The sequence below is a fragment of the Sulfitobacter alexandrii genome (assembly GCF_001886735.1).
In the GTDB taxonomy this organism is placed as follows: Bacteria; Pseudomonadota; Alphaproteobacteria; order Rhodobacterales; family Rhodobacteraceae; genus Sulfitobacter; species Sulfitobacter alexandrii.
The window spans coordinates 171048-227305 of the sequence record NZ_CP018081.1 but is presented as its reverse complement, the minus strand read 5'-3'; the positions used below and the strand labels follow the sequence as shown (position 1 = coordinate 227305).

Genomic DNA, 56258 nt, shown 5'->3' with positions numbered 1-56258 from the left:
CTCGCTTCCATCCCGCTGCGGCCGAACCGGAAGTTCATCCCGAACGCGCACCGATCCCGCATATGCAGAGCTTCTTCGAGGCAATCGGTGCCAATGTCAGCTTCTCTGGTCGGGAAGCATGTTACGTCCCGAATCTCGACAAGATTTACATGCCCCCGATCGAGCTCTTCGAGAACCCGCGGAATTTCTACGCCGTCTGGGGTCATGAGCTGGGCCACTGGACGAAACCCCGGCATCGGTTAAACCGCAGCTATGGCGATGCGCGGTTCGGCAACACCGCCTACGCACGGGAAGAGATTGTGGCCGAGCTCTGCACGGTGTTCTTGGGTCAGAAGCTGGGGTTCTCCGCGCATACGCTGGAGCTGAACGCGGCCTATCTCGACAACTGGGTCCGCGTGCTCCGGTCTGACAAGCGGGCGATCTTCAAACATGCGGCGGACGCGCAGCGTGCCTGTGACTATCTCGTCGCCGCGTCGGAGGCGGGGCAGGGGGAACAGGCCGCTTGAGGCCGGGGCTGTCCGGGCTGGTAGGGCGTGGTGAAAGGAAAAACTGGCTTTGGGTTTGGTGGTTTCAACCCATCCCGAAAGGACAGACCCATGAGCCATCCTGAACCCGCAGACTATTCGCGTCCGAACGCGGCTGTCATCGCATCCCAGAACGACGCTTTCCGCAGGTTTGCCTGCCTTGGCATCACCCCGGATCAGCAGATCCAGGGCCGCCTCGTCGTGACCCAGTCCCTGATCGAGGCAGGCGATGGCTTCGTCACAGAGGCCGTCCAGGCCACCGGTGCGTTCGATACATTCGAGCCGGACAATGATCCGGAAGGCTGGCACGACTTCGGGGCCGTGACGATCCGGGGCGAAACCGTATTCTGGAAGCTGGATCACTACGAGGCCAGCTCTGACTTCCGCTATGGCGCCGAGGCACCCGACAATCCCGAGACGACCATGCGCGTGCTGACCGTCATGATGGCGCGCGACTGGTAGGGCGGGCCGCACCCCAACCTTCCATCACCGACAGGCCCGCTGACCCTCCGAAAGGGAAAGATGCCGTAATGGGGCTGTCGGCGAATCGAACACGTTTCGCTTGTCTGTCAGGATGACTTGAAGTGCCGTTGCCCTTGATGCGCCTGCAGCGCGTCTACGAGGTCGTATGTCTCCATGCGCCTCAATTCCTGAGAATAGAAGGGCAACGACATGAATGTATTTATCGGATTGGACGTTTCACTGGCAAGCACTGCGATTTGTGTGCTGGGACCGCAGGGTAAAGTTGTTAAAGAATTCCAAGCGGCCAGCGAGCCTGAAGCCTTGGTGCTTGCAATCGGCTCGCTGCCGTACACGATTGATGCCATCGGGCTTGAAGCCGGACCGCTTTCCCAATGGCTGAGCAAAGGGATCGAAGACGCCGGATTTGACGTGATCCTGATGGAAACGCGGTTGGTAAAAGCCGCCTTGAAAGCAATGCCGATCAAGACCGACAGGCGCGATGCCCAGGGGATTGCTCGATTATTGCAAATGGGTTGGTACCGGCCGGTGCACCGCAAATCTGTGTCCTCCCAGGAAATCCGCGCTCTGCTGACGGCGCGAAAGTCTCTTCAGCAGGCGATCATCAACATCGAACTCTCAATGAGAGGTGTTCTCAGGAACTTTGGCCTGAAGCTCGGACACGTCACCCGAATCAGATACGATGACCGGGTGAGAGAACTGGTTGCCGAGAACAAAATCCTGTCCGCCTCGGCGTCGACGCTTCTGCGTGCACGGGAGCAATTGCGGGCCGAGCTGGCGGCGTTGGACACGATGATCACTGGGTTGGCAAAGCACGACGATGTATGCCGCCTGATGACGACGATGCCGGGTGTCGGCCCAATCGTTGCTCTGACCGTAAGATCCGCGATCGATGACCCGACCCGCTTCGCGCGATCGAAAGACGTCGGTCCGTGGGCGGGTTTGACGCCGAGGCGCACTCAATCGGGGGAAATGGATATCGTCGGACAGATCACCAAAACCGGCGATCGCGGCCTACGCACGGCTCTGTATCAGGCGGCGATGATCCTGATGCATCGAGGCGCTCCGAACTGGCTCCAGGCCTGGGGACGTAGAGTGGCACACAGGCGCGGATCGAAGAGAGCCCTGATTGCTCTCGCTCGACGAATTGGAGTTGTATTGCACCGCATGTGGATCGACGGAACGCCGTTTCGCTACACGCAGAGCTCCGGCGCAATAGCCTGAGCGAGACGTTCCAAGGCTTTTCGAGACGGAGGTATGAGCTGCACCTGACTACAGGTACGTCGAGGTCCCTTGCCGGGACGAGGTTCCTGGAGATGCCGCAGGCCCGCTGGTTATCAGCTAGCGCTGAATACGCGGGAAAGATGGGCACCCAGGGAGCAGAATTGAACCAGGCATAGAGTGGCGGCCGATGGCTGACTACGGACGGAAGAGCGAAGCCCGGACAGGGGGTACCCTTAAGTACTGACGTGCGGTTGCAGTGAAAAAGAAAAAGTAGGCTTTTGAATCTGTGTCTTACAACCGGTGAAGAATGAGTTCTTCGCCGGAGTTCTTGACTTGCCCGATACCCTTGACAGAGGCCCGCCCCATTACGGAAGTGGGCCTCTTGTCCTGTTGGTTCCCGGATCCGGGGATTGGTTGCGCGAAGACCCGCGCGGCCCTCTCAAACACGTCGAGAAGGACATGTCATGACTCACACATTCAAAACTACCACCGTCGCCATCGGCGACCTCTGCCCGCATCCCGCGAACGTACGGACCAATTCCCCCGAGACCTATGCCTCGGAGAATATCGCGCATCTCAAGGCCAGCATCGCCGTTCTGGGCCTTCTTCAGCCGCTGCTCGTTCAGAAGATCGGTGGCAAGTTCGGGGTGCTCGCCGGTGGCCGGCGCCATGCGGCGCTTCTGGAGCTGGTCGCCGACAAAACCGCCAAAGGGTTCACGAACCGCACCAAGATCGACTGCCGTTTGGTCCCTGACGATTGCGATGTGACCACCGCGCTGTCGCTCGCCGAGAACATCACCCAGGCGCCGATGAACGCCATCGACGAGTTCGAGGCCTTCGCGCGGATGATGGAGGTCGACGGCCAGACTCCCGAGACGATTGCCAAGACCTTCGGCACAACCGTCGCCGCCGTCAAAGGCAGGCTGCGCTACGGGCTCATCCATCCCGACATCCGTGCCGCGGCCCGCGCCAAATCGATCACCCTCGACACGATGAAAGCCTTCGCCGATCACCCGAGCCAGGAGGTGCAACGCGAGGTCTTCGAGGCGCTCACCAGGGAGGACAACTATGTCCAGGCCCATACCGTCCGCAACGCGCTGAAGTCCCGCGGTGTGCAGGTCAGCGACGATATCGGCGCCTTCGTGCGGAAGGACTACGAGGCGCGTGGCGGCGCCATCGCGGCCGATCTCCTGGACGAGCATTCCGTGCTGGAGGATTCCGCGCTGGTCGAAACGATCCTGCTCGAAAAACTCGCCGCCGCCGCCGAAGAGGCGCGGGCAGAGATCGGCTTTGCCTGGGCCGATGCGGTCATCCAGTACGACTATGCCGCCATGGCGGACTATGGCCGTGTCTATCCGGGTCCAGTCGAGCCCGATGAGAAGGGCCAGAAGCGTGTCGATGAGATTGCCGCCGAACTCGAGAAACTCGAACACGAGATGGAGAACGAAGAGCTCGAGGAAGAGGCGTACAATGAACTCTACGAACGCGTGGACGCGCTGGAAGCTGAGGCGCGGGACCTACAGGAGGCCTATGGCACCGAGGATCTTTCGCGCTCCGGCGTGATCGCCTCCTGGTCGCATGGCAAGATCTCCCTGCATGTCGGGATGGTGCGCCCTGAAGACAAGGCGGAGCGGTCTGGCAAAGGCACCGGCGCACCGAGCGACAGGGGCGCCGTAGACGGCGATCAGATCACCTATCCCGCCTCGCTCACCGAGGACCTGAAGACCGAGCGGGCGATGGCGCTCGGCGCGGCCATGGCGATGCATCCAGAGGCGACGCTCGACCTCACGCTCTTCAAATTGGTCACGGATGTGCTGACCAGCGGTTTGGGCGTCACCCAAGCGATCAAGGTCGATGCGCGCCAGGAGTATCGTACCCACGCCAAGATGGACGAGATCGACGGCACCTCGCTTGAACAGGTGGCCGAGGCCCATGACGCACTCGACCTCTCCTGGGCCGATGACGCGAAATCCCCTGCAGACCAGTTCGCGCTCTTCCGGGCGCTCGATGCGGGCGAGAAGGCCAAACTCGTGGCCTATGCCACGGCGGCAACCACACAATCCTGCTTCTCACGGGACCGGCAGCGGGATAGCTTGATGCATGACTTCGAAGTCGAGATCATGTCGGACATCCGAGCGCATTGGACACCGAATGCGGCGCTCTTCAATCGCTTCAAGAAGGCCTGGCTTCTGAAGATCCTCGGTGAGGAACTGGGGCTCGCGCAGGAGGCGGTGACATTGGCCTCCTCGACCAAGAAGCAAGTCGTCGAATTCTGCGACAAGCTCTTCGCCGAGCCCTTCGCCACGCTGACGGATGCACAGCGGGCGGCGGTCGCGGCCTGGTGCCCGCCGATGATGCAGACGGCAGGTGTCGAGCCAGCCGAGAAACCCGAAGACGAAACCGAAGTCGCAGAAGCGGCCTGACCCTACAGGCGGCCCGCTCCGAAACGTAGGCGCGGGTCGCACCCCTCCCTCCATCTTACAGGTAAAACCCATGGCACTTCTTAGCTTCACCGCGGCGAGCGTCGCGGCGCAGATCGCGCATGCGCGCGGCTGCTCCACCTTCCTTCCCAACTGGAACGGGCCGGTGGGCAAACCCGCCCTGATCCTGATCGTCGGCAATGGCGTCCATCTGCGCTCGAACGGCATCGATGGCACGACGACGCGGATCGTCACCACCGAACGCGCCGATCCCACCCATGCCTTCGCCGAGGGCATCAACCCGTTCCGCGATCCGGGCTGGATGGCGGCGCGGCAGGCGGCGTTCCGCGATCTGACCGGCCAGTTCTACACCGACATTCTCGATGATGTGCAAATGCTCATCGACCGTGGTCATGACACGATTCGGCTGGCGACCGATGGCCACACGATCCGCGTCTTCCTGCGTCGCGCCGCCGACTATCTGATCGGCGGGACCTACGACGTGCCCTCCGGTCTCGGCGGGACGTTCCGGGTGATCCTGAAGGACGCCACCGACACCCACGCCCTCGTGCAGAATAGCGGCAATTGCGAGGATTTCGACGAGATGCTGCCTTACCGCGTGCCGCTCGATGCGCTCATCGAAATCGATGACCGGAGGGCGGCATAGTGGGTTGGCTCTTCTACACCGACCGCCGCGTCAAAACCTACGCGGACGAGAAGGCAGAAATCGCCCGGCTTTGCACGTTCGAAACGGATACGCGCAAGACAGTGCTGCTCAAGGCCTCCAAACTCGGGTCGACCTGGTATGCAGCTTTGAGGCTCACCAACATCGATGGCGCGCCGGTTGAAGACAGAACCTACGTGACCGATGCCGACGGGTCGATCACCTTCGGCGCCGTGTTCCTCACCCGCTATGACGAGGGCTGCTGGGGCTACAAGGACATGGAGGAGAGCGCCGGGCCCGTGGAGTCGCGCGCGCCGCTCAGCCTTCTGGCATTGCTCTCCGAGTTGAAGGATCCCGACAGCTATGCCCATGCCTGGCGTCAGCGCTGCCGCGACTGGGCGGCGATCCCGGACTACGACGAGGGTGACAAGATCAAACTGGCCGCACCGGTAACGCTGACCGATGGCAGCACCTGCCAGATCGTGACCGCCACCCATTACCGGCGCGGAGGGCAAAAGCGTCGCTGCTACCGCATCGAGGAGACAGGCGGCCTCGTGCGCCTGTCGAAAGCCTCGCTCGCCGGGTCCGAGCTCCTCGGCTCGGCGAAGAGTGAGGCGAGTCCGGTTCTGGCCGAGTTTTTCGCCGGGAACGATTCCTGACCGCCGGCAACATCGCTATCTGTTCAGCCTTGAGCCGCCTCCGCGCGTTTGAAAGCGCTGAGGCGGCTTTCTGTCCTGTCGGACCCACAACCTGACTCAAAGGACAGACGATATGGACAACCGAAGCCCGGCACTCGCACGCGATTTCCCATCGAAACCACAGCTTCTGCAGGCCATTCGCCTGATCGGCAGCGAGATTGAGAAGCAACCGCTCAAGAGCTCATCGCTCGCTCGGATCATGCGCGAGAGTTTCGGCGGTAGCGATGCCGGCGGCGCGTGGTCGTGGCGCATGGCCTATGACCTGATGCAGGCCGCCACGGTGACGGCGATCATGCGGGACAGCGGTTCGGACGCGCTCGCGACGGCCAGATTGCTCGCCTCACGGCTCCTGACGGAGACCCGGCGCTCCGAAGAGCAAATCCGGCTCCAGCAATTCTCGACGCCGCTGCCCTATGCGGCGCTGGCTATCCGTGCTGCCGCCATCCGCCCCGGCGAAACCGTCCTCGAACCTTCCGCCGGGACCGGCGCGCTGGCTGGTTTTGCAGTTTGCGCGGGTGGCAAACCGATGCTGAACGAGATCGATCCCTTCCGTCGGGCGCTTCTCGAGGCGGTGTTCGGGGGCGAGGTGTCCGGCTTTGACGCCGAACATATTGATGATCTCCTGACGGTGCCCGAGCTTCCCGGTGTCATCGTGATGAATCCGCCCTTCGCCTCATCGGTCGATCGGTCGCGCGACAAGCACATTGCGGCGAAACATCTGATCGGCGCTGCCAAACGGCTGGCACCCGGCGGACGTCTCGCGGCGATCATGCCGATGGGATTTTCGCCAAAACGAGACGCGGCCCATTGGGCACGGGCCTCGGCCATCGCAAAGCCCCGTCTCGCGCTCACTATTCCGGGCCACGTTTACCGCAAACTCGGCACCACCGTCGAAACCCAGCTCATGGTCTTCGACAAGGTGCAGGAGGAGATCGAGATCGTCCGCGCCATGGTCGACGATCTGGACGCGGCGCGCCAAATCATCGATGATATCGCCGCAACCCGCACTGCCACTCCCTCGATCCAAACCGGTGCGCAGTTTCGGACTGGGTCGCGCCGGGTCGGTGTCCCTGTTGCACGTCAGCGCCCAATCGCCCAAGCGGCGTCTGCCAAACCCAAATCGCATGCCGCCATCCCGCTGGCCTTCACCTGCCTCGACACCCCCCGCGAGAACACGCCCGTCTCCGACATCTATGCCCGCTATCGTCCGCAGCGGATCGAGATTGAGGGTGCCCGGGAACATCCGACCCCCCTGGTCGAGAGTATAGCCATGGCCTCGGTTGCCCCTCCGGCACCCAACGGCGAAGCCGCCGCTGATCTGCGCCTGCCCGGCCGTCTGATCGAGGAGGGCCATCTCTCCGAGGCCCAGCTCGAGACCATCCTCATGGCGAACGATGCCCACGCGCGCGACCTGCCGGGGCGGTTTACCATTGACCAGGACCAGACCCGGATGACCCGCGCCGACGATGATCCGGAAGCGTGTGCCTACCGCCTCGGCTATTTCCTTGGCGACGGTACCGGCTGCGGCAAGGGCCGGGAATGCGCCGGTCTCATCCTGGTGAACTGGCTCGCAGGTCGTCGCAAGGCGGTCTGGATTTCGAAGTCCACCACGCTCATCGAGGACGCGATCCGCGACTGGACCGATCTCGGCGGCTCGCCCGCCGACATCCAGCCGCTCTCCAAATGGAAGCCAGATCAACCCATTCCGATGGGCGACGGCATCCTTTTCGTGACCTATGCGACGCTGCGGTCGGCGGGCAAATGCGGGAGGACCCGGCTCAGCCAAGTTCTCGACTGGATGGGCGACGGGTTCGACGGCGTGCTGGCCTTCGACGAGGCCCATGCCATGCAGAACGCCGCCGGGTCCGACGAGGGCAGGGGGGTCAAACCCTCCCAGCAGGGCCTCGCCGGGCTGCGTCTGCAGCTCGCGGCTCCCCGGGCCCGGGTCTTCTATGTCTCGGCGACGGGAGCCACCAGCGTGCAGAACCTGGCCTATGCCTCCCGCCTCGGGCTCTGGGGCCAGGGGCCCGAATATCCCTTCCCGAGCCGCGAAAGCTTCGTCTCGGCGATGGAAGCCGGGGGCGTTGCTGCGATGGAAGTCGTGGCGCGCGACCTGAAGACGCTCGGGTTCTACACCGCGCGGGTGCTCAGCTTCGACGGTGTTGAGTACGACGTGCTCGAACATGCGCTCACACCCGCCCAGATCGAGATCTACGATGCCTATGCCGGGGCTTTCCGGACCATCCACCACAACCTCGAAGCGGCGCTGACCGCGACAGGCGTCAATGATGCCTCCGGTCAGACGAACGCCTCTGCCGCGAAAGCCTCGGCGAAGTCGCGCTTCGAGAGCACCAAGCAGCGCTTCTTCAATCACCTCCTGATGGGCATGAAAGCCCCGACCGTCATCCGCGCCATCGAAGAGGATGTTGCGGACGGCTATGCTTGCGTCATCCAGGTGGTCTCGACTGGCGAGAGCCTGTTGAAACGACGCCTCGAGGCGATGGATCCCGAAGACGAGCTGGTGGAAGGTGCGCTCACGCCCCGCGACTATGTGCTGTCCTATCTTGAACAGGCTTTCCCGATCCACGCCCAGAAGCTCGTGGAGATCGACGGAAACATGGTGGCCGAGCCGCTGCGGGATGCGAACGGTGCCCTGGTCGTCTCCCGCGAGGCCGAGGCCTTGCGCGATGCGGCGATGATGGAGCTGATGGCGCTTGCGCCTATTCCCGCCGCGCTCGACCAGATCCTTTGGGCCTTCGGCGATGAGGCCGTGGCCGAAGTAACCGGGCGCTCCATTCGATCCCTGAAATCCAGCGACGGGGCCCTGTTTATCGAAAAGCGCAGCGCCAACAGCAATTCCTCGGAAACCCGCGCCTTCATGGATGGCGAGAAGGACATCCTCATCTTCTCCGATGCGGGCGGGACGGGCCGGTCCTATCATGCCGCAAAGACGGCGAAGAACCAGAAGCGGCGGCGCCACTATCTGCTGGAGCCCGGCTGGCGGGCCGATGCGGCAATCCAGGGGCTAGGACGCACGCATCGTTCGGCTCAAGTGTCAGCACCCTTCTTCCGGGTCTGCACCTCGGATGTGCATGGCGAGAAGCGCTTCACCTCCACCATCGCCCGGCGGCTCGATCAGCTGGGGGCGCTCACCAAGGGCCAGCGCGAGACCGGCTCGCAGGGCATGTTCCGCGAGGAGGACAATCTCGAGAGCCCGATCGCAAGGGGTGCGCTGCGCGGCTATTACGCCGACCTGGCCGCCGGGCGTGCCGGGGCCATGAGCTATGAGAAGTTCTGCGATTGGACCGCCTTGCGGCTGATCGACCAGGACGGCGTGCTGCTCGAAGAGCTTCCACCAATCCAACGCTTCCTGAACCGGGTGCTGGCGCTGCCCATCCACATGCAGAACGCGCTCTTCGCCGAGTTCATGAGCCGGATCGCCGATCAGACCGAGCGGGCGCGGGCGGCTGGCACGCTCGATCTCGGCGTCGAGACACTGCGTGGCGAGCGGATAGAGCAGGTCTCGACCGAAGACCTCTGGACCTGTCCGCGCTCCAGAGCAGTGACGCGCATAATCGGACTTGAGGTGACGGACCCCGTCCATATCCTCTCCGCAGAAGAGGTGCTGGATCGGAACCCCGACAGGTTGCCGATGATCAACCGCGCGTCGGGTCGCGCGGCGTTCATCTCAGCCCGTCCGATGCAGATGTACGACGAGGAGATTGTCACGCTCATGCGCAAGGTGACCCGGCCGAGCGGGTCCACCTATGTCGAGGAAGGGAAGTTCCAGGCTTCCGCCTGGGAAGAGATCGAGCCGTCCGAGTTCCGCCGCCTCTGGGACGAGGAGGCCGATAGCCTGCCGAAGGTGACCACGACGAAGCTCTATCTGCTGACCGGGCTGCTACTGCCGATCTGGAAGGACATCCCCTCGGGCAACGAACGCATCTACCGGGTCACGCCCGAGGGGCAGGGGAGCATGATCGGCCGCACAGTCAGCGAGGACGGTGCGGCCGCGCTCAGAGCCCGTTTTATGGTCGGCACCCCGAAAACCCCGCAGGAGATGCTAACGGCGGCGCTCGGGTCCACCGCGCCGGTCGATCTGGGCCGGGGCCTCACGCTCACCCGCCGCCGGGTCGCGGGCGCGGCCCGCCTCGAGATCGACGGGGCCGACCGGGGCACGATCGACGGGCTGAAGGCCATGGGGTGTTTCACGGAGATCATCGCCTTCCAGCTCCGGGTCTTCGTGCCCCACGGGGAGGGTGTTGATACCGCCGCGATCCTGGCCCGGATCGTGGGGGAAGGGTCTCCAACGGCGGCAGATCGCGCCGCCTGAAAGGAAAAGTGGGCTTTGGGTCGGGGGAACGAGGAGGGGGTCTAGCCCGTCCGCGTTCCGGCGCCGTGGCCGGTCTCCGACCGCCTCGGCGCATCCCTAAATCCCAGACACAAGGACGAGACCCATGACCGATCCCCAGATCGACTTCGCCGAGACGATGGCGAAATGGCAGGCCGAGCGCGAAGCCGCGAACAAGGCTGCCAGGGGCGAACTGCTCCCGCAGTTGCGTGCCCTCGGCGTTACCGAGGTGGCCGCCGAATACGAAGGCTACGGCGATTCCGGCAATGTCGAAGACGTGACGGTGCAGCCCGCGGGCATCGAACTCCCCGACGACCTCCGCACGAAAGTCGAGGATTTCGCCTGGTCCGTCGCCTATCACCAGCATCCGGGCTTCGAGAACAACGAGGGCGGCTATGGCACGCTGACCTGGGATGTCACCGCCGACAGCATCACGCTGGATCACGCCGACCGATATGTCGAATGCTCCCACAGCTTTGACGAGGGGCTCTGATATGGCCCATCCCCTGCATCATGCCGAAAGCTCCGCCCGGAAGTACGGCGGCAAGCCTTCGGACTACCAGGCGCTGCACGAGTTTTTTGATGTCTCCAAGGAGCACCTCGCGCTCTTCGTCCACCGAGCCTACAGGCACAACACGCTCGGCATCTTCGAATTGGAGCGCCAGTTCGGCAGAACGCTGACCAACAGTGCGGGCCGGGTCATTCCGACCCGCTGGATCGGCGAGCAGCATGTCCGCGAGGATTGCCAGGGCCGCATCCCGTCGCTCGCCGACTGGCTTATCCGCATCCGGCCCGAGCCATGGATGGCCAATGGCCGGATCGACTTTGATCCTCCAGATATCGTCGGCGATCCGCGGGTCGCCTGGATGGCAGAGGTGGCAGCGGGCAGGACGATCCTCGGTCTCAAGGACTGGATGGAAGGGAGGGGCTGATCATGCGCAATGTCCGCAGGTTCTACGATTGCAGCACCGCACATTTGCCCGAGGAGACCGCTCAGGCCATCGAAGACGGGCTCTTCGCCAAATCGCCAACCATGCTCAGCGAATATGGCTGGCTGTTCTCCGTCCCGGAAACGCTCGCCGACTTACCGGAAGGCGTCAACTGTGACGCCTTCAAGAGGGTCATGGCGTTGGCGATGGATGCAGGCTGCGACTGCGTCCTCTTCGATCGGGACGTCCCGCCGGTCCCCTATCTCGAGGCCTTTGACTGGTAGATCAATCGCAGTTGCACTGAGGCCCGATCCGCGGATCGGGCCTCTCTTGTTTCTGCCGCCAACACTGAAATGGAGATCCAGATGAACATTGCGGAGATCAAGGCCGCCGTGGGTGCCGGCAAATCCGTCCACTGGGCGAACGAGGGCTACCGGGTTCACCGGGATGGTCTCGGCCAATACCTCATCACCTTTGTGCCAAACGGCAGCACCATCGGTCTGACCGACCGGAGCGGCCGACGGCTGAACGGAGCCGAGGCCGATTTCTTCATATCTGAGCCGATGCACTGTGCAGCGGCAGAGCAGGGGAGGGACGCGCACGTGGCGACGTGGGACACCTCGTCCAGCGCCGGGCCGGGCTGACGGTCAGGAGAGAAAGGAAAGAGGGCTTTCGGTTTTGCGATCCCATGAGGGGTCGAAAAGCAATCCCGCGTGCTCTGGCAAAAAGCCGGGCAGCGGCAAACCCAAGGAGAAGACCCATGTTCGCAGGAACCCTGACGAAAAACGCCGAGACCGCAGCCACCGCCTATTCCGGCATAATCCATTCGACCCGGTTCGATGTTGCCATCCAACTCGAAACCCGGACGAAGATGTCCGAGCGGAGCCCGGACTATGACGTGACCGCGGTGAACAAATCCGGCCGCAAGGTGCGCATCGGCACGGCCTGGAACGAGACCGGCAATACCACCGGCAATCCCTACATCTCGATGCAGATCGATGTCGGCCTCGGGCCGTTTCGGGTCAACGCCGTGCAGACGAAGGAAGCGCGCGAAGCGATGACCGGTGAATTCGAGATCATCCCGCTGGTGTCGAACGGTGCCATGAAGTCCGGCTCGATCTCGGGCGAGTTGACCGCAATGGATGCCGACAACGCCTTCGCCGGTTACATCGCCAACATGATGTTCGACCTCGATTTCATCCTCGTCGAGAACGCGTTCAAGACCGAGGAGACCCATCCCGACTACCGCATCGAGGTCAGCTCGCCCAAGGGCCACCCGATCCGCGTGGGCTCGGCCTGGATGGCGAAGAGCAACCGGACCGGCAACGACTACGTCTCGCTCCTCATCAACACGCCCGATGGCGATCTGCGGGTGAACGCTGTTCAGAACGAGGAGCAGCGGGGCGGCCAGACCTTCTCGATCATTCCCTTCGTCGAGAGCGCCGGCCAGGAGCGGTCTGACAACACCGGCCTCGCTTTGGTGGGCTGACGCGCGACGACTTCCACCGAACGGGCGTCCCGGGCAACCTGGGCGCCTTTCACCCGTGCAGGCCTGATCCTCCTCCGAAACCAGGCCTGACGGGGCGGTGCCGGTCCTGTCTCCGACCGGCCCGCGCCTCCTGTCCCCGAAAGGCAGGTCCCGTGAGGGGAGCCGCGGCAGCGCGGCTCCCCTCTTCTCGTTTCACCCCATCAGAAGGACGACAGCCATGTTCAATCTCTCCCATCCCAAACTGGTCACGCTCGCTGAGACCGAAGGTTACGCCGAGGTCGCGGACTTCCTGGAGGACTATGCGCTCGACAGCATCGTGCCCGCGATCTGCATGGCGCCCAATTGCGATCACACCGCTGATCTCGAACCGGATCAGCGCGCCGGCTTCTGCGAGGCCTGCGGTCGTCCCACCATGAAATCCGGCCTCGTCATCGCTGGCTTGATTTGAGCGGCAAGGATGAGGGGCTTCCCATGACACATAATCAATACACGACGCCCGGCACGCGGCTTACCTGGTCCGACGTCGGCGAATGGGTCGATGCGGCCCACCGGATCGGCAGGCGCCGGCCCGGTGCGGCGCGCAACCGGGCCTTTGCCGCCCATGCGGCGGCATTGCCCCGCGACCTCACCAACCGCGAGACGCATATGCCATCGCTGGAGGCGGCGATTCACCTCCTAAAACACGGACATCCCAGTCTCGCCCGGCCGCAGAGAGGCCATCGGGCGGATCACCCGACCACGCCGGTCATCATGGATCTGATGAACCGTCTCGCCGTCCTGAAACGCCGGGATGAGATACCCGCCGGGAACAACTGGACCGCCATGTTCGGAGGTTCCGATGCGCATTCCGGCTGACATCACCGACCTGATCGAGCGCGGCGCCCTTGTGGCGATCAACCATTCCGGCGGCAAGGACAGTCAGGCCATGTCGATCAGGCTGGTTGAGGCTGGCATCCCGCGCGACCAGCTGCTCATCGTCCATGCCACCCTCGGCGACGTGGAATGGCCGGGAACGATCAGCCATATCCGGAAGACCACGTTCGGGCTGCCGCCGGTGATCGCACGACCGCGCCGGTCGTTCTTCGAGATGGTCCGGGCACGGGGCATGTTCCCCTCCCCGCGATACCGCCAATGCACCTCCGACCAGAAGCGCGGCCCGATCGAGCGGGAGTTGCGTCGCTATCTCGCGGCCAATCCCCGCTTCGCCGGACGCATCGTCAGTGCGATGGGCATGCGCGCCGAGGAAAGCGCCGCGCGTTGGAGCCGTCACGTCGTCAGGCTGAACAACCGCAACAGCGTGGCGGGTCGAACCTGGATCGACTGGCTGCCAATTCATGAGCTATCCCGGCGCGAGGTGTTCGACGCCATCGCCGCGGCGGGGCAGGAGCCACATTGGGCCTATGGCCGCGGCATGACGCGGCTGTCCTGCAGCTTCTGCATCATGTCCTCGCTGGCCGATCTGCGATGCGCGGCGCGGCTGCGACCGGACCTACTTTCCGCCTACATGGCTCTCGAAGACGAGATCGGCCACACCCTGCGTCCCGACGGGACGAACCTCCGCGAAACCCTCAACCGATTGGATGCCGCATGACCGTGCATGACCCCCAAGAAATCGTCGAACGTCCGGGGTCCGGCTTCTCCGAGGCCGAGATCGCCACCATCGACGCCGCGCGGGACATCCTGCGCAGGCATGCCCGGTCCACCGCCGCCTTGCAGTCCTGGACCATGCTGACCGACTACCTGGCGCTCAACGCCGTTCGCGAGCGCGTCGAAGTGTTTCGGGTGCTGCTGTTGGACCGGAAGAACAAGCTGATCCGCGACAGGGTCATGACCCGCGGCAGCATCGATCACGTTCCGGTCTATGTCAGCGAGGTGCTCCGCTCGGCTCTCGTTCTTGATGCCTCAGCCATCATCATGTGCCACAACCATCCGTCCGGCGATCCGCATCCGAGCCAGGCCGACATCGATCTCACCCGGAAGATCGTTGAAGCCTGCAAGGTGATGGAGATTGTCATCCACGATCACATCATCGTCGGTTTCGGACGGGAGAAGAACGCGTTCAGCATGCGGGCGGCCGGGATGATGGGTGACTAGAAATCCGGGAACATGTGCCGGGTGGACGCCAGCCTCATCCAGTTCCGTCCACCAAAGGCAACAAGTGTGAGGTAGATGATACCCGCCTCGACACCCGGCCTGAAGACGATGGTCAGACGATGGCCGGACCCGCCATGTCGCACGAGCCAGCCTTCGAGCTTTCCTTCAAGCCGCACGCCAGATGTCGGGTTGTCTGCAATGGATCGCAGCAAGGCATCGACCTCATCCAGGCGCCGAAGAGCTGCTCCCGAGTCGCCCTGGGTGACTTCGATGATGTGATCGACGATGCCGATGAGATCCCGCTCGAAGAACGGATGCCGGACGAACTGCATCAGGCCTTGCGGGTCATTGCGGTCAGATGCGCCCGCGCGCCAGCGGTGACGTCGGAGGCGTCGCCGACCGGTTCCCATTGGTCGAGCGGCAGAGCCAGACGCCGTTCAAGTTCTGCTTCTAGCACCGCCCGTTCGCGCTCACGTTCTGCCTTGGCCTTCGCCAGTTCCCCCGAAACCGCCGCGCTCACATTGGGATATTCTCCGGCTTCGACCAGCTCCCTGGCGAACGCGTAGGCGGTATCGGTAAAGCTGACGGATTGCTTTTGAACGCTCATGGCGGACTCCTTGGTGCTCCAATAGAGTACTGAAATCCGCGGCATCTGGCAAGCCGGTCAGCCCCGACCGAGGGAACCGACCCATGCCTGACGGCCTCCCCTGCTCGGCTGCGCGTGTCGCAGGGGAGATATCGGCCGTCGGCCGATCGCGCATTCGGCCATGCGGCCTCACCGCGGCGTTGCACCCAGGCCCCCGGTTTGCCCGTCTCGCGAGCACGTCGCTCCCCGGCCACTCCGCCGGATTGCACTCTGGTCTGTTTCGGCCAGAGGCCAAAACGATCCCGCCGCTCCATCCGTCTCCCGCGTCCGGTCGCGCCGTTTGCCTGCTCGCGTCGGGCAAACCTGCCGTCAAAACACACACACATGAGCGTGGAAGCATATCCTCCGGATGGCCCCCGAATCAGCCCGCCTCAAGGATCGCAAAACTTTTCGGCGAGGCCGGCGGGTGTGGAGAAGGCAGTCCAGTGCTCGATGACGCGCCTGTGGTGAGCGATGCGCCCGGAAAACTTTTGCGCCCGGCGCGCCGGCGGCTTCGCCGTCCCTGACCCGGACAGATTCGGTGAACCAGACGTACGGCCATGCCACCACACTCACGTGGTGGTTCCCCGAACATCTGGAGACACCAACATGACATACGAGAACGCGAATGCCTACGAGACCATCGAACTTTTCGGCCTGACGGAGAAAGACGCGGAGCTGCCCATCCCCGAGGATCACGTCCTGACCGATAGCATCGTCCGCGAGACTTTCGAGGCCCTGCTTGGCCAGCTGCGCGGCACCGGTCTCGAGACCGAGATCGAACCGCTCGCGCACGGGCTCGCCACGATTCTGCAGCGCCGCAAGATCGCTCTGGGCAAGGAGCTTGACCGCACCGCTGACAAGATCGGCGCCCTGGCAAAATCCCATGACGGGTCGGAGATCGCCGAGACCGCGCTCGAAGAGGCGCAGGCCCGCTTCCTGCAGGTCCGCGAGATCGTCGGGGCCATCGAGGTGATGAGCGAGGCGGCGGCGGAATGCTACGAGGTCGAGACCGGCCACGCCTTCATCCCGGCCGCGGGATCGCGCGCCAGTGCTCGCGCTCAGGAGACCGGAGCGGTCTTCGAGGCCCGGCAGCTGCTGGAACAGCACGATCGCGAGACAGCCGCGAAGTCGAAGGTCGAGGGGGTTCCCCTGATCGTCTCGGGGGCGACCGACTGGACCGATATCGACGTCATCTTCACGACACTCGACAAGGTTCGCGAGCGCATCCGGCAGAACCGCAACCAGGAGATCTTCCTCTGCCACAAGGGTGGCAAGCACGGGGCCGAGATGATCGCCGCCCGGTGGGCTCGGGCGCGTGGCGTCGCGCAGGCGCGCTTCGATCCGCGCTGGTCCGCGCATGGGCGGGCAGCACCCTTCAAATGCAACGACGAGATGCTGGACGACAAGTTCGCCGCGACCGGGGTCGTGCTCTTCGGCGGCAACGGGGTCGCACTGAACCTCGGGCAGAAGGCGGAAGCCAAAGGCCTGACGGTGATGCGGGTCGCCGATCCGGCGAAGAAGACGGCAGACGCGTGAATGAGAGAGGGTCGCCTTTGGGCGGCCCTTTCGTCGTTTTCATCTGCCTGCCCGTAAACTGGCGGTCTCCTCCGCACAGTAAGCCAAGTCGCGGTGGAGGTATCGGCCTGAGGCCGATCGCGCATTCGGCCATGCGGCCTCACCACGGCGCAGCACCCGGCGTCCCGGTTTGCCCGTCTCGCGAGCACGTCGCGCCCCGGCCGCTCCACCGGATTACGCTCCGGTCTGTTTTGCGGGGCAAAACGATCCCGCCGCTCCATTCGTGTCCCGCGTCCGGGCAGCACCCTTTGCCTGCTCGCGTCGGGCAAACCTGTCGTTAATCACACACACATGAGTGCGGAAGCATATCCTCCGGATGGCCCCCGAACCCGTCCGCGTCAAGGATCGCAAAACTTTTCGGCTAGGGGGGCCGGGGAGGAGAGGGCGGTCCAGTGTTCGATGACGCCCCCGTGGTGGGCGATGCGCCCGGAAAACTTTTGCGCCCGGCACGCCGGCGGCTGCGCCGTCCCTGACCCGGACAGTTTCGGCAACCAGGCATTCGGCCATGCCACCACACTCACGTGGTGGTCCACGAACATCTGGAGATGAGATCATGACCGACGAGAACAAGACCGAGGACGACCTTTGCCGACACTGCGACCGCACAGGCACGTCGCAGCGCGGAACTTCCACCGGGAAAGACCATCACGATATTGGCGGCCATGTCGTCCCCTGCGTCGCCTGCGGGAAAGACGCGTTGCGGACCGATTGGGAGACTATCGATGGCGGGAGCGTCAATTTCCACTGGCGGGAGGCCTGTGCGCATTGTTCGCACCTCAGCGAGTCTCTCTTCGCCTGAACAGTACCTTTCATCGGGCGGCCCCGTCGCCCGGTGATCCCTCTCTCTAACCCTTCCACGCTCTCGACGACTGCGACACCATCCATAAGTGCAGCCCCGCCCGGCTAAGGCCGGGCGGGGCTGCTGCGCTCCTCAACTGTCTGTGGCCCCTCAGTCAGACGCAAATAACATGAAGGTCGGTGGTGATCGATCGTCGGTCATGCCGGGCCCCTGCCGGCGGTTGCACCGCCGTCACCGCGCTCGCAGGTTCCGGCCGTGCCGGCCTCCACCCGGAACACGAGGCCCCTGGACGTGCTGAGTGGCATACCCCGGCGGCGGTCTCCTGACGGAGCCAGCCGGCGGGGTTGCCCTCATGCGCGCCAGAAACCCCGCGATCCGCCCGTCCGGGTGCAGATCGCTGGGGCGGGCGCAGCGCATCGACCGCGCCGCCCGATGACGGCGACCCGTCCGGGCCGACAACTCTGCTGCCAGACCTGCGGCTGTATCACCGCCCCGGATCGCCACACAGGCGACGGGGAAGCCGAGCTTGAGGCAGACGATCGCGGTCGTGCCGATCGGGCGCACGCGAACCATCGCGCCGACGCGTTGGAAGCGGGGGCGGACCTGGTCACGTCTGACATAACTCGACAGGACCGATGGCGGCTGAGGAGCGGGGTGCACATTTGGGTCTCCCCTCTTTGCTCATAGATGTGGATCGCACGGGGTCGGGCGGTCCGTGCCCTCCGCTCACGCTCCGGCAAACACAAATACGGTTTCCACGCGCGGGGCGCGCGGACCCTCCGCATTTGTGTTTGCGGACCTCCCTTGCCCCCCGTGCCGGGTGATCCCCATCGCAAAAAGGAGAGACCCAAATGACCAACCACTACGTCGCCACCGTTCCCGTCAAGTTCACCGACAACGAAGGTCAGGAGCGCACCCGCTTCCAGCGCGTCGGCGCGATGTTCCGCAACACTCGCAACGGGGACGGCTCGGAGTTCTTCAGCCTCAAACTCGACTTCCCCGTCGCGGTCCAGGAGCTGGTGATGTTCCCGCCGAGCGCGAAGGAACCGCAGGAATAGTCCGCCTCAAAGATGGGCCGCCCTAGGGGCGGCCCTTTCCCTGTTTCAGGGAAGGCTGCGCTGTACCCGGGAACCCCTGCCTTCGGCCGGCGTCCCCGGGAAGGCGTCAGGACCGCAAGCGGTCCTGACGGGGGATATCAGAGATCGCCTGGAACAGGTCTGCCGGCCAGCCTCAAGGGGGCCATCCGGAATAACAGTCGGGCTACGCCCGCCGGTTTTTCCGGCAGAGATTTGGGCCGAGCCAAATCTGGCCGCCCTTGACCCTGTCCGTCAGCCCCGTCGGTGGAGGGATGCGCCGCCCCTCGCTTCCGTCCGAACACGGGTCCGTGTTCGGCCAGACCCTCGGGCGCGGGCATGACAACGGGCGGCCGAGGTGCGGTTGGAGATGGTCGGGTTTTCTGGGCCCTTCGGGCCGGGCCTCGCACCTGCGGTGCTCGGCTCGAAGCGGAATTCAAGGTCGCCTGGGGGCAATCTGCAATAATATTGTATTGACCGGTAAATATAGTTTCGTATGATGAAGGCGACCTTGAATGAAGGTGGCAGGAAATAGGGGGGCTTTCTTCGTATGAGCCGGACCAAGAGACTGACACAGACGGAGCGGGCGGAGATTATCCGTGAGGCCGCAGCAGGTGTGGGGACTTCCGCGCTCGCGGAGCGGTTCGGGGTCACGCCGCGGGCCATCCAGTACACGTTGAAGGCGGACGAAGAACGCCAGAAGGATGCGGCCGTGGCGACGGCCGCGGTGACGGTGAAGCTGACACCAGAAGAGCTTGCTGCGCTGGATGAGGTGCTGTCCGCGGCGGGGATCGAGACCCGCACGGAGGGGGTCCGGCGGCTGATCCAGGCGGCGGGGGGAACGTTCGTTCCGGACGCGAATCTGGCGGCTGAGATGGCGCGCTACCGGGCCTCCTTGCACGAGGTCGGCAACGGCGTCGTGCAGGTCGCCAAGCAGATGATGAAAGCCAGCCGGGAGGGGCAGGGGGAAGGCTCCGCGCCGAACGCAGAGTTGTCCGAACTGCGCCTCGTGCAGATGCGTGCGCTGGCGCGGTTCATCCTCGATTCCGCTGACGAGATCGACCTGCTTTTGCGCCGTCGTCGGGATGGGATGCGGCTCTCCGCCACTGCCGCTCTGAGGGAGTTCGCCCATGCGGCTGAATGATGCCGTCCATGACGTCACCGGAGAGATCTTCCGGGATGGCTGGAGCCGGATACGGGGCTCGATGCAAGGGCTGCAGGCGTCCCGGCAGAGGCAGCTCGTGCGCGCCGCTGCGGGGCATCGTGCGGCGGTCTTCAAGGCGATCCGGGGCGGGGGCACGCATTCCAAATCCCAGCTCATGAACCAGCTTGATTACCTCACCACCAAGTCCTCGCATATCGTGGACAGCAGCGGGTTCCTGGATGGGAAGACGAGGCTTGAGGGATCGGAGATCAAGGACCTGACGGAGCGGTTCGCCAAGCGCTGGAGTGCGGGGTTCAAGCCCAAGCTCGGACAGACGACGCATATGCTGATGTCCTATCCGATCGGCACCCGGGGCGAGGACGTGCGCGACATCACCGCCAATGTCGCCGAGCGGTTCTTTCAGTCCGAAGAGGGACATTTCGACTACATCATCGCGGTGCATGAGGATCGCGATCACCCCCACGCACATATAGTTTTGAATCGCCGGTCGCAGGAGGGTGAGTTCTTCTTCCTGGGTCGCGATCACCGGTTCAACTACGACGATTTCCGCCTCGCCATGGTGGAAGAGGCCGAGCGGTTCGGCGTGCGTCTGGAGGCCACGCGGCGGCTCGATCGGGGTGTCGTGCACTACCCGCCGCGCACCCGCGAGGTCTATGCGGCCAAGGTTGAGGGGCGGGCCGCGGAGCCACGGCCACGGGTCGGGGCCGATCTTGATCGCGCCCTCGAAGAGATCGCAAACACCCGGATCATCTATCACTCGCTTGCCGCTGAGGCCTCTGCGGACAACCGCGAGGACATCGCCGATGCCCTGTTCCGCTCGGGAGAGCTTCTGGCCAAGGGCGGCAAGCTGACTTTGGAAGGAGGCGTCTACATGGCAGAGGAGCAATCGTTCGAGGATCTGAGGACCCGTTATGCCGATCAGGTCGCGCGCGTCCAGGGCATGATCGATGCGAAGCCGGAGGCCGAACGGCCGCGGCTCGAGCGCAGCCTCAACGAGATCCAGTCGCGGCTCGCGCATATGCAGCCGCTAGGGCTCAGATCCGTGACATTGACCGAAAAGCCCTCGGAGGGCGGGGTCTATTCCGAGACCAATATCGATGCGGCCCGGCTCGACCGGTTGCGAGACCCCGAGGTGCGGGCGCAGGTCGACACCGCGCTGCGCGGGACCGGGATCAGTTCGTCCGTGGTGGTCGCCCGGATGGAAACCGGCGCGCAGAACGCCGCGCTCGAGCGGCAATGGATCGCTGACGATCTGGCGCGGGTGGCCGAGAGGGACGGTCTCAACCTCGAGCGCCGCGCGGATCTGGAGACGGCGCGCGAGACCCTCAACCGGGCCCATGTCCAGCTCGGCGTCGCGCTGGAGCGGGCAGGGGTCTTGCGTGAGGACGGTGTCGTGGAAGATCGCACCGTGACGGAGAGGGTCCATTATCATCGGGACGCCACTGAGGACATGGAGCGCGCCATCCGCCAGGACATGCGTTCGGAAGGTCTGACCGAAGACCAGATCGAGGCGCGGGAGTGGGAGATCGTCTCCCGCGCGGAGCGGCGTATCGAAGAAGAGCAACGCAGCTACCTCGATGCGCATCCCGAACTGCTCGCGCGCCCGGGCGACGTGATCGACCGGTCCGAGCCCTACCGGGAGCGCATCACCGACGAGGCCCGGGCCCGCGAGATCACCCGCGAAGTCGACCGGATCATGGAAGGTCGCGACGCGCGGACCCCCGTTGCGGATGCCGTCACGGACGAGTTCCGCGCGCGCTATCCCGATATGCCGTCGCATCTCGCCCGCGGGCTTGGCGCGACCTATGCTTCCGTCACCGATCTGCGCGACACCGAGGCCCTCAACCAGGTCCGCCGCGACAACGAGTTGCGGGAGGTGGCGCTCGACCTGCGCGACGGGCGGCTTTCGGACGCGCGCGAGGGGGACGCTGTCGAGGGGGCACCGATCGCCGATCCGGACATCCGGCGGGTCGTCGACCATGAACGGGCCGGCAATCTGCAGTCGCCGTTCCAGGACGACGGTCAGCGACTGACCTACCGCGACGCCGTCGAGCGCGAGCTCGACGCGGCGCAGATCGACCGGCTGCGGGACGGGGATGTCGACGTGCTGAAGACCCAGATCGAAGACCGTCTCGATCGGCTCTACGCCGCGAAGACCTACCTGCAGTCGGACGCGGCCACCGCCAACAGCGAGGCGACCCGCGCCGTGGTCGAGGAGATCGCCGACCGCGAGTTCGAGCTCCACCGCGCCGATCTTGTCGATGGCGAGACCGAGCGCGGGGAGACGCACTGATGGGAGGGGTAGGGAAGGGCCGCCTCGCCCTCGGCGTCGCGCTGGTCACACTGGTCGCTATCGCGATCGGCTATGTCATCGCCTCGGCCGTGATCAGTTTCCGGGACCTGGGTTTCCGGGCCGAGATCGACTTCTTCTATATCGTGCAGAACTACCGCGCCATCGGGGCCGCCCGTCCCGACGACTTCCGCCTGATCAACCTGATCATGGGCGGGGCCGGGGTGGCGGGCCTCATGATGAGCCTTGCGATGTCGGGCTCGGCGCTCACCCGGTTCGGCTATACCCATTGGCAGACCCGCCGCGAGATGAAGCGGAACGGCTTCTTCGGCGCGCCGGGCACGGGCTTTGTGATCGGCAAGCTTGGAAAGCCAAGCTCGCGTGCGCCGTTCCTGTGTTCCAAGACCTTTCCCCATGCGTTGATCGTAGCGCCGACCGGGCGCGGCAAGACCACCGGCTTCGTCATTCCGAACCTCCTGACCTGGCAGGGCTCAGCGGTGGTGCTCGACGTAAAGGGAGAATGCTTCGAGGCCTCGGCCCGCCACCGGGCGGCGCAGGGTGACGAAGTGTTCCGCTTCGCGCCCACGGATTGGGAGGACAGGCGGACGCATCGCTACAACCCACTTCTGCGCATCTATGAGCTCAAAGACCCGGCCCGCCAGCAGATGGAGTTGCAGCTCCTGGCCACACTCTTCCTGCAGAACGACAACGACCGTGTTCAGGGGCTTCTCAAAGGGGGGATCGATCTCTTCGTCGCGGCCGGGCTACTCGCGTTCCAACGCCGCAGGCCGACGCTCGGCGAGATATACCGCATCGCCGCCTCGGGCGGGCAGAAGCAGAAGGAATATCTCGCGCGCGCCCATGAGGTCCAAAACGCCGCGGCGCGGCTGATCTTCACACGGCTGGCGTCCACCAACAACGATACGCTGACATCCTATGTCTCGCTCCTGATGACCTCGGGCCTCGATCAATGGCAGAACCCGGCGATCGACGATGCGACGGCGACCTCGGACTTCGACTTCCGGACGATCCGCAAGAAACCCTTCAGCGTCTACCTCGTCGTCCAGCCCCTCATGGTGAAACCCCTCGCACCTCTGATCCGGCTCTTCTTCTCGGACCTGCTGTCGGCGCTTCAGGACAAGGAACCGGGTCCGGACGAGCCCTGGCCGGTTATGATCATGCTCGACGAGTTCAACCGGCTCGGAAAGATGCCGATCGTGGCCGAGAGCATCGAGGTGCTGCGCGCCTATCGCGGGCATCTCGCGGTGGTGACCCAGACCATCCCGGCCATCGACGAGATCTACGGCGAGAACACGCGGCGCGCCTTGCAGGGCAACGCCGGGATCAAGCTCTACCTGACGCCCTCCGACGAGAAGACCGTCGAGGAGCTGAGCAAGGCGGTCGGCAAGACCACGAAAACCGTCGTCACGCGGTCCCGCGCGGTCGGGAAGAACCCGTTCGAGGGCCGCAGCCAATCGGAGCGGACGGAGGAGGTGTCGCTCCTGCCCGAGGATGAGGCGCGGCGCCTGCCGCTCGACGAGATCGTCGTCGTCGTGGACGCCCAGATGCCGGTCCGGGCCAAGCGCGTGGTGTATTTCGAGGACCCATTCTTCAAGGGCATCCATGCCGCCCAGGAGGGGGAGCTACCCTTCCCGACGGGGCCGGTCCCTCCGATGGGGGAATTGCCCCTGAGCGTCAGGGCGATGCCCACGGCGCCGCGGGGGTCAGGTCTCACGGAACGTGATTTCGAGGCCAGGATGGGGCTAACAGAAGGCGGAGGGATTGCACCCCTTGAGTCCGGTCCGGCTCAAGCGCCTCGGCGCGGCCGCGCCGCTGTTCTTGCGGATGATCAGCGGCAGATGGAGATGGAGTTCGGGCGGCAGGCAGATCTGGAGGTGGAGGCTGCGTCCGAAAACGACGTCGCCCGAGTTCAGGACGCCGTGAGTGATCTCGAGCGGTTGGAGGCGGAGATGTCCGGTTCGGAAGCAAACGTCAGCGAGACGGGCGAGAAATTCGGGCTTGGCTGAGCCGCCATGCGGGCGACACGAAAGAATGTCGCGATGGTGTCTTGTGGCCACGGCCTTGAGCCGACCATTGTCACGGGTGAAGAAAGCCAGGGTCGTCGCGCTCTGGTCGAGGGGCTCGCTCAATCGTCGCAGGGTCGATCTCACGCATCGTCAACTGGGCGTTCACCCTGCGGGCCGCGGGGCCCGCACGAAACCACTTCGCGGCGGAAGCCAGGTTAAAGCGCGGACGACGCTGCCCCTTTGCCGGGTTTGCGGCCTCCATCAGAACCTCGATCATTTCATCGATGCGGTAGAGGCCACCCGCAACGGGGAGGGGCATCTTGCGCTGCTGGAGCGCCTGTCGCTTTATCTCGAGCTTCTCGGCGACATCCGCGAGAGACACCAGGTCGGGACGGACCTCGCGCAGGACTGTGCCTTGCGGCAGCGCCTTGATCAGAGCCCGCGCCGCTTCAAGGATCGCGCTCTCGGCCTCATCCCCTTCAAGTTCCAGTTCTACACCCAGAAGACCGGCGTGACCGGTGCCCACGAGCGCATCTTCAAAACCCGCCTCGAAGATCGCGTCAGAGAGCGAAAACGCATCGTGCTCTCCGTCGGGGAGTGCAAAGACCAGTTCGAATTCGAATTCTTCAGCCATTGGCATTACCTTCGTCGTTCTTCTGAAGCTTCACGCAGGCCAGGGCCTTCTGTCGGATCTTTTTCGCGAACTGCTGTGGATTCTTCGGGGTCGACCAGACAGACATCTGACAAAACTCGCCACAGCGGCAATCCTTATCGTTGGCCGGGCATCGGAGGATCCCCCACGCGTGCCCCTTGCCCTCAATAAGGTCCCATCCCAGCTCTTCGAGCTCCTGGATGACGGCCTCGATTTCCTTTGACGTGTGCTTCTTCCTTGGCACCCTAGATACCCCACTTTCTTAAATTGTCAAGTGACAAGTTAATAGCTCAGCAAAACGTCGCTGCAATTTACTGTCCGCTACCGGCAATTTCCCATAGGAAGCTTGCCGTCAAATGCTTTGATGTGAGAACGGGATACAGGACGGACGTCCCAGACAGAAACACCGGCGCGGATGCCGTTGCGTCTGATCCTGTAGCAGTGTGCCGTCCCCAGACGCGGCACGATGCCACCAACGCAAAACCATTCATGCTGTCTGTCATGATCCCAGCAGGCAGCAAAGGTTTGACCTGCGAACAGCCTGTTCCGGCTAGTCGTGCCACCTCCGGTCAACTCTACCGTCGGCCCAGCCTGTTCAGCCGTGCCAGTTGCGCAAGCATGCGGGCACCGGTGCTAGATGAGTCGCCTGAAGGTGCAGCCGGCGCACCACCCGCGGCATTAGGGCGGGTCGGGAGCGCCTGTACGCCGAGAAACTGCCTGGCCCGAAGCGCGGCATATTCGGCGCCTGTCGCGCCTCCGATGGCGTATCGGTTATAGACTTGCTGACTTCCTGCCAAGCCTCGGGCGAAGGCGTAGCTTCCGCCAAAGCCCGCCGAAAGCGCCGGCATCATGATGTTTCCGGAGACCGACCGGACGATGAAGGGCGTGGCGATGATGAACCCCTTGGCCATGAGGACCATCATGAAGAAGGGCAGGAGGGCGCCGATGTTCGAAGCCCCCTCCGGATCACCAAGTTCGGCGAGCAATGCGCGCGAGACCCCGGTGATGGTCGCGAAAACGCCGGCGATGACGATGGGGTAGATCGCGAAGGAAATCAGCGCCGAGAGCCATCGCGCGAAATAGTCCTTGGTCACCTCGAAGAGGGTCAGGAAGATCATCACCGGCGCGATCCCGATCAACAGCGTGATCATGAGCCTGGAGGCGACGACAATGAAGGCCGCCAGCCCTCCGAGGATCGAGAGCAGGAGAACGCCGAGCGTGTCGAGAAGCGCGCCGGCCATCCAGTTCAACTCGGAGCCTGCTGCGTTCAGGTAATCCCCAAGCGCCGCGATGAGCTGATCGAACTCCTCGGCGAAGGTTCCAGACGGACCTGGCATCCCGCCGCCGACCGACGCGACCAGCGATCCGGCGATGCTGTCTATCCCGTTCAGGATCGCGGATGCGAGTGCGTTGAACTGGACCCAGTTGGTCGCGAATATGCCAATCAGGCCGATCTTCACGGCGAGCCAGAAGGCGGTCCGGCCGTCCATGGAACGGTATTGGTAGATCATGTTGAGACAGACGAGGATGACCACGAGCGTCGTCCCGAGGACCAGCATCGTTCCGACCGTGGCGGCCACGGCCCCGAACTGGGTTTCCGCCGCTGAGTCCAGATAGCCTTCGGCCGTTTCCACGAAATACGCGACGACGCTCATGACCCGCTACCAGTTGCCGGCCGCGTCGCAGATCGGCATGGCCTGCTTTCGGAGATCGTTCGCCCGTCGGCGATAGTCTGACGTCGCCTCGACCACGCTCCAATAGTCAGTTGAGGAATAGAGATCAAAATAGACCGCCTCAGTTGCCTCCCAAGGCGGATACCGGGTGGCGCAGGTGCAGCTCTGCGCGTCGACGATGCGTTCCATGCTCTGAAACCGGTAGATTTGCTGGACCAGGAGCCGCTTGTAGGCGTCGCGCGCCTCTGTGTTTCGCATCCACTCCGGCTCGGGCGGCTGATCGGGGCAGACATCGGGTTGATTGTCGAGCGTCGGGACTAGGTCGCGCTCGGCCGATGCGATACTGCCCGAAAAAAGAAGGAATGAGCAGACGAGAATGGTGACGCGTGTCATGTCGCAGTCTCCGTCAGCCGGTCCGCGACCTCACGCTTGAGGAACGCGGTATAGCCGTAATCGCCCGCCTCGGCCGAGATCACCTCCCAGCCTTCGGCGCCCCGTTCGTTCAGGGCGCGCCGCATCTCTTCATAGTCCTTCTGCTTCTTCACCTTGCAGAACAGGATGTCGTACTCAAACTGCTTCATGCATTGTGCCTTTCCTGCAATTCGGTTCCAGGGAGATAGAATTCGGTGATGCCGCGTTCGCCGTCCTCGCGGCCGGCCTGGATAATCACGTCGATCGAGCTCTCGATGTATTGGATCATGTCCTGGTAGGTCATTGGGATCTCGGTCTTGAGCGCTGCGATGGCCAGCCGCTGGACGGCGAGTTGTGGGGTCTCGGCGTGGAGTGTTGTCATCGAGCCGCCATGGCCGGTGTTGATCGCCTCGAGGAAGGTCATGGCCTCTTTGCCGCGCACCTCGCCGAGGATGATGCGGTCGGGCCGCATGCGCAGCGTCGCGGTCAGGAGCACGTCGGCGGACTGGAACTCCGCGTCGCGGTTGGCGATGAGCGTTACGGCATTGGGCTGGGCGGGCAGCAGTTCCGCCGCCTCTTCGATGGTGACGATACGTTCCTCGTCGGGAACGTAGGAGAGGATCTTGCGCGCCGCGACGGTCTTGCCGGTCGAGGTGCCGCCGGAGACGATCATGTTGAGCTTGTTTTCGACGCAGAAGCGGATGGCCGCGTAGATGTCACCGGAGGCGACGACCTCGCGCAGCGCGCGGTTCTTCTCCTGGCGCAGTTCCTCGAGCTTGCGTTCTTCGCCGTAGAGGAAGCTGAGTTCGATCCGGTCGAGCGGCAGGTTGGAGAAGAATCGCAGCGAGATCGACATGCCCGCGAGGACGGCGGGCGGGGTCACGACCTGGGCACGGATCGGTCGGCCCCGATAGGTGATAGAGACCGAGACGATGGGCTTGTCCTTGCTCATCGTCGTATTGGCCGACGACGCGATCTGGTTGCCGAGATCGCGCAGCTCGGTGACGCTCAGGCGCTGGTCCAGCGCGCGCATGAAGTGATCCCCTTGGAACTCACCCCAGCAAGAGCCGTCGGGGTTGATGCATATCTCGATGACGTCGTCGCGACCGGCGTCCGCGAGCTTGTCGAGTGAGGTCTGCAGATAGGAGAGCGTCATCTCAGAAAATCTCCAGATCCCGGTCGACCATGACGGTGACGCGGGCACCCTGATCGACATAGATGACCGGGCCAATGGAGAGATATTCACCGATCACGCTGTCGGTGGCATCGGCCAAGTCATCGCCCACATCTTCAAGTACGTCCGCGGTGGTCTCATCCTCGACCTGGGCGGCGGCCACACTCGGGGCGGCCGAAATGATCGAAATCAGCGCGGCTGAGCCGAACCGCTCGTCAAAGCGGGTATCGACGAAGCCAGTGACACCCGAACGGCCCAACTCGTCTCCCCCGAAGGAGCTTATCTGGACGGTCTGGTTGTTTGGCAGGACAATCCGGTCCCAGGCGATGGTGACGCGCTTCTGGGCTATCTCGATGCCGGAGCGGTAGCGTCCAATAAGGCGCGAGCCGCGCGGGATCAGGAGCCGTGAGCCGTCATAGCTGAAGACGTCTTCGGAGATGATGGCACGGGTCTGTCCGGGGAGCGAGCTGTCGAGTGCGGTCTCCATCACGGCCTGGATCATCGTGCCCTGAATGACCGTGTTCGAGGGATTTGCGATGACTTCGGCTTGTGTGATGGCGCTCGGCAACGCGCCGTTCAGCACGAAGTCTGTCACCTCGCCGAAGGTGCGTTCGGTAAGTTCTGTCTCGCCCGCATTGGCGCCGCCCGTTCCGCCGAAGGCGATAACGGGGGAGGAAATCCGCCGTTCCTGGAAGGCACGCTCCTCCTCGGCCCGGCGTTGCAGCTCGGCCAGCCGCCGCGCCTCTTCCTCACGTCGCATCCGCTCATCTTCGCGGGCGCGCAACTCTTCGTCGGTGGGTCCGAGCGGGGCGGGTGCCGGCTTGTTGGCCTCCAACCGCGCGAGGTCCAGGTCCATACGCAGCTGTTGCAGCTCCCGATCTCGTGCGGCGAGTTCGGTCTGGAATTGTTCCTGAGCATTCTCGGAGGCGTCCTGTAGGGCTGCGATCCGTGCGGTCAGGGCATCGATCGCCTCCGCTGCCGCGCTGTCCGCCCCGGCGTCGGTGTCCGGCGCGTCGCGCAGTTCCTCGATCTGGGCCTGGAGTGCGGCGATCTGCGCCAGAAGTTCGGCGTTGGGTTCTGGTTCGACGAGAACGATCTCGGGTTCCGGGGCGGGCGGCGGCACGAAGGGTTCGATCTCTCCGAACCCGTCACCCTCGGTTTGGAACTCGTCCGGGGTGGCCGTCGGCAGGGCGACCTCTTCCCCCGGGCCCGAAAACAGCAAGAGGACCAAGCCGCCCGCCAGGATGAGCCCTGCGAGGAGGAGGGCGAGGAGCGGTAAGCGGTGTTTCGGGGCGGGTCCGTGGCGCGGGTTGCCCCGTTCGAGCGCAGCAAGACGCTGTTCGAGATCCGGGTTGTTGTCACTCATGAGGCGGCCTCCGCGGGCGGCGTCGCCTCGATACACACCACGTCCTCGCCCAGACGCAGCACCCATTGGCGCCCCACGCCCGAGACACGGATCACACCGTCTTCGACCGCGCCTGTGTTCACCGTGCGCTCGCGCCCGTTCGTGTAACGGAAGATCGCCGGGACGGGTGCGTTCCGTGGGAAGGCGAAATAGGTGAAGGTGCCGTCGTCCCAGACCCGGGTCGGCGTGAACTCCGTCCGTGCGCTGGCCCCGTAATTGGTGTTTGGCGCGGCGCGTGCGATGGCGTCGGCCGAGCGGCGATTGTCTTGCGGGTAGCGGAATTGCACGACATAGAAGGTTGGGCTCGAGACCTCGTTCACGTTGAAATAGTAACTCCGTCTGTTGGTGTAGACGGTCACGTTGGTATGGACGCCGCGGGCGACAGGTTTGATCGCAAAGGCGCGACCACCTGGGACGCCGTCGATCTCAAATCCTTCCGTGTCGCCGGCGATGATTGAGCGGATGCTCTCGCCTGTCCCGAACTCGATGGTCGTGACATGGGTCAGGGAAACGTTCAGCCTGTAGACCTGGCCTTCCTGGTAGGACGCGACCCGCACGCGGTGGTCGTTGGGTCCCCCGCGCGGGATCGCCTCGGCTGACGCGTGGGGCGTAAACAGCGAGACCATCAAAAAGGCCGCGACGAACGCCCGGGCGTGTGCGGTGTGTTTCGCATTGTTATTGCCCTGCCGCTTCTGACGTATGTGGGACGCTGGCAAGGCGTTCTCTGAATTCTTTTTGGTGAAACGCACTTACTGGTTCTCCAATCTGTCCGAACGGATCGCGTATTCGACGACCGTGAAGCCAAACGGGTTAGTCCAGACCTGGTCGATGGAGCGGCTCTCTTCCGGGCGGAACTCGAAGAGGAGCGTCGCGGTGAAGAGGCCCGCCTGAACCCCCTGAATCGACGTCAGGCGCTTGCGAAGCCGCACCGTGGCCCGGTTGTTGCCGATCAGGTTGATGCTGAGAATCTCCACGTCGAGGCGGGCGTTGGGTCCATAGACGGTCGGGGGATAGTCGGCATTGGCCGAATTCCAGATCTGGCGCAGTGAGGCCCCTGCGGCACGGTCCGAACGGCGCAACACGCTGCGGATACGCACGTCATTGTCGAGCTGGTTGTAAACCTCGCGGTCGGTCACGTAGCGGAAGACCTCCGCCTCGATAATGGCGCGGTTCTCGGTGACGGTGGTGGCCCCGACGGTGGCTTCGGGGAGGGCGAAGCCGGTGGCGGGATCGTAAGGTACCACTACAGGGGGCGGATCGACATCGAGGATGGACACGGCGGCCGCGCTGAGGCAGCCCAGGATGCCAAAGCCGAGGCCGAAAAGTCCCAGGCGCTGCCAGAGCCGTTCCCGTCTCAGCGCGCCGTAGACCAGTTCCTCCTCGATGATGGCGGTTTCTTCGTCCAACAATCAGTCCTCAATCCGCATTCAGTTCCGGGAGTGTGAACTCCATGAAGCGTTGTTCTTCGGCGATGGTGGCGGCATCGATCACGCCGCCGGTGCCATCTCCTACGGTCTGGATCGCTTCGAGCTGCCACATGGCGACGAGCGCGATGGCGAGCTCTGCCGTCACCCGCGTGTTGAGATCGACGCTCTCCTTGAGCTCATCCATGTCATCGATAAGCCCGACGAGCCGGTCGACACGTTCGAGCGATTGCCCGGCATCCTCGTAGCTGTTCTGGGCGGCGGCCGAGACCAGCGCGCCGGTCGTGGCCTGTGTCGCCACGCGCTCGGCCCCGGGATTGCCGCTGCGCGCCATTTCCGAGAGCGTGTCCTCGTCGAAGCCGAGATCGGCCAGCACCCGGTCCATCTGGGTTTCGATCTCGCTGGCACCGGATCCGGTGAGCCCGGAGAAATCCCCCGTCTTGATCGCCTCAATGGTGGCGATGATATCGCCGAACTCCTGGTCCAGGAGACCGTTCAATTCGTCCTCCATCTGTGTCCGGATGATCTCGGGCAGCTCTGCCAGACGGGTCAGCGCCTCATACGTTCGTTGTAGCTCGGCGAGCTGCTCCGTAAGCGTGGCAAGCTGTTCGCGGAGCTGCACGAGTTGCTCGTTTTGCAGGATCTCGTCCTCGATCATCTGCCGGAGCTGCTGGATGTTTTGGGCGATGTTCTGGGTGTCCACGACCGGCACGCCCTGGGCCAGGACGGGGGGATTGGTCACGAAAGGCGAGCAAAGCGCCAAGACGCTGGCCAGGGTCAACGTGCGAAGTGGTGCTGAAATGAACATTCTGCGGGGCATCAATCCAGATCCTCCAATGTGAACTCCATGAATTCGTTCTCGACCATGCGGGCCGCGGCCTGGGCCAGTTGCGCGGCACTGAGCGGCCGGGTCCGTGCGGCTTTCAGGCGAATGCGTGCGGCCATCAGCCGGACTAGTTCGGCGCGGGCATAGGTATTGAGCGCCATGCTCTCCTGGAGGTCCTCGGTGCCGCCGATCCGGGTGACGATGTCCTGGACGCGCAAGGCGGCTTGCCGGATGGCGGTGGGGGAATTGCTGCCGTAAAAGGCGGCCCCGAATCCGCTGAGCGAGAGATGGGCATTGGCGAGAAGCGCAGGGTCGATCGTGCCGAGCGCCTCGATGCCACCGATCCGCGCGAGGTAGAGATTGTAGCGTTCGGGGATGACCCTGACGTAGTGCCGGGTCTCCTTGAAGGGCGGTACGCCGCCATATTCGAACACCCGGCCCGGACCGGCGTTATAGGCCGCGAGCGCGTTGACGATGTTGCCGTCAAAGGTGGCGAGCTGCGCCGCGAGGTAGCGCGCGCCGCCTGTCACCTGCAGGTAGGGGCTTTCATAGTATTCCGGGTTGATACCGAGATCGCTCGCGGTGCCCGGCATGATCTGGGTGAGGCCGAAGGCGCCCACAGGCGAGCGTGCGCCGATGGAGAACCGGCTTTCCTGCCAGATGAGCGCCTGCAGGAGGGCGCGCCATTGCACGACGGAAAGACCGGCCCGCCCGACCCCGGGTTGCCCGTGGGTCTCCTGGGCGACCCGGATGATCAGCTGCTCGATGTTTTCGGCCGCATCCCCGAACATACCCGCGCCGCCCGGATTGGGATCGACATCGCCGGAGCCATAGACCGCCTCCGCGGACCGGTCCGGATCGCTGCCGCCACCCTCGAGGTCTGCGACCATGCCCGGCAGCCCCTGGCCACCGAAGCTCGTCTGCGCGTCGAGGATGGCGCGCAGCGTGGCGAGCTGTTCCCGTTCGATCTCGGTCAGCAACTCTTCGACGATGAGTTTCTCACGCTGGACGGCGAGGTCGGCGTCCCGGTCGCCCGTCTCGACGATATCGCGGGCCGTCAGCCCGGAATCGTTGGTGGGAACGCCCTGGGCGAGCGCGGCTGCCGACAGGAGAGCCGCCAGGAGAATATGTGCGACCCTAGACCTCAACGCCGTCTTCCGCGTTTCCGATGGGTGTGAAGATGCAATCCGGCTCGGCGCGGTAGAGCGAGGCGCGGAAGGCGAAACAGTTGGCCTTGGGTTCGCGATATTCGGCGCAGGAAGAGAGAACGCCGAGCGCGGCGAGGAGGATAAGGGGTCGGATCATGAGAGCCTCCAGAAATCAGGACGGTCGCGGTAGTCGGGGCCGACGAGGGCCTCGCCCTTTTCCATGCCGCCGAGGATGGTGAGGAGGGGGCCGAGGGCGGAGAGGTCGGCATCGACCACCACCGAGCCACCGTCGTCACGGATGAGCGCGAGGCGGCTGTCGCTGCCGGTGTTCAGGAGCACGTCGAGTTCCTTCTCGAAGAGGTTCAGCATCGCGTAATCCGAGGCGTGCGCCCGGATGTTGGGGAGCAGGATCTGGGTTGGCACCGCCTCGACGATGGTCTTGCCGGTCCGCGTGCGTTCGAGCTGGCTCGCATATTGCGTCATCATCACCGCGACCGTGTTCTGTTTCCGGGCGGTCACCAGCCAGTTCGAGAGCCGTTCGGCAAAGTATGGGTTGTCGAGCGCCTTCCATGCCTCGTCGATCACGATGATGGTGGGACGCCGGTCCTCGATCTCTCGCTCAATCCGGCGGAAAAGATAGGAGAGCACCGCCATGCGCTCCTTCTCGCTTTCGCTGTCGAGAATGCCGGTCAGGTCGAACCCCACGACGTCGCCATCAAGCGAGAAAGTGTCCTCCAGGCTTTGGCCGAAAATCCAGCCGTATCGCCCATCCTCGGTCCATTCGAGAAGCCGCTGGTGAAGATCGCCATTGTCGTCGGTCGAGACAAAGAGCGAGGCGAAGTCCTTCCAGTTCCGCAAGGCCGGGTTGGTGGCTGTGGCGTTCTGGCGGACCACCTCCTGGATGCGGTTCGTTTGCGCCGGGGTCAGGGGCTTGTCGGAGCGGTAGAGCAAGGAGGCGAGCCAATCCGAAAGCCAGGCCGTGCCGCGCTCATCGATCTCGGTCCAGAGCGGGTTGAGGCCGGTCGCCTGTCCCGCCTTGATCGAGGCGTAGCGCCCGCCATTGGCGCGGACGGCCATTTCCATCCCGAGCCGGTAGTCGAAAACGAAGATGCGCGCGCCGACCCGCCGGGCTTGCGTCATGAGGAAGGCCGAGAGGACGGACTTGCCGGAACCGGGGCGGCCTAGAATGAGGGTGTGGCCGCTGGTGGGCTCCGTCTCGGGGCTGCCCTGCTCGTGGTAGGAGAACCGGTAGGCGCTCTGCTCCGGGGTCGGGAAGAGTGTAATCTCCTGGCCCCAGGGAAGCTGGTGTTTTTCCTTGCCGAGTTGCGTCCGGTGAAGTGCTGCGAAGTCCGCAAAGTTGCGGTTGGTGACGGCACTGGCGCGGACCCGTTTTGGCTGGTTGCCCGGATGCTGGCTGAAGTAGTGAGATTTCGCGGCCATCCGCTCGCCGATCATCTTCACGCCTTCGGCGGCCGCGGCGTTGACGATCTCGGCCCCGAGGGTTTGCAACTCGTCGAGACTGTCACAAAAGACGGTCACGACCATGTGGTGTTCGCCGAAGCTCTGGCGTTTGGCTTCGAGATCATCGTGCGCGATGTCGAGCGCTTCGAGGAGCGAGAGCGCGGCATCCTGCGAGGCTTGCATCTGGCGTTTCTGCCGCTTGATCCGGCCCGCCATCAGGTTCGAATTGATCGGTGTGAAGGAATGGGTGACGATCATGTCGACCGGCAGGTTCAACATGTCGAACATGGTGCAAGTGGTGCCTTCGGCATATTCGCCGATGGTGAAGCTCTTGCCGTAGCGATGACCGACGACGCCATCGGATAGCTCGAAGTGATCCTCCAGAAACGTGACCCGGGTATTGGCAACATTGTAGGCGAGAAACCCGTAGCGGTTTGCCGGATAGAGCGGCAGTTCGCGGCCGGTGTTGAGCGCGCCGAGGAACCCGACCAACTCGCCAGAGTCTGCTGAAAGGATGCGGGGCTTGAGTTCCGCCAGGCCGGAGGTGAAAACCCCGACTGCCTCTTTGAGCCGCCGGACCCGTTTCGCGGTCTCCTCCTTGAACCGCTCCGGTGCGGAACGGTTCACGAAGCCAAGAAAACTCCTGGGCGGCGGGCGGTGGATGATGGTGAGTGTGAGGGTCTTGTCCCGGAGACCTGCCGAGGCCAGCTTTGCGCGCCAGGCATCATCCACGGCGTGAGCGAAGCCGTCCCCCTTGACCGGGAGCAGGTCCGGCGTGATCGACTTCGAGACCTTGTGCACGTAGTAGCTGAACTCGGGGCCCAGCTGCGCGATGATCCGGGCAAAGAGCGCCGTCACCTTGTCGAGATAGGCGTCGTCCGTGGTGTAGCTGTTCACCCCGCTCAGGCGGATGCATTGGAAGAGTTCGTTGACCCGGGTGCGGACTGTCTGATCATCGACGAGGCTGACATAGGGCAGCATGTGCGCGAGGCGTTTCTCGCGGGCATACCAGTCCGGCATGAGGGTGCGCTCGTCCACGGTCTCGTGCAGGGCTTCACTATGGCGCATAGCTGTCGCCCCCGTGGATGGAGCGGTTCCGTGTCGGCGGGGTTTCCTGAAGCGCGGTCATCATCACGTCGATGAAGCGTGGATCCCAATCCGCCGCCTTCCAGAGGACCGGATAGAGCACTGCCGCCACCGCCAGCACCACCATGTGCTGAACCCAGACGAAGAGTAGCACCGAGCCGAAGAGCCAGACCATGGCATACATGATCGGCAGGCCAAGGAGTTTTGGCGGGCGGACAAGGCCCAGGAAGAGCGGCGATCGTTCGGCCACGTTCGCCTCCTCTCACGACCCGAAGACGGCGGCAACGATGGTCGGCGCGGCCGCAACACCCGCGATTCCCACCAGCACCCAGAGGGCTTGGCGCAGATCGATGATGTTGAAGAACCAGCTGAGGAACACTCCGAGGACCGCGAGGGTGGCGATGACGACGCCAAGCGGTCCGGTCAGCGCGTCCACGATGCCCTGTAATAAGCTCTGAATCGGTGAGAGGTCGATGCTCTGGGCCAGGGCCGGTTCTGCCGCAACGATGAGGAGAGCGGCAAGGGTGATCAGGGGGTTCGTCAATGGCTTCATGGGGACGCTCCTTCCAGCCGGTTGAAGACGGCCAGCACCCGCTGGACGTGGTTTTGGGTTTCTCGAAACGGTGGAATGCCGGAATGCTCGCGCACGGCGTCGGGTCCGGCATTGTAGGCGGCGAGCGCGAGGCGCGCGTCGCCAAACTCGGCCAACATCAGGGCGAGGTAACGCGCGGAGCCGTCGAGGTTCTGTTTCCAATCATGGGGGTCGACGGCAAGAGCGCGGGCTGTATCGGGCATCAACTGCCCGAGCCCGACCGCCCCGACATGGGAGACGGCGTGCGGATTGTACGCACTCTCGATCTCGATATTGGCGCGATAGAGGTGGAGCCAGTCCGTGACGGTGATATCGGCTGCACGGAGCCCAGGGTGGCTCGCATAGCGCAGTCCGGTCTCCTCGATCGCGGCGAGGATATCCGGGCGTGGTGTGAGCGCGCGAGGGATCATCGCCGCGACGCGCACCCCTTCACGTCGCTCAGTGCGGCGCTCCTCGCCCAAGATGCGCAACCCTTCTGAGGTCGAGCCAACGCCAACCCCGTCATTGTAGTTGCGCGCGAACCGCTCCTGGGCGCGCGACGGCGAAAGAGAACCGTCCCCCGCCATCACCAGGACCATGTCTGCCGATGCCGGGAGGCCCAGGTAGGAAAGGAAAAGGGCGCTAAGCCCGGCTGGCAGCCATCTCTTCGCTGGAGAGTTTGTGAACCGTCCGCTTGCCCTCTTCCAGAGGCACGTCGGCGTGCGAGAAACCGATCCCTTGCAGGAAGGAGATGACCCCGGTGACGGTCTTGATCTCGCGGATCTTGATGTCGTTGCGCGAGGTTCGGGTCCGGGCCGTGACCAGAAGTTTCTCGATCCCATCGTCGCTGACAGCGCGCATGATCCAGACCCCATGCCAGTTGGGGCCTTTCTTGAAGGCGTCCTCTTTGCAGACAACTTCGACGCGATAGCCGCTGGCGACCAGATCGCGGAATCTGGGTTCGGTGACCACATTCGGGGCTTCTTTTTCTAGGTCCATCACCCGGATCACGTTCTCCAATAGGGCGAATGACCAGGTTTCAGGTGTTGAAACCAAGTCATACGATCATATAGTATTGACGCACAAGATAAACTTTTGATGCGACAAGCGGATTCTTGCTCAACTAACGAATAGACGGTTCCCATGCATTTGATCAAGAAAATAAGGGGGTTGGACGCCCTCAGGTTGTGCGCATCGACCGTGGCACAAGCTATACTTCTGGTCACGTGCCTGCCGGGCCACGCCTTCGCCGCGTCCTGTTTGCCGCCGCCCAGGCCCTTCGTGCCGAGCGATTCCGAGGCCGCGCGGGACTATGCAGATCTCATCCGCAGCGACTTTGAACTCTACATCCGGGACATCCAGAGCTACTTTCGGTGCTTGGAGGAGGAGCGCGCCCGTGCGTTCGAAGAGGCGCGCGAGGTGAGCCAGGACTACGGTCGCTTCCTGGAGCTGGTGGACGAGTGATGTGACCGCGACCTTTCCAAAGGGTCGCCGCCTAGTGACATCCGGCCGTATCGGCGGCGTGCAATTCGGAGTCTCTATCATCACCTAAACGCCCATTATCCACTTTTTAGATAATCTATAAAGTAGATTAGCCCTGTCACAAGAGGTTTGTGACACGTGGCGAAAACGATCAGGAGTTCGGGACATGAGGCACTCCGCGACGCTTTGATTGCGGCGCGGAAGGCGGCTGGGTTAACGCAGGCCGAGCTCGCTTTGCGTCTCAGATGCCACCAGTCCTTCGTCGCCCGTCTCGAGAGCGGAGAGCGCAGGGTCGACGTAGTTGAGTTGATCGTGCTCGCGCGTGCTCTGCAGATCGATGCGGTTATGCTACTGGCAGCGGCCGAGGCGGCGACAGAACTCGATCACCGTATTTAGGGCGAGGTGATGGGCTCGTCTTCTCGGATGGTATGACGAGATCGAGTCCCGGTGGGGCGGAAGAGAAATGATAACAATGGATTGTTATGGGGCGCTGCGCTGCACTGTCTCTAATACAGGTTTGGTGGAGAGAAAAACGTCTTAGTAGTTCACCTGCTCGAACCCGTAATTGCCCTCGTAGTCTCGCCAGTCGACGAAGACCGAGCGGTGATAGATGGAGGGACAATGATCGCCCCAACGTTCCAAGCCGACATGCGCCTCGGGCAACGCGGCGACGGACGAACGAGACCAGTAAAAATCGCCCTGGATTCCATAGGAACCGAGAAGGACTGTTTCGAAACGGCTGCAATCGCTGTCGCGGGATTCGTGTTGGCGCGCATACCGAACATCGAAGACACGGATAGAGCGGACGAAATTGAATTCCGGCCCACTGATGTCGATATCGGCGCGGTTCTGGATCAAATGTAATGCGAACCCGTCAGGTTGGGGTAGGGGGTCGACACCTTTCGACCGCAGGACGGCTGGCAAGAGGGCGCCAGCGTTCTCGGGATCAGATTCTGCGAGGCTCTGGGGCAGGTGAGAAGCGTTGGAGAAGAGGATGTCAAAGACACGCCGAGTGCGACCGGGGTCGTCTACAGGTTCGAAGGAGGCCCCCATGGGGCAACGCCAGATCTGGAGGGGAGGCTCGACAGGCCATGGCGTGATCCGTCGTATGAACTCTGCACGTGCCCGCGAACAGGGCTCTGATGCCGGCCAGCCGCCGGAGAGGCAGAGCAGGATGGCGCAATCGATCGGGTAGGTCTGCGCCGACGCGCTGTTTCCACCTCCGCTCAGCGAGGCCGTTCCCGCGACGACAGCGAGAAAAAAATTACGAAGGAAATTGCGCATATCCAAGAGCTCGATTGACTGTGATGCAGAATCTGAGGATTACGATAATATACTATCGTCGAGCGGTCAAATTCGAATTTTTGTAACTGTCTTGGAGCGCCTTGATGCTAAAGCAGATCGGCTGAGCCCCTGAGCGACAGCTCCTCCAAAAGGTCAGTAACCTCATCGGTGGTGACAGTCTTTGCATTCGCAATCGTGTTCCGGCTTAACGGGGGATCGATATGGTGTGCCGTACGTTTGGGATCGAGCCAGAGGATGGACAGTTCTGACGTATTCCAGCGATAGACCCAACCAACGGTTCGATCACTGCGACCGTCAACAAGCCGCGCGACCGGAACCGCTTCTTCCTTTTCGATGCTCACCGGTTCGTGTCCGCCTTTTCTGCTTCGGTTCTTCAGTCCTATTCGGCTGGGACGTTCCCGTGATCTGATCTCGGTTGAACTTATTCCTGGCTCGTTAAAAAGGGGCGACACCGACCGCGTCGGTGCCGCCAGAGGTTCGCCCACAGGGAGGTGGTAGAGGGCGAAACCTATTGAAAATAGGGGAATTTCATGTTGCGCATAATAACTCTTATGTTAATTTACAGACTCCGCCATCTTGTACCGCCCGCGACTCAGACAACAGCTTCTCCAGATGCGCCGCAACGTTTCATCCTGCGGCCATTGCGATATGTGGGTCGGTTTTCTGGTAGACGGAAGCGGCGATATTCTGGACCGAATCCGGGGTGTTTGAGAGGTGGGCGAGGATCTCCGCCTCGCGACGCATGCGGTTGGAAAGCAACCGTTTGACGTAAGGTTGCGGATCCCGGAGTATAGGTCCGTGCCCCGGAAAGTAGATCCTATCGTCGCGCTCAATCAGCCGCTGTAGCTGCGCGCAGTAGTCGTGCATGTTTCCGTCAGGGGGGCTGACGATCGAACTGTTCCAACTCATAACGTGGTCGCCCGTGAAGAGCACTCCGTCAGGTCTCGCGAAACAAAGGTGGTCGCTCGCGTGACCAGGTGTGTGCAGGACGGTAAGACCGGCAATGACCTGTCCGTCCTCCAGAAACCGGTCAGGTCGAAATGCATCGTCAGGGAATGCCCGTGAGGCATAAACAGGTGCGTCTGTCCGTGCTCGCAGGGCTGGGACGACTCCAAAATGATCAGAATGGTGGTGTGTGAGCAGAATCCCAGATGGTTTGGCCCCCAAATTTTCGATGATTGCCCCGAAATGTGTACTGTCTTCTGCTGGGCCGGGGTCGATTATGAACCGACCATCAGGCGTATCAATGATGTAGCTATTTGTCCCGTGGTAGGTCATCTTTCCGGGATTGTTCGCGACGATCCTCAGAATTCCAGGGGCCAATTCGACTCCCTTCGCGCGGCAAGGCTCCGGCTCTGAGAAAAACATGCTGCTTCTTTTCATTGTGTGCGACCAGGCATTGATTGCGAACAATTTGGTTCGCACAGTTTTGCGCATTGCTCTCGCATGGCGCCGGAAACCTCAGGCTGGCGTCCGGTGCCTGCCAAATCTGGCATCGGACCATTTCAACTTATATTGGACTAAGACCGTATCAGACTGAAACAGTCTGATACGGTCTTGGGCTGGCAGTCACACAGCGCGGCGATTATGGTAAGCTGTATACAGAACTACAGCAATTGTCGCCTTCGTCAGATCCCCGAGAAGGAACGGATAAAGACCGGCGTTCAGCAACTTTTCGCCATAGCCGACAAAGCCACCCAACCAGAGCAGCCCTGCGCAATACATGACTATCGAACCCAAAAAGACCGCGACAGATGCTCTGAATGAAGGCCAAAGTCCTTGCAGTGCTTGAACAATCCATCCGGCAGCGGCCGCTGCAAGTGCGAAGCCTACCAGGTATCCGCCTGTGGGACCCGCAATATACGCCAGTCCGGCCGGCGCCGGAGGCGTGCCTGCGAAGACCGGCAGGCCAAGCAGACCTTCAAAAAGGTATGCCACAACAACAAGACTACTGCGCACCGGCCCCAGGAAAAGGCCCAGACCCAAGACAACCAGGGTTTGTGTAGACATGGGAACCGGGTAGAACGGCACCACGATTTTGGCGGATAGTGCCAAAAGAATTGTGCCGACGAGTATTATCGAGATTTCTCGGGTCAGTCTTGCGACTGATTGGCTTTGAGTGGTTTCCAGATTCATCTTTTTCGTCCTTGTTTCTGAAGATTGTTATTTTTTTTGGATAGTAAGCTCACATGCGCTTGGCGACTTCTTCCAACATGACTTCGCTCGCCCCGCCGCCGATGGCCTGCACACGGGCATCGCGTGACATGCGTTCCACCGGTGTTTCGCGCATATAACCCATGCCGCCGTGAAACTGGACGCAGTCATAAAGTACGCTGTTCACCAGTTCGCCGCAATAGGCTTTGACCATCGAGACCTCTTTCACGCAGTCACCGCCCGCGGCATCCAGACTGGCGGCGTGATAGACCAGCTGACGTCCTGCCGCGATCCGCGTCTGGCAGTCGGCCAGCCGTTGGCGCACGGCCTGCTTGTCCCACAGAACGCCGCCAAAGGCTTTGCGCTGCTTGACATAATCCACGGTCATGTCGAGCGCGGTTTGCGCTTCGGCACATGCCATCGCACCCAGCACAATGCGTTCGTTCTGGAAGTTCTTCATTACCGAATAGAAGCCGCGGTTGACCTCGCCCAGAACGTTTTCGGCCGGGATGCGGACATCTTCGAAGATCAGTTCGGCAGTGTCCGAGCACAGCCAGCCGGTCTTGTTCAACGCCCGTCCGACCGAAAAGCCCGGCGTGCCTTTTTCGACCGCAAATATGGTGATCCCGCGCGACCCCTTGGCATCGGGATCGGTCTTGGCACCGACAAAGTAGAGATCGCCATGCACGCCGTTGGTGATGAACATCTTGGTGCCGTTCAGCACCCAATCCGACCCGTCCCGCACCGCGCGGGTGCGCATGCCGGCCACGTCCGAGCCCGCGCCCGGCTCGGTCACGGCGACGGCGGTGATCATTTCGCCAGAGGTGATCGACGGCATCCACCGCGCCTTCTGTTCGGGCGTGCCGGCGTTTTCCAGATGCGGCGACGCCATGTCGGTGTGGACCAGAACCGTGGCCGAGAATCCGCCGAAGGTGGATCGCCCGACCTCTTCGGCCAAAACCACGCTGGACATCACGTCCAGCCCCGCGCCGCCATACTGTTCGTCATAGCGCATCCCCAGAACGCCGAGATCACCCATCCGGCGCAGCACGTCGCGGGGCACCATGCCCTCCTCTTCCCAGGCCTCGGCCTTGGCGGTCACCTCGGTTTCGATGAACCGGCGCAGCTGGTCGCGGATCATCTCGAGGTCTTCGTTGAACGGGCCGGAGGCCGCGGTGATGTTGTCTTGTCTGGTCATGTGTTTTCCTCTGGATCGAGTTTGATAAGTGGGGCGTGCCCGGCAACCGTGTCGGCCGGTGCACAATAGATTTCCGTCACCACGCCCGCGACCGGCGCGGGCAGGCTTTGCAACAGCTTCATGGCCTCAAGCACCACCAGCGTGTCACCGGCTTTGACGCGGTCGCCGAGTGCGACGCGCACCTCGGCAACGGCGCCGGGCATGGGTGCGGACAACAGGTCAGCGCCGCCAGATCCACCGGTGGCACGTTGCAGATGCTGGTCTTCCAGCGTGCGCAGGTCTGTCGCGGTCATTCCGGCAGGGGTTTGCAGGTGCACTCGCCAGTGACCCGGCGCGCGCACGACGTAAGTGATGCGCGAAAACGGAACCCCGTCGATGCGTCCGCTCAGACGGCATTCGGTTAAAGCGGCACTCTCGACCGTGATGGTCTGGCCGTCCGGCTGTACGGCTGTCAACACAGACCCGGAGCCGTTTACGCGGATCGGGTCGTCTTTGGTCGTCTCCCAATAGGATGCTGCACCGGGCCACCCCGCAGGTGCCGTGAGCCGCCATGACCCCAGGCTTTCCCAGGGCGACGCGCCCGCCGGGGCGAGATGCAGATACAGCGCCATCGCGGCAAGGGCCATGTCCCGGGGATCAGCGGACGGTTCACTCCAGCCGCCTGGGAACATCTCGGGCAGGCCCGAGGTATGGTGCCGGAACGCCGCAAAATCCGGGTGTGTCAGCAACGCGCGCTGATAGGCCAGGTTCAGACCGACGCCACCGACTGCAAAGGCATCCATTGCGACAACCGCCTGACGGATCGCACCGGCCCGGTCCGGCGCGTGGACGATCAGCTTGGCAATCATCGAATCGTAATGGTGGCTGACGACCGAGCCTGCCTCGACCCCGGTATCGAGCCGCACGCCGGCGGGCGGAGCCCAAAGGCTGATCTCGCCCGTTTCGGGGCGGAAATTCTCGGCCGGGTTTTCGGCGGCGATGCGGATTTCAATGGCGTGCCCGTCAAACTGCACATCGCCTTGCGTCAGCGCCAGCGGCTCGCCCCGCGCGATGCGCAACTGCCATTCGACCAGATCGATGCCGGTGATCGCCTCGGTCACGGGGTGTTCCACCTGCAACCGGGTATTCATTTCCAGAAAGTAGTATTCACCGCGCCCGGGGTCATAGAGGTATTCCACCGTCCCGGCGGAGCGATAGCCGATCGCCTGCGCCAACCGCACCGCTGCCGCACGCATGCGGTCGCGCACAGCCTCGGGAAGATCGGCGGCGGGGGCTTCTTCGATCAGCTTTTGGTGGTTGCGTTGCAGCGAACAATCGCGGTCGCCCAGATGCAGCACGGTGCCGTGAGTGTCGCCCAGAACCTGCACTTCGACGTGGCGGGCACGGGGTGCATAGCGTTCGAGGAACACCGCCGGATCGTCGAAGGCGCTCTGCGCTTCGGCCCGGGCAGATGCAATCGCGTCGGGTGCGTCGCCCAGATCGGAGACCAGCCGCATCCCGCGTCCGCCGCCGCCGGCGCTGGCCTTGACCAGAAAGGGGGTGCCAAGCGCCTCGGCCTCTTGCAGCAGGCGCGCGTCGGACTGATCCTCGCCGCGATAGCCGGGCAGGACGGGCACGCCTGCGGCTTCGGCGGCAGCCTTGGCCTCGATCTTGGAGCCCATCCGCGCGATAGCGTCGGGTTCCGGCCCGATGAACACAAGGCCCGCCGCCTCGACCGCCGCCGCGAAACCGGCATTCTCAGACAGAAAACCATAGCCCGGGTGTACCGCATCCGCGCCCGTCGCCCGCGCGGCCTCAAGGATGGCCGCGACGTTCAAATAGCTGTCCGACGGGGCGGCCCCGCCGATGCAGACGGCATGATCGGCCTCGGCCACGAAGGGCGCGTCGCGGTCCGCGTCCGAAAACACCGCTACGCTTTCCAGCCCCAGTTTGCGGCACCCGCGCTGGATGCGCCGGGCAATCTCGCCCCGGTTGGCGATCAGAACGCGGGTGAAGCTCATTTCACCCGCCATGACGGAACGCCCTTGTTGATGAAACTGTTGATGCCTTCGATACCTTCCTCCGTCTCCCACGCATCGGCCAGCCGGTCGGCGGTGTAGATCATGTTGGTCTCCAGATCGTGGGACGCGACATAGGCGATCAGCGCCTTGGTATCGGCCACCGCACCCGGCGCGGCCTGAAGGTGATCATGCACCACCCGGTTCACCGTGGCGTCCAGGTCGCCCGGCGCGACAACCTCGGTCAACAGACCGATCCGCTCGGCGCGGGCGGTGTCGAACAACGCCCCCGACAGCATGGTCTCACGCGAATGCACCTTGCCGATGCGGGCCACCACGTAAGGCGATATATTCGCGGGCAGAAGGCCCAGTTTGACCTCGGTCAGACCGAAGCGCGCGCCTTCGGCGCCGATGGTGTAGTCGCAGACGGAGATCATGCCGACACCGCCACCGTAAGCCGGGCCGTTGATCCTCCCGATCAAGGGTTTGGGCAGCGTGTCAAGACGGCGCAACAGCCGCGCCAGCGTGGCGCTTTGTGCGACCCTTTCACTACGGGTTTTCTCGACATTAGAGGCGAACCAGTTGAAATCGCCGCCCGCGCAGAAGCTCTTGCCCGCGCCGGTCAGGACCACAATACGCACATCGTCATCTGCAGCCAGCTTTTCGGCGGCATCGTATAGCTCTGCGATCAATTCGCCATTCAGCGCATTGTGTTTGTCGGGGCGGTTGAGCGTCAGCGTGGCGACGCCGCGCGCATCGGTTTCGACAAGGATCGTGTTGTAGGTATTGGTCAACTTGAAGCCTCACATTCTGAATACAGGCGTATGGCGACCGGCTTCGGGCACCGATGTCACGATGGCCAGGCACAGGCCAAGGATATCGCGGGTTTGCGCGGGTTCGATCAGCCCGTCATCCCAAAGCCGCGAGGTGGCATAATAGGGATCGGACTGTTCACCGTACTGGGCCCGAACCTGCTCCTCGATCAGCTTCATGTCGGCCTCCATCTTGCCCGGGTCGCCCCCTTTCTGGCGGCGCAGTTCCAGCATCACATTTGTGGCGATGTCGGCAGACATGGTGGCCAGTTCCGCAGTGGGCCAGGCAAAGAGAAAATTCGGGGCGAAGCCACGTCCGCACATGCCGTAGTTGCCCGCCCCGTAAGAGCCACCCAGCAGCACCGACAGGCGCGGCACCTTGGCCACCGACATGGCATAGACCAGCTTGGCGCTGTCCTTGGCTATGCCGCCGCGTTCAGCGTCGGTGCCAACCATGAAGCCCGAGATGTTGTGCAGGAACAAAAGCGGGATGTTGCGTTGATCGCACATCGACACGAATTGCGCGCCCTTCAGCGAACTTGCGGACAAAAGCGCACCGTTGTTGGCCAGAATGCCAACCCGGTATCCATGGATGCACGCTGTGCCACAGACCAGCGTCTCACCCCATCCGGGCTTGAATTCGCGGAATTCGCCGGCGTCGATCATGCGCAGCAGAACCTCGCGCATGTCATAGGGCTGTTTGCGATCGGCGCTGATGACGCCAAGCAGTTCCTGGGGATCATGCGCGGGCGGCTGTGGTACCTTGTCGGGCTGCATCGCGCGCGACTGGCCCAGCTCGGCCACGATGTCGCGCATGAGTGCCAATGCGTGGTACTCGTCCTCGGCCAGATGGTCGGACACCCCCGAAACACGCGAATGCATCTCGGCCCCGCCCAGCGTTTCGCCATCGACCTCTTCGTTGATCGCCACCTTGACGATCGACGGCCCGCCCAGATGGATGCGCGCGTTGCCGCGCACCATGATGACCTCGTCCGACAGGGCCGGGATATAGGCCCCACCGGCCGTGCAGCCTCCAAAGACCGCCGAGATCTGCGGCAGACCGCTCGCCGACATGTTGGTCTGGCGATAAAAGGAATTGCCGAAATGCCGGGCATCGGGGAAGACCCTGTCCTGCTCTGGCAGATAGGCACCGCCGCAATCCACCAGATAGAGGCAGGGCAGCCGGTTCTCGGCTGCGATTTCCTGGGCGCGGATGTGTTTCTGCACGGTTTCGTGATAGAAGGAACCACCCTTCACTGTCGCATCGTTGGCGATCACAACGCAGGGCAGCCCGTGGACGATCCCGATACCGGTCACGATCCCCGCACCGGGCACCTCGCCTCCATATTGACCGTAGGCGGCAAGCGACGACAACTCAAGAAATGCAGTGCCCGGATCCACCAGCAGGTCGATCCGTTCGCGGACCAGCAGCTTGCCGCGCTTGCGATGCCGCGCGACCATGTCGGGGCGGCCGCCAGCCGTTGCTTCGGCGATCCGCGCACGCAGCGTTTCGACGCGCTCGCTTTGTGCGGCGTGGTTGCGGGTGTAGGTCTCTGATGCGGTCAGCACCGCTGTTTCAAGACGTGCCATGTAGTCAGGTATCCTGTCTTTGGAGTATCCCGTTGAGGAACACATCGGCATAGGTGCGTGACAACGCATCGGCGCTACCGCGGTCCGGGTCGAACCAATCGAGCGTGGCGTTCAATGTACCGATCAGCATCAGGCGCAGGCGACGGATATCGACGTCTTGCTTCAGCGTGCCATCTTTCTTAAGCTGGGACAGAAGACTGTCCCACTCTGCCTCATAGGCCCTTCGCGTGGGCAAGTTGGCATCCCGGACGGATTGCGGCACCTGCCCGAAAATACGCACATTCGCCGATGTATAATCGCTCACATCAAGAAGCGCGCGCAGATGCGCCCGGATCGCGGCGCGCAGTACCGTTTCGCCGTCGGTATCGGCCCGCAGGTCGGTGATGGCGTCTCTCATGCTCGCGTGAACGACTCGAATCCCTGCATCAAGAACGGCCGCGACGATCTCGTCCTTGGAACCGAAATGATAGTATATGCTACCCGCCTTGATCCCGGCGGCCTCGGCAATTTTTCGGAGCGAAACGGACCCGTAGCCTTGTTCGCGGAAAAGCCGCGCGGCAATGTCCAGCACCCCGTCCCGTCCAACCGCGCTGCGCGATGTCTCGTTGGCTTTGATTGCCGTGTTCTGTGCCATAGACCTTCGTATCGCTCCAACGCCTAACTAACGCCTGTTAGGTTAACAACGCAAGTGAGTCAATCGTCGTGATCGTGCCAGACTAGAGTTTGCGGAAAATTCCGCATTGGCGACCGCCAAGAGGCCGTCCAGACATTAATGTGCTTGCCCGGACCCCGTCATCGGGTCCGGGCAAATGCCTTAGATCACGAAACCGCCACCGCAGATGACGTGCTGGCCTGAAATGAAGTTCGATTCCGGCGCACAGAACAGATAGACGGCACCGGCAGCTTCTTCCGGAGTGCCGACCCGGCCCAGCGGGATCATGCGCTCCATCTGGGACAGGAGATCGGGGTTCACGCCGACCTTGATCTCTTTTTCTTCGACCTTGATCGTGCTGTCGCCATCCGCGCTGCCTTCGGTCAGGCGGGTGCGGATCGGGCCGAAGGCGACGGCGTTGACGTTGACCTTGTAGCGGCCCCATTCCTTGGCCATCGTCCGGGTGACCCCTAGGATACCGGCCTTGGCGGCGGAATAGTTGATCTGGCCAGCATTGCCGCCGGTCCCTGCGATGGACGAGATGTTGACTACCTTGCGGAACACCTCTTGCCCGGCGGCGGCCTCTTCCTTGGCCTTGGCGCTGATCACCGGCTGGGCAGCGCGCAGGATCTTGAAAGGTGCCGTCAGGTGGACGTCGATGATCGCCTGCCACTGTTCGTCGGACATCTTCTGAACGACGCTATCCCAAGTGTAGCCTGCGTTGTTCACGATGATGTCTAACCCGCCAAAGCTGTCCACGCCGGTCTTGATGAACCGTTCGGCAAAACCGTCTTCGGTAACGCTGCCGGCACAGACCACGGCCTCAGCACCCATTGCGCGCACCGCCTCGGCGGTTTCATTGGCCGGATCGGCGTCCAGATCGTTGATCACCAGCCGGGCCCCTTCCGAGGCCAGTTTGAGAGCGATTTCGCGGCCAATGCCCCGGCCCGAGCCCGAGACCAGCGCCACGCGCCCGTCGAGTTTTCCAGTCATATTGATTCCTCCCGAAAGGCGCTATCAGGCTTTTTCATAAAGCGTGGTGACGCAGGCCCCGCCGAGGCCCAGATTGTGCTGAAGCGCCAGACGTGCGCCATCAACCTGGCGCGCATCTGCCTGGCCGCGAAGCTGCTGAACGAGCTCGGTACATTGCGCTAGGCCGGTCGCCCCAAGCGGATGGCCTTTGGACAAAAGACCGCCCGACGGGTTGGTCACGTATTTTCCGCCGTAGGTGTTGTCGCCATCATCAACGAATTTCGCCGCTTCGCCGCGACTGCAAAGGCCAAGCGCCTCATAGGTGATAAGCTCGTTGTGGGCGAAACAGTCGTGCAGTTCGACCACATCCACGTCCTCGGGCCCGATGCCCGCGTCCTCGTAAACCTGATCGGCGGCGCGCTTGGCCATCGAAAAGCCGACCACTTCGCGCATGTCATGGGCTTCGAAAGTTTCCGGGCCGTCCGTCGTCATGGCCTGCGCCGCGATCCGAACCGAACTGTCCAGTCCGTGCTTGTCGGCGAATTCCTTGGAACAAATGATCGCGGCGGCCGCGCCACAGGTTGGCGGACAGGCCATGAGCTTGGTCATGACGCCGGGCCAGACGACCTGGGCGGCCATGACGTCTTCCGCCGTCACCTCCTGCCGGAACAGGGCAACCGGATTCTTCGCAGCATGTCGGCTGGCCTTGGCGCGGATTTTTGCGAAGGTTTCCAGGGGGGTGCCGAACTCGTCCATATGCGCCTTGCCCGCACCGCCGAAGTACCGCAGCGCCAGCGGGATCTCGGCACTGCCAACCAGTTCGTCGGTTTCTCTGTCGAATGCCGCAAACGGGCTGACCCGGTCATGGAACATCGCACCGATTGCGCCGGGCTGCATCTGTTCGAACCCAAGTGCCAGAGCACATTCGACCGCGCCGCTTTCAACTGCCTGCCTGGCCAGGAACAGGGCGGACGATCCGGTCGAGCAGTTGTTGTTCACATTCAGAACCGGGATGCCTGTCATTCCGACATGGTACAGGGCGCGCTGACCGCAGGTGCTGTCGCCATAGACATAGCCAACATAGGCCTGTTGGACTTTATCATAATCCAACCCTGCGTCTGCCAGAGCGGACCGGGTCGCAGCGGTCGCCATCACATCGTAGCTTTCGGATTTTCCCGGCTTCTGGAACGGGACCATCCCAACGCCTGCAACATAGGCTTTGTCTGTCATTTCTCTCTCTCCCAAGTTCGGTCAGGCCACCCTAATCGGTCCGCCAGCCTATTTTCTACCATTTGTTAGATTTTAAATCCCAACCTTGGGAAGTGTCAATATTGCCAAGCTGTGACGTAGGGAGCTTGCGCTATTTTCTAACTTGTGTTTGTTTTCGGGCCACACGCCCTGATCGGCGGCACAATTGAGGGATTCTGGTCCCGGCGCAACCGCTGACAAGCGTTTAGCACTCAGCTTACGAAAGGTGGTCGGAATGGCATACTGTTATGAGTTCAAGGGTTTTATACCCGTCGTGCCCGAGGATACATATGTCCACCCCCAGGCCGTTCTGATCGGAAATGTCATCTTGGGTCATGGATGCTACATCGGCCCCGGAGCAAGCTTGCGGGGCGATTTCGGCAGGATCGTGATCGGGGATGGAGCCAATGTTCAGGACAATTGCATCATCCATTCCTTTCCCGGCCGCGACGCCGTGGTGGAAAGCGACGGCCACATCGGCCATGGCGCGATCCTGCACGGTTGCACAGTGGGCCGGAACGCTCTGGTCGGAATGAATTCCGTCATTATGGATGGTGTAGAGCTTGGGGCGGAATCGATTGTCGGCGCGCAGGCGTTTGTGCGTGGCGAAACCGTGATTCCGCCGCGTTCGATGGTGGTGGGATCGCCGGCAAAGGTGATCCGCGAGGTCAGCGAGAAAGAAGTCGCGTGGAAAACGCGCGGCACCGCGGAATACCAGCAACTTGCGCGCGACTGTCTGGCCGGATTGACGCCGGTCGAACCGCTGAAGGCGGTCGAGGCAGACCGGCCCGGCATGGCGGCCTCTGACGTCGTCTCCATTCAGGAGGCGCGGCGGACATCGTCCTGACCTGTCCGGGAACCGGACCGGTCAGGACTACTTCAGATTCCGAAAGCGCCAGATGGAAGCGCCTTGACGCGGAACGGCACTCCCCGACCCGGTGTGCCGTCCCTCAAGCCTTTACAGACGGAAGATCCCGTAGTGCGGATCGTCGATCGGTGCATTGAGCGAGGCAGAAATCGACATGCCAAGCGCGTTGCGTGTGTCCGCCGGATCGAGGATGCCGTCATCCCACAGTTCCGAGGTGGAGGTATAGGCTTCGACATCGCGCTTGTATTTTTCCAGCACCGGTTCGCGGATCGCGGCGATTTCTTCTTCGGTCAGCTCTTTGCCTTCGCGCTGAAGCTGCCGAATCTTGACGTCCGCCATGGTATTAGCGGCCTGATCCGCCCCCATCACGCCGATCTCGGCTTGCGGCCACATAAACAGCGTGCGCGCATCCCAGGCCCGCCCGCACATGCCGTAATTGCCTGCCCCGTACGAGGCATTGGCGATCACTGTGAACTTCGGCACGACCGAACCGCCCTGCGCCATCAGCATCTTGGCACCGTCCTTGGCGATGCCGCGTTCTTCGTATTCGCGGCCCACCATATAGCCAGTGATGTTCTGAAAGAAGACCAGAGGTGTGCGGTTCTGATTGCAAAGCTGCATGAAATGCGCCGCCTTCAGCGAGCTGTCGTTGAACAACACCCCGTTGTTGGCAAGGATGCCAACCTTGTAACCCCAGATATGGGCAAAGCCGCAAACCATCGTGGTGCCATAGTCGGGCTGGTATTCGTGAAAGCGCGAGCCATCGACGATCCGCGCCAGAACCTCGCGCATATCAAACTGGGTTTTCCGGTCCTTGGGGATGATCCCATAAAGCTCCTTGGGGTCGTAGTACGGCTCTTCAAAAGCGGCGGTTTCGATGATCGTTTTCGGGGTGCGCTTCCATTGGCTGACAATCTCGCGCGCCAGTGAAAAGGCGTGCTGTTCAGTGGCGGCTCGGTAGTCGCCGGTTCCCGAAACCGAGGTATGCATAACCGCCCCACCAAGTTCCTGAACACCGACCTCTTCGCCGGTGGCCGCCTTGACCAGCGGGGGACCGCCAAGGAAAATCGCGCCTGTGCCTTCGATGATGATGTTGTAGTCGCTCAGCGTCGGCACATAGGCACCGCCAGCCGTGCAGTGTCCGCCGACCACGGCAATCTGCGGGATATTGGCCTGGCTCAGCTTGACCTGGTTGCGGAACACCCGCCCGCCCAGATACCGGTCGGGAAACACCCCGTGCTGCAGCGGCAGGAAACCGCCCGCGCTGTCGCAGATATGGATGACCGGCAGGCGGTTTTCCAGCGCGACATCCAGAAGACGCACGACCTTTTTGACCGTATGTGGATACCAAGCCCCGCCCTTGACGCTAGCGTCGTTGGCGTGGATGGCGACCTCGCGACCCTGCACAATACCGATGCCCGTCACCACAGCGGCGCCAGGCACGGTGCCATCGTATTCGCGACAGGCGGCAAGTGTGGAAAACTCCAAAAACGGAGTGCCGGGGTCCAGCAGCAGTTTCAACCGCTCGCGCACGCCCAGTTTGTTCTGGCGGGCAAGGCGGTCGATATCGCGTTGCGGACGTTCGAAACGCGCCGCGTGCTGGCGGGCGTGGAATTCCTTCAGCCGTTCAGACATGGCGGCGAAATTTGCCTTGTAGTCGGCGGCATTGGTGTCGATCTGACTTTCAATCCTGCGCATTGTCACTCCTCCTCCGGGGCCAATTGGGCCAGGATGTCTTTCAGACCAAAACTGTCGCCTTCGGCGAATGGCATTTCGGCAACGACCCCGCCGCGCGGCGCCGTCAGTGTGGTTTCCAACTTCATGCTTTCGATCACCAGAAGCGGCTGGCCTTCTTCAACCGCATCGCCGGGTTTAACCGCAACCGACACCACGACACCCGGCATGGGCGCCACCAATCGGTCGTCGCTCGCGCCACCGTCGCTTCCGGCCAGGCGTTCGGCGGGATCAACCCGCCCGACTTCGTAGGTTCGCCCGTCCATGTGCACAAAAGTTGCTTCCGGCCCCACGGCCAGTCGCAATTCGCGCACAACACCCTTGGCCCGCAGCTTGTAACCGCCCGGCAGACCCGTCGGGTCCAATTGGCAGGTAACAGCGCCAGTGGGGGTATTGAGCACGAACCGGCTGCCATCATGACCCAACCAGCAATCAGTCTCTTCTCCGTCGATCTGAAAAATCCGTTGCATCAGTTTCTCCACCCGCCCATCTTGCGGTACATTTCCGGTATCTGCATTACGTCACTCACCAGGCGCTCGTCCGATAGGGCCGCCGCCGCTATCAGCAAGTCAGAGACATCTTCGCCCGGCGCGGTCAGCGTTTCGGATTGTTCAGCCAGGAAGCCAGTTGAAACGTCACCAGAGGCGAAATCCGGATGTGCAAGGATTGCATCCAGGTAACCAGTGTTGGTCGTTACCCCGAGAATCACATAGCTTTGCACCGCGCTCCGGGCACGGGCGATGGCCTGCGCGCGATCCGGGCCATGTACGATCAGCTTGGACAACATCGGGTCGAAGTCGGTTGTCACCTTGCCGCCATCCAGAATGCCGCTGTCCACGCGGATCCCCTCGCCCTGGGGTTCGTCCAGCAGCAGGATATCGCCGATCGCGGGCCGGAAATCGGCCGTCGCGTCCTCGGCGCAGATGCGCAGTTCGATCGAGTGTCCGGTTTGGGGAATATCCGCCTGCACGGCGCTCAGCCCGTCGCCCGCCGCGACACGCAGCTGCTCGGCAACCAGATCGAAGCCGGTCACCAGTTCGGTCACCGGATGTTCGACCTGAAGGCGGGTGTTCATTTCCAGGAAATAAAAGGCCCCGTCCTGCGCATAGATGAATTCAACGGTCCCTGCCCCGCGGTATTTGACGGCACGGGCAATTCCGGCAGCGGTCTCGCAGATCTCATCCCGTTGCTCGGGGGTCAGCGCCGGTGACGGCGTTTCCTCGATAATCTTCTGGAACCGGCGCTGGATCGAACATTCACGTTCCCAGAAATGGACCACGTTGCCCTGTCCGTCGCCCATCACCTGCACCTCGATATGGCGCGGGCGTTCGATATAGCGTTCGACGAAAAGCCGCCCGTCGCCGAAATATCGTTCGCCTTCGCGGCGCGCGGTTTCGATTTCGGTTTCCAGCGTGCTGTCCTCGCGCACAACGCGCATGCCCTTGCCGCCACCGCCGGCCGAGGGTTTGATCAGCAGCGGATAGCCCACGGCGCGGGCGCGTTCGACAAAGCTCGCCGGATCATCATCCTCGATCGCCGAGGGGGCGACGGGAAACCCGTGTTCCTCGACAAAGGCGCGGGCGCGGACCTTGTCCCCCATCAGGTCGATGACCTCGGACGTCGGGCCGACAAAGGTCACTCCGGCTTTTTCCAGCGCCGCGACAAAACCGGCATTCTCTGACAGAAAGCCATAGCCGGGATGCACCGCATCCGCGCCGATCTTTGTTGCCGCCGCGACGATCTGCGGAATATCGAGATAGGCGGCCACGGGCGTCGGGCCGTCGATCATCACGACCTCATCTGCGATCAGATGCGCCGGCCCCTCTTGCTCGGCGACATGACGCAACACGGCCGTCGCAAGCCCGCGGGCCTTGGCGGTGCGCAACACGCGCGCCGCGATCTCGCCCCGATTGGCGACCAGGAGTTTCGAAATGGTCATGGTGTCGTCCTCTTAGTTCCGGGCCGCGGCATTCAGTCCGTCACGTGCAGCCAGATCGGCTGGCACGGGAATTTCGATATCAAGCAGCATCTGCGCGAACCCTTTGCCCTGCGGGTCTATGCGAACCGAGGCGATGCCGCCACCGCCAAGCGATTCATGCAACAGGAAATTCAGCGAATGGCTTCCAGGCAAGTCGAACCGTTCTACCCTGCCGTCGCAGACATGGGCGAAATAGTCCTTCACCACCTCTTCGCTGAGAGCCGAGCGGATATATGGCAGGTAGTCCGGCTTGCGCGCGAGGATGCCGATATTGGCGATGTCCCCCTTGTCGCCCGAGCGGCCCCAGGCCAGATCGACGAGGCGGACCTTGACAGCGTCCGGGCCGGGCTCGCGGCTATCTGCGGGCGGTGCGGCAGGTGGATCAAGGTGGACTGGCGTAGTGGCCACGCTCACGGGCACATCCTTGCCGTCGACCTCGACCGCGACGGGGGTCTCGGCCTTGCTCTGAAGGAAGGAGAACAGGCGGACCACCGGTTGCACCTTGGGCCGTCCGGCGAAGAACCCGGTCAGACCCTGCGCGGTCGAAATCGCCATCGGTGCTATTTCGCCGGCAAAGATGTTCAGCGCGGCGCGATCGTCATGGACCGCGCCGATCTTGAGCACCACCTCGCGGGTTCGGGCGCGCGCATTTGCGCCATAGGCCGCCTCGGCCCCCAGCACCTCGACGCTGACCTGCCGAAAATCGCCCATGTTGCGGTCGCGGAAAATCCGGCGACAGCGGGTCAGGATCGCCTCGGCCACACGTTCGGCCTTGGCGGGTGCATCAATCGCGGCCAGTGTCAGGGTAGAGACCGCGCGCCAGCCATCGGCATGGGTCGCCGACACCTTGTAGCTGTCGGTGCGCCCAAGCCCCCTGCCGCCCTTGACCAGCACCTGATCGGGTCCGACCTGCTCCAGGGTGACCCCGGACCAGTCGCAGATCACGTCGGGCAACAGGTAGGCGCGCGGATCCCCGATTTCATAGAGCATCTGCTCTCCGACTGACCCGGGCACGACCAGCCCGCCGGTGTCAGGCGTCTTGGTCATGATGAAACTGCCGTCTTCGGACGCCTCGACGATGGGCATGCCCATATTGTCCCAACCCGGCACGTCCTGCCAGTCGGTGAAGTTGCCGCCGGTTCCCTGGGGGCCGCATTCGATCAGGTGGCCGGCCAGCGATCCCTGGCTGAGCTTGTCCCAGTCATCGTCGCCCCAGCCGTATTCATGCATCAGGGGACCAAGCGCGACCGCGCTGTCGGCGCAGCGTCCGGTGATCACGATGTCGGCCCCGGCATCCAGCGCGGCAGCGATGGGGCGGGCACCCAGATAGGCATTCATGCTCCAGATATCATCTGGAAATGCGACACCCGAGAACATTTCCGTCTGACCGTTTTTGCGAATTTCATCGGCCCTGGGCAACAGGTCATCGCCTAGCACGACTCCGATGGACAGATCGATCCCGGCCTGGGCGGCGGCTTTGGCAAGCGCATCGCTGCAGCCACGCGGGTTCACGCCCCCTGCATTGGCAACGACCTTGATCCCTTTTGCCTTGATATCCGGCAACCAGGGTGCCAGCGCCTTGACGAAGTCCGGCGCATAGCCCGTCTCGGGCGCTTTGGCGCGGGCCCGCGCCATCAGCGACATTGTCACCTCTGCCAGATAGTCAAACACCAGATAGTCGATCTCGCCCTTTGAGACCAGTTGACCGATCGCTTCCGGCGTATCGCCCCAGAAGCCCGACGCGCATCCGATGCGCAGCTTGCGTTCCGACATATTCCTCTCCTCCCCGTTTGATCAGCGGCCCGTCCATTCAGGTTTGCGCTTCGAGATGAAGGCATCAAAGCCTTCGCGCGCGTCTTCGGTCTGCGCCACACGCGGTAAAAGTGTTTCTGCAAACCGCATCTGCTGCGGATAGGTCATATCCTCCATCGCGTGACAGGCGTATTTTCCCAGCCGGATCGCGCTCGGCGACTGCGCGGCGATCTGGGCAACCAGTTCTGCAACCTT

Annotated in this window: 60 protein-coding genes (2 of these 60 cut by a window edge); 25 read left to right on the top strand and 35 right to left on the bottom strand. The window is 63.0% G+C overall.

Translation table 11 applies throughout. From position 1 onward, the window contains the following. The 16 genes from BOO69_RS22210 to BOO69_RS22135 all read left to right on the top strand — a co-directional run. A protein-coding gene (locus BOO69_RS22210) for an ArdC family protein (protein ID WP_048534124.1) crosses the window boundary here: on the top strand, positions 1–506 show its 3' portion. The gene continues 418 nt to the left of window position 1, outside the view; the window shows 506 of its 924 coding nt (coding positions 419–924); the start codon falls outside the window, past its left edge; it ends in the stop codon at positions 504–506. Between the two features lie 90 nt (positions 507–596). Further along, a complete protein-coding gene (locus BOO69_RS22205) occupies positions 597–986 on the top strand; it encodes a DUF3768 domain-containing protein (RefSeq protein ID WP_028288511.1) in 390 nt (129 codons plus the stop codon). A gap of 210 nt (positions 987–1196) precedes the next feature. Further along, a complete protein-coding gene (locus BOO69_RS22200; protein ID WP_071972316.1) occupies positions 1197–2228 on the top strand; it encodes an IS110 family RNA-guided transposase in 1032 nt (343 codons plus the stop codon). Positions 2229–2692: 464 nt separating this feature from the next. Beyond that, the gene (locus tag BOO69_RS22195) at positions 2693–4651 is read left to right on the top strand and encodes a ParB/RepB/Spo0J family partition protein (protein WP_071974369.1); all 1959 of its coding nucleotides are present in this window, start codon (positions 2693–2695) and stop codon (positions 4649–4651) included. Positions 4652–4721: 70 nt separating this feature from the next. Continuing rightward, complete coding sequence (locus BOO69_RS22190) at positions 4722–5315, top strand: hypothetical protein (RefSeq protein ID WP_048534128.1); 594 nt, start codon at positions 4722–4724, stop codon at positions 5313–5315. After that, entirely contained in the window at positions 5315–5971 is a 657-nt protein-coding gene (locus tag BOO69_RS22185; protein WP_048534129.1) for a DUF6927 domain-containing protein, read from the top strand. The genes BOO69_RS22190 and BOO69_RS22185 overlap by 1 nt, the downstream gene beginning before the upstream one ends. Positions 5972–6083: 112 nt before the next feature. Further along, positions 6084–10343, top strand: coding sequence for a bifunctional class I SAM-dependent methyltransferase/DEAD/DEAH box helicase (locus BOO69_RS22180; protein WP_048534130.1), 4260 nt, complete (start codon positions 6084–6086; stop codon positions 10341–10343). Between the two features lie 124 nt (positions 10344–10467). Next, positions 10468–10854 (top strand): DUF6878 family protein, encoded by a 387-nt coding sequence (locus tag BOO69_RS22175; protein ID WP_071974368.1) that lies wholly within the window; start codon positions 10468–10470, stop codon positions 10852–10854. A 1-nt stretch (position 10855) separates the two neighbouring features. Then, the gene (locus BOO69_RS22170) at positions 10856–11293 is read left to right on the top strand and encodes a DUF6915 family protein (RefSeq protein ID WP_071974367.1); all 438 of its coding nucleotides are present in this window, start codon (positions 10856–10858) and stop codon (positions 11291–11293) included. Between the two features lie 2 nt (positions 11294–11295). Then, on the top strand, positions 11296–11574 hold the full coding sequence (locus BOO69_RS22165) for a DUF5983 family protein (RefSeq protein WP_071974366.1): 279 nt from the start codon (positions 11296–11298) through the stop codon (positions 11572–11574). Positions 11575–11655: 81 nt separating this feature from the next. Beyond that, positions 11656–11934, top strand: a complete 279-nt coding sequence (locus tag BOO69_RS22160) for a hypothetical protein (RefSeq protein ID WP_071974438.1) — start codon at positions 11656–11658, stop codon at positions 11932–11934. 116 nt (positions 11935–12050) lie between these two features. Next, complete coding sequence (locus BOO69_RS22155) at positions 12051–12779, top strand: DUF736 family protein (protein ID WP_071974365.1); 729 nt, start codon at positions 12051–12053, stop codon at positions 12777–12779. A 217-nt stretch (positions 12780–12996) separates the two neighbouring features. Then, entirely contained in the window at positions 12997–13227 is a 231-nt protein-coding gene (locus BOO69_RS22150) for a hypothetical protein (RefSeq protein ID WP_027264463.1), read from the top strand. A gap of 23 nt (positions 13228–13250) precedes the next feature. Beyond that, positions 13251–13634 carry a hypothetical protein gene (locus BOO69_RS22145; RefSeq protein ID WP_027264462.1) on the top strand — a complete coding sequence of 128 codons (384 nt, stop codon included), beginning with the start codon at positions 13251–13253 and terminating at the stop codon, positions 13632–13634. Next, positions 13618–14370, top strand: a complete 753-nt coding sequence (locus tag BOO69_RS22140; RefSeq protein ID WP_036051621.1) for a phosphoadenosine phosphosulfate reductase domain-containing protein — start codon at positions 13618–13620, stop codon at positions 14368–14370. Before BOO69_RS22145 ends, BOO69_RS22140 begins: the two co-directional genes overlap by 17 nt. Continuing rightward, the gene (locus tag BOO69_RS22135) at positions 14367–14873 is read left to right on the top strand and encodes a JAB domain-containing protein (protein ID WP_071974364.1); all 507 of its coding nucleotides are present in this window, start codon (positions 14367–14369) and stop codon (positions 14871–14873) included. The genes BOO69_RS22140 and BOO69_RS22135 overlap by 4 nt, the downstream gene beginning before the upstream one ends. Here the strand turns inward: BOO69_RS22135 and BOO69_RS22130 are convergent. Together BOO69_RS22130 and BOO69_RS22125 are read right to left on the bottom strand one after the other, a co-directional pair. Then, positions 14870–15205 (bottom strand): type II toxin-antitoxin system RelE/ParE family toxin, encoded by a 336-nt coding sequence (locus BOO69_RS22130; protein ID WP_027264460.1) that lies wholly within the window; start codon positions 15203–15205, stop codon positions 14870–14872. The two genes, BOO69_RS22135 and BOO69_RS22130, sit on opposite strands and share 4 nt — an antisense overlap. Further along, complete coding sequence (locus tag BOO69_RS22125; protein WP_027264459.1) at positions 15205–15480, bottom strand: hypothetical protein; 276 nt, start codon at positions 15478–15480, stop codon at positions 15205–15207. Before BOO69_RS22125 ends, BOO69_RS22130 begins: the two co-directional genes overlap by 1 nt. A gap of 627 nt (positions 15481–16107) precedes the next feature. On the opposite strand from BOO69_RS22125, the gene BOO69_RS22120 reads away from it, so the two are divergent. The 6 genes from BOO69_RS22120 to BOO69_RS22095 all read left to right on the top strand — a co-directional run bounded on the left by BOO69_RS22120 (position 16108) and on the right by BOO69_RS22095 (position 24430). Then, complete coding sequence (locus tag BOO69_RS22120; protein ID WP_027264458.1) at positions 16108–17037, top strand: DUF2493 domain-containing protein; 930 nt, start codon at positions 16108–16110, stop codon at positions 17035–17037. A gap of 592 nt (positions 17038–17629) precedes the next feature. Beyond that, complete coding sequence (locus BOO69_RS22115; protein WP_027264457.1) at positions 17630–17875, top strand: hypothetical protein; 246 nt, start codon at positions 17630–17632, stop codon at positions 17873–17875. A gap of 851 nt (positions 17876–18726) precedes the next feature. Then, positions 18727–18933, top strand: coding sequence for a hypothetical protein (locus tag BOO69_RS22110; RefSeq protein ID WP_027264456.1), 207 nt, complete (start codon positions 18727–18729; stop codon positions 18931–18933). A 565-nt stretch (positions 18934–19498) separates the two neighbouring features. After that, positions 19499–20092, top strand: a complete 594-nt coding sequence (locus BOO69_RS22105) for a helix-turn-helix domain-containing protein (RefSeq protein ID WP_027264455.1) — start codon at positions 19499–19501, stop codon at positions 20090–20092. Then, entirely contained in the window at positions 20079–22406 is a 2328-nt protein-coding gene (locus BOO69_RS22100) for a relaxase/mobilization nuclease domain-containing protein (RefSeq protein ID WP_027264454.1), read from the top strand. Before BOO69_RS22105 ends, BOO69_RS22100 begins: the two co-directional genes overlap by 14 nt. Then, positions 22406–24430 (top strand): type IV secretory system conjugative DNA transfer family protein, encoded by a 2025-nt coding sequence (locus BOO69_RS22095; RefSeq protein ID WP_027264453.1) that lies wholly within the window; start codon positions 22406–22408, stop codon positions 24428–24430. The genes BOO69_RS22100 and BOO69_RS22095 overlap by 1 nt, the downstream gene beginning before the upstream one ends. 70 nt (positions 24431–24500) lie before the next feature. Here the strand turns inward: BOO69_RS22095 and BOO69_RS22090 are convergent, their stop codons facing one another. The 17 genes from BOO69_RS22090 to BOO69_RS22015 all read right to left on the bottom strand — a co-directional run bounded on the left by BOO69_RS22090 (position 24501) and on the right by BOO69_RS22015 (position 37260). Beyond that, positions 24501–25064 (bottom strand): hypothetical protein, encoded by a 564-nt coding sequence (locus BOO69_RS22090; RefSeq protein WP_017467933.1) that lies wholly within the window; start codon positions 25062–25064, stop codon positions 24501–24503. After that, positions 25057–25326: a hypothetical protein gene (locus tag BOO69_RS22085; RefSeq protein ID WP_036051617.1), complete on the bottom strand. Its 270-nt coding sequence runs from the start codon at positions 25324–25326 to the stop codon at positions 25057–25059. Before BOO69_RS22085 ends, BOO69_RS22090 begins: the two co-directional genes overlap by 8 nt. A 331-nt stretch (positions 25327–25657) precedes the next feature. Then, entirely contained in the window at positions 25658–26737 is a 1080-nt protein-coding gene (locus tag BOO69_RS22080; protein WP_027264452.1) for a TrbL/VirB6 family protein, read from the bottom strand. 6 nt (positions 26738–26743) lie between these two features. Beyond that, entirely contained in the window at positions 26744–27148 is a 405-nt protein-coding gene (locus tag BOO69_RS22075; protein ID WP_027264451.1) for a hypothetical protein, read from the bottom strand. Then, positions 27145–27336, bottom strand: coding sequence for a hypothetical protein (locus BOO69_RS22070; protein ID WP_027264450.1), 192 nt, complete (start codon positions 27334–27336; stop codon positions 27145–27147). The genes BOO69_RS22075 and BOO69_RS22070 overlap by 4 nt, the downstream gene beginning before the upstream one ends. Continuing rightward, positions 27333–28322, bottom strand: a complete 990-nt coding sequence (locus BOO69_RS22065; protein WP_027264449.1) for an ATPase, T2SS/T4P/T4SS family — start codon at positions 28320–28322, stop codon at positions 27333–27335. Before BOO69_RS22065 ends, BOO69_RS22070 begins: the two co-directional genes overlap by 4 nt. Position 28323: 1 nt before the next feature. Then, entirely contained in the window at positions 28324–29706 is a 1383-nt protein-coding gene (locus tag BOO69_RS22060; RefSeq protein ID WP_071974363.1) for a TraB/TrbI/VirB10 family type IV secretion system protein, read from the bottom strand. Continuing rightward, a complete protein-coding gene (locus BOO69_RS22055) occupies positions 29703–30371 on the bottom strand; it encodes a TrbG/VirB9 family P-type conjugative transfer protein (RefSeq protein ID WP_036051669.1) in 669 nt (222 codons plus the stop codon). Before BOO69_RS22055 ends, BOO69_RS22060 begins: the two co-directional genes overlap by 4 nt. Positions 30372–30494: 123 nt before the next feature. Continuing rightward, complete coding sequence (locus tag BOO69_RS22050; RefSeq protein ID WP_088626511.1) at positions 30495–31151, bottom strand: VirB8 family type IV secretion system protein; 657 nt, start codon at positions 31149–31151, stop codon at positions 30495–30497. A gap of 10 nt (positions 31152–31161) precedes the next feature. Then, the gene (locus tag BOO69_RS22045; protein WP_223228094.1) at positions 31162–31989 is read right to left on the bottom strand and encodes a type IV secretion system protein; all 828 of its coding nucleotides are present in this window, start codon (positions 31987–31989) and stop codon (positions 31162–31164) included. After that, a complete protein-coding gene (locus BOO69_RS22040) occupies positions 31989–33122 on the bottom strand; it encodes a lytic transglycosylase domain-containing protein (protein WP_394444260.1) in 1134 nt (377 codons plus the stop codon). The genes BOO69_RS22045 and BOO69_RS22040 overlap by 1 nt, the downstream gene beginning before the upstream one ends. A gap of 10 nt (positions 33123–33132) precedes the next feature. After that, on the bottom strand, positions 33133–33300 hold the full coding sequence (locus tag BOO69_RS23275) for a hypothetical protein (protein ID WP_169730257.1): 168 nt from the start codon (positions 33298–33300) through the stop codon (positions 33133–33135). Beyond that, on the bottom strand, positions 33297–35672 hold the full coding sequence (locus BOO69_RS22035; RefSeq protein WP_027264443.1) for a VirB4 family type IV secretion/conjugal transfer ATPase: 2376 nt from the start codon (positions 35670–35672) through the stop codon (positions 33297–33299). The genes BOO69_RS23275 and BOO69_RS22035 overlap by 4 nt, the downstream gene beginning before the upstream one ends. Beyond that, positions 35662–35940, bottom strand: a complete 279-nt coding sequence (locus BOO69_RS22030) for a VirB3 family type IV secretion system protein (RefSeq protein WP_027264442.1) — start codon at positions 35938–35940, stop codon at positions 35662–35664. Before BOO69_RS22030 ends, BOO69_RS22035 begins: the two co-directional genes overlap by 11 nt. A gap of 12 nt (positions 35941–35952) precedes the next feature. Continuing rightward, positions 35953–36243, bottom strand: a complete 291-nt coding sequence (locus tag BOO69_RS22025; RefSeq protein ID WP_071974362.1) for a TrbC/VirB2 family type IV secretion system protein — start codon at positions 36241–36243, stop codon at positions 35953–35955. Then, positions 36240–36860: a lytic transglycosylase domain-containing protein gene (locus BOO69_RS22020; RefSeq protein WP_071974361.1), complete on the bottom strand. Its 621-nt coding sequence runs from the start codon at positions 36858–36860 to the stop codon at positions 36240–36242. Before BOO69_RS22020 ends, BOO69_RS22025 begins: the two co-directional genes overlap by 4 nt. A gap of 43 nt (positions 36861–36903) precedes the next feature. Then, positions 36904–37260, bottom strand: coding sequence for a hypothetical protein (locus tag BOO69_RS22015; RefSeq protein ID WP_028093938.1), 357 nt, complete (start codon positions 37258–37260; stop codon positions 36904–36906). A gap of 282 nt (positions 37261–37542) precedes the next feature. Here BOO69_RS22015 and BOO69_RS22010 point away from each other — a divergent pair, with 282 nt between their 5' ends. Both BOO69_RS22010 and BOO69_RS22005 read left to right on the top strand, forming a co-directional pair. After that, positions 37543–37725: a hypothetical protein gene (locus tag BOO69_RS22010; RefSeq protein WP_418361314.1), complete on the top strand. Its 183-nt coding sequence runs from the start codon at positions 37543–37545 to the stop codon at positions 37723–37725. Between the two features lie 156 nt (positions 37726–37881). Then, on the top strand, positions 37882–38139 hold the full coding sequence (locus BOO69_RS22005) for a helix-turn-helix domain-containing protein (protein ID WP_017467344.1): 258 nt from the start codon (positions 37882–37884) through the stop codon (positions 38137–38139). A gap of 141 nt (positions 38140–38280) precedes the next feature. On the opposite strand, the gene BOO69_RS22000 is transcribed toward BOO69_RS22005, so the two are convergent. The 11 genes from BOO69_RS22000 to BOO69_RS21955 form a co-directional block, all read right to left on the bottom strand. Next, complete coding sequence (locus tag BOO69_RS22000; RefSeq protein WP_156875022.1) at positions 38281–39027, bottom strand: hypothetical protein; 747 nt, start codon at positions 39025–39027, stop codon at positions 38281–38283. Positions 39028–39134: 107 nt separating this feature from the next. Next, a complete protein-coding gene (locus BOO69_RS23145; protein ID WP_141102078.1) occupies positions 39135–39389 on the bottom strand; it encodes a hypothetical protein in 255 nt (84 codons plus the stop codon). A gap of 286 nt (positions 39390–39675) precedes the next feature. Further along, complete coding sequence (locus BOO69_RS21995; RefSeq protein WP_081710590.1) at positions 39676–40416, bottom strand: MBL fold metallo-hydrolase; 741 nt, start codon at positions 40414–40416, stop codon at positions 39676–39678. Between the two features lie 201 nt (positions 40417–40617). Next, the gene (locus BOO69_RS21990) at positions 40618–41184 is read right to left on the bottom strand and encodes a biotin transporter BioY (protein WP_027264434.1); all 567 of its coding nucleotides are present in this window, start codon (positions 41182–41184) and stop codon (positions 40618–40620) included. 49 nt (positions 41185–41233) lie between these two features. After that, on the bottom strand, positions 41234–42400 hold the full coding sequence (locus BOO69_RS21985) for an acyl-CoA dehydrogenase family protein (RefSeq protein ID WP_027264433.1): 1167 nt from the start codon (positions 42398–42400) through the stop codon (positions 41234–41236). After that, the gene (locus BOO69_RS21980; protein ID WP_223228096.1) at positions 42397–44400 is read right to left on the bottom strand and encodes an acetyl/propionyl/methylcrotonyl-CoA carboxylase subunit alpha; all 2004 of its coding nucleotides are present in this window, start codon (positions 44398–44400) and stop codon (positions 42397–42399) included. Before BOO69_RS21980 ends, BOO69_RS21985 begins: the two co-directional genes overlap by 4 nt. Further along, complete coding sequence (locus tag BOO69_RS21975; protein ID WP_009803479.1) at positions 44397–45191, bottom strand: crotonase/enoyl-CoA hydratase family protein; 795 nt, start codon at positions 45189–45191, stop codon at positions 44397–44399. Before BOO69_RS21975 ends, BOO69_RS21980 begins: the two co-directional genes overlap by 4 nt. Before the next feature lie 9 nt (positions 45192–45200). Continuing rightward, on the bottom strand, positions 45201–46799 hold the full coding sequence (locus BOO69_RS21970) for an acyl-CoA carboxylase subunit beta (RefSeq protein WP_027264431.1): 1599 nt from the start codon (positions 46797–46799) through the stop codon (positions 45201–45203). Between the two features lie 4 nt (positions 46800–46803). Further along, positions 46804–47433: a TetR/AcrR family transcriptional regulator gene (locus BOO69_RS21965; protein WP_036051609.1), complete on the bottom strand. Its 630-nt coding sequence runs from the start codon at positions 47431–47433 to the stop codon at positions 46804–46806. A gap of 180 nt (positions 47434–47613) precedes the next feature. Continuing rightward, a complete protein-coding gene (locus BOO69_RS21960; RefSeq protein ID WP_027264429.1) occupies positions 47614–48444 on the bottom strand; it encodes an SDR family NAD(P)-dependent oxidoreductase in 831 nt (276 codons plus the stop codon). A 24-nt stretch (positions 48445–48468) separates the two neighbouring features. Beyond that, entirely contained in the window at positions 48469–49653 is a 1185-nt protein-coding gene (locus tag BOO69_RS21955) for a lipid-transfer protein (RefSeq protein WP_027264428.1), read from the bottom strand. 253 nt (positions 49654–49906) lie between these two features. Here BOO69_RS21955 and BOO69_RS21950 point away from each other — a divergent pair, with 253 nt between their 5' ends. Then, complete coding sequence (locus BOO69_RS21950; RefSeq protein WP_027264427.1) at positions 49907–50518, top strand: acyltransferase; 612 nt, start codon at positions 49907–49909, stop codon at positions 50516–50518. A 111-nt stretch (positions 50519–50629) separates the two neighbouring features. Here the strand turns inward: BOO69_RS21950 and BOO69_RS21945 are convergent, their stop codons facing one another. The 5 genes in view from BOO69_RS21945 to BOO69_RS21925 are tightly spaced (at most 21 nt apart) and all read right to left on the bottom strand, a layout consistent with a single transcriptional unit that may run on beyond the window. Continuing rightward, positions 50630–52237: an acyl-CoA carboxylase subunit beta gene (locus BOO69_RS21945; protein ID WP_027264426.1), complete on the bottom strand. Its 1608-nt coding sequence runs from the start codon at positions 52235–52237 to the stop codon at positions 50630–50632. A 2-nt stretch (positions 52238–52239) separates the two neighbouring features. After that, positions 52240–52755 (bottom strand): acyl-CoA carboxylase biotin carboxyl carrier protein subunit, encoded by a 516-nt coding sequence (locus tag BOO69_RS21940; RefSeq protein WP_027264425.1) that lies wholly within the window; start codon positions 52753–52755, stop codon positions 52240–52242. Next, entirely contained in the window at positions 52743–54212 is a 1470-nt protein-coding gene (locus BOO69_RS21935; RefSeq protein WP_027264424.1) for an acetyl-CoA carboxylase biotin carboxylase subunit, read from the bottom strand. The genes BOO69_RS21940 and BOO69_RS21935 overlap by 13 nt, the downstream gene beginning before the upstream one ends. A 12-nt stretch (positions 54213–54224) precedes the next feature. Beyond that, positions 54225–56024 (bottom strand): acyclic terpene utilization AtuA family protein, encoded by a 1800-nt coding sequence (locus tag BOO69_RS21930; RefSeq protein WP_027264423.1) that lies wholly within the window; start codon positions 56022–56024, stop codon positions 54225–54227. A gap of 21 nt (positions 56025–56045) precedes the next feature. Continuing rightward, positions 56046–56258, bottom strand: partial view of an enoyl-CoA hydratase-related protein gene (locus BOO69_RS21925; protein WP_237267664.1) — the 3' portion only. Its footprint extends 594 nt past the window's final position; the window shows 213 of its 807 coding nt (coding positions 595–807); its start codon lies beyond the right edge, outside the window; it ends in the stop codon at positions 56046–56048.

Bases quoted from the DNA above. Each gene is read 5' to 3' on its own strand.
- BOO69_RS22205 (WP_028288511.1), top strand. From the start codon at position 597: ATGAGCCATCCTGAACCCGCAGACTATTCGCGTCCGAACGCGGCTGTC.
- BOO69_RS22200 (WP_071972316.1), top strand. From the start codon at position 1,197: ATGAATGTATTTATCGGATTGGACGTTTCACTGGCAAGCACTGCGATT.
- BOO69_RS22195 (WP_071974369.1), top strand. From the start codon at position 2,693: ATGACTCACACATTCAAAACTACCACCGTCGCCATCGGCGACCTCTGC.
- BOO69_RS22190 (WP_048534128.1), top strand. From the start codon at position 4,722: ATGGCACTTCTTAGCTTCACCGCGGCGAGCGTCGCGGCGCAGATCGCG.
- BOO69_RS22180 (WP_048534130.1), top strand. From the start codon at position 6,084: ATGGACAACCGAAGCCCGGCACTCGCACGCGATTTCCCATCGAAACCA.
- BOO69_RS22175 (WP_071974368.1), top strand. From the start codon at position 10,468: ATGACCGATCCCCAGATCGACTTCGCCGAGACGATGGCGAAATGGCAG.
- BOO69_RS22170 (WP_071974367.1), top strand. From the start codon at position 10,856: ATGGCCCATCCCCTGCATCATGCCGAAAGCTCCGCCCGGAAGTACGGC.
- BOO69_RS22165 (WP_071974366.1), top strand. From the start codon at position 11,296: ATGCGCAATGTCCGCAGGTTCTACGATTGCAGCACCGCACATTTGCCC.
- BOO69_RS22160 (WP_071974438.1), top strand. From the start codon at position 11,656: ATGAACATTGCGGAGATCAAGGCCGCCGTGGGTGCCGGCAAATCCGTC.
- BOO69_RS22155 (WP_071974365.1), top strand. From the start codon at position 12,051: ATGTTCGCAGGAACCCTGACGAAAAACGCCGAGACCGCAGCCACCGCC.
- BOO69_RS22150 (WP_027264463.1), top strand. From the start codon at position 12,997: ATGTTCAATCTCTCCCATCCCAAACTGGTCACGCTCGCTGAGACCGAA.
- BOO69_RS22145 (WP_027264462.1), top strand. From the start codon at position 13,251: ATGACACATAATCAATACACGACGCCCGGCACGCGGCTTACCTGGTCC.
- BOO69_RS22140 (WP_036051621.1), top strand. From the start codon at position 13,618: ATGCGCATTCCGGCTGACATCACCGACCTGATCGAGCGCGGCGCCCTT.
- BOO69_RS22135 (WP_071974364.1), top strand. From the start codon at position 14,367: ATGACCGTGCATGACCCCCAAGAAATCGTCGAACGTCCGGGGTCCGGC.
- BOO69_RS22130 (WP_027264460.1), bottom strand. From the start codon at position 15,205: ATGCAGTTCGTCCGGCATCCGTTCTTCGAGCGGGATCTCATCGGCATC.
- BOO69_RS22125 (WP_027264459.1), bottom strand. From the start codon at position 15,480: ATGAGCGTTCAAAAGCAATCCGTCAGCTTTACCGATACCGCCTACGCG.
- BOO69_RS22120 (WP_027264458.1), top strand. From the start codon at position 16,108: ATGACATACGAGAACGCGAATGCCTACGAGACCATCGAACTTTTCGGC.
- BOO69_RS22115 (WP_027264457.1), top strand. From the start codon at position 17,630: ATGACCGACGAGAACAAGACCGAGGACGACCTTTGCCGACACTGCGAC.
- BOO69_RS22110 (WP_027264456.1), top strand. From the start codon at position 18,727: ATGACCAACCACTACGTCGCCACCGTTCCCGTCAAGTTCACCGACAAC.
- BOO69_RS22105 (WP_027264455.1), top strand. From the start codon at position 19,499: ATGAGCCGGACCAAGAGACTGACACAGACGGAGCGGGCGGAGATTATC.
- BOO69_RS22100 (WP_027264454.1), top strand. From the start codon at position 20,079: ATGCGGCTGAATGATGCCGTCCATGACGTCACCGGAGAGATCTTCCGG.
- BOO69_RS22095 (WP_027264453.1), top strand. From the start codon at position 22,406: ATGGGAGGGGTAGGGAAGGGCCGCCTCGCCCTCGGCGTCGCGCTGGTC.
- BOO69_RS22090 (WP_017467933.1), bottom strand. From the start codon at position 25,064: ATGGCTGAAGAATTCGAATTCGAACTGGTCTTTGCACTCCCCGACGGA.
- BOO69_RS22080 (WP_027264452.1), bottom strand. From the start codon at position 26,737: ATGAGCGTCGTCGCGTATTTCGTGGAAACGGCCGAAGGCTATCTGGAC.
- BOO69_RS22075 (WP_027264451.1), bottom strand. From the start codon at position 27,148: ATGACACGCGTCACCATTCTCGTCTGCTCATTCCTTCTTTTTTCGGGC.
- BOO69_RS22070 (WP_027264450.1), bottom strand. From the start codon at position 27,336: ATGAAGCAGTTTGAGTACGACATCCTGTTCTGCAAGGTGAAGAAGCAG.
- BOO69_RS22065 (WP_027264449.1), bottom strand. From the start codon at position 28,322: ATGACGCTCTCCTATCTGCAGACCTCACTCGACAAGCTCGCGGACGCC.
- BOO69_RS22060 (WP_071974363.1), bottom strand. From the start codon at position 29,706: ATGAGTGACAACAACCCGGATCTCGAACAGCGTCTTGCTGCGCTCGAA.
- BOO69_RS22055 (WP_036051669.1), bottom strand. From the start codon at position 30,371: ATGGTCTCGCTGTTTACGCCCCACGCGTCAGCCGAGGCGATCCCGCGC.
- BOO69_RS22045 (WP_223228094.1), bottom strand. From the start codon at position 31,989: ATGCCCCGCAGAATGTTCATTTCAGCACCACTTCGCACGTTGACCCTG.
- BOO69_RS23275 (WP_169730257.1), bottom strand. From the start codon at position 33,300: ATGATCCGACCCCTTATCCTCCTCGCCGCGCTCGGCGTTCTCTCTTCC.
- BOO69_RS22035 (WP_027264443.1), bottom strand. From the start codon at position 35,672: ATGCGCCATAGTGAAGCCCTGCACGAGACCGTGGACGAGCGCACCCTC.
- BOO69_RS22025 (WP_071974362.1), bottom strand. From the start codon at position 36,243: ATGAAGCCATTGACGAACCCCCTGATCACCCTTGCCGCTCTCCTCATC.
- BOO69_RS22020 (WP_071974361.1), bottom strand. From the start codon at position 36,860: ATGGTCCTGGTGATGGCGGGGGACGGTTCTCTTTCGCCGTCGCGCGCC.
- BOO69_RS22015 (WP_028093938.1), bottom strand. From the start codon at position 37,260: ATGGACCTAGAAAAAGAAGCCCCGAATGTGGTCACCGAACCCAGATTC.
- BOO69_RS22000 (WP_156875022.1), bottom strand. From the start codon at position 39,027: ATGCGCAATTTCCTTCGTAATTTTTTTCTCGCTGTCGTCGCGGGAACG.
- BOO69_RS21995 (WP_081710590.1), bottom strand. From the start codon at position 40,416: ATGTTTTTCTCAGAGCCGGAGCCTTGCCGCGCGAAGGGAGTCGAATTG.
- BOO69_RS21990 (WP_027264434.1), bottom strand. From the start codon at position 41,184: ATGAATCTGGAAACCACTCAAAGCCAATCAGTCGCAAGACTGACCCGA.
- BOO69_RS21985 (WP_027264433.1), bottom strand. From the start codon at position 42,400: ATGACCAGACAAGACAACATCACCGCGGCCTCCGGCCCGTTCAACGAA.
- BOO69_RS21980 (WP_223228096.1), bottom strand. From the start codon at position 44,400: ATGAGCTTCACCCGCGTTCTGATCGCCAACCGGGGCGAGATTGCCCGG.
- BOO69_RS21970 (WP_027264431.1), bottom strand. From the start codon at position 46,799: ATGGCACGTCTTGAAACAGCGGTGCTGACCGCATCAGAGACCTACACC.
- BOO69_RS21965 (WP_036051609.1), bottom strand. From the start codon at position 47,433: ATGGCACAGAACACGGCAATCAAAGCCAACGAGACATCGCGCAGCGCG.
- BOO69_RS21960 (WP_027264429.1), bottom strand. From the start codon at position 48,444: ATGACTGGAAAACTCGACGGGCGCGTGGCGCTGGTCTCGGGCTCGGGC.
- BOO69_RS21955 (WP_027264428.1), bottom strand. From the start codon at position 49,653: ATGACAGACAAAGCCTATGTTGCAGGCGTTGGGATGGTCCCGTTCCAG.
- BOO69_RS21950 (WP_027264427.1), top strand. From the start codon at position 49,907: ATGGCATACTGTTATGAGTTCAAGGGTTTTATACCCGTCGTGCCCGAG.
- BOO69_RS21945 (WP_027264426.1), bottom strand. From the start codon at position 52,237: ATGCGCAGGATTGAAAGTCAGATCGACACCAATGCCGCCGACTACAAG.
- BOO69_RS21935 (WP_027264424.1), bottom strand. From the start codon at position 54,212: ATGACCATTTCGAAACTCCTGGTCGCCAATCGGGGCGAGATCGCGGCG.
- BOO69_RS21930 (WP_027264423.1), bottom strand. From the start codon at position 56,024: ATGTCGGAACGCAAGCTGCGCATCGGATGCGCGTCGGGCTTCTGGGGC.